40 protein-coding genes, 4 tRNA genes and 3 pseudogenes (2 of these 47 only partly in view) are annotated in these 57,671 nt (G+C 29.2%); 26 read left to right on the forward strand and 21 right to left on the reverse strand.

Annotated features, from left to right (window positions below):
• From ptsI to cysK, 3 genes are all read right to left on the reverse strand, one after another.
• Positions 1-1,570, reverse strand: partial view of a phosphoenolpyruvate-protein phosphotransferase PtsI gene (gene ptsI / locus QMA81_02705; GenBank protein ID WHL25188.1) — the 5' portion only. Its footprint begins 146 nt before the window's first position; 1,570 of the gene's 1,716 nt are visible here — the first part of the coding sequence; its start codon is at positions 1,568-1,570; the stop codon falls past the left edge of the window.
• Between the two features lie 64 nt (positions 1,571-1,634).
• Positions 1,635-1,892, reverse strand: a complete 258-nt coding sequence (locus tag QMA81_02710) for an HPr family phosphocarrier protein (protein ID WHL25314.1) — start codon at positions 1,890-1,892, stop codon at positions 1,635-1,637.
• A 375-nt stretch (positions 1,893-2,267) separates the two neighbouring features.
• Entirely contained in the window at positions 2,268-3,215 is a 948-nt protein-coding gene (gene cysK, locus QMA81_02715) for a cysteine synthase A (protein ID WHL25189.1), read from the reverse strand.
• A gap of 359 nt (positions 3,216-3,574) precedes the next feature.
• Here cysK and ligA point away from each other — a divergent pair, with 359 nt between their 5' ends.
• On the forward strand, positions 3,575-5,362 hold the full coding sequence (ligA, locus tag QMA81_02720; protein ID WHL25190.1) for an NAD-dependent DNA ligase LigA: 1,788 nt from the start codon (positions 3,575-3,577) through the stop codon (positions 5,360-5,362).
• Between the two features lie 254 nt (positions 5,363-5,616).
• Here the strand turns inward: ligA and QMA81_02725 are convergent.
• A tRNA-Lys gene (locus QMA81_02725) sits at positions 5,617-5,689 on the reverse strand.
• A 23-nt stretch (positions 5,690-5,712) separates the two neighbouring features.
• Positions 5,713-5,785, reverse strand: a tRNA-Val gene (locus QMA81_02730).
• Positions 5,786-5,953: 168 nt separating this feature from the next.
• Between QMA81_02730 and gltX the strand changes: the two genes are divergently transcribed.
• A complete protein-coding gene (gltX, locus tag QMA81_02735) occupies positions 5,954-7,390 on the forward strand; it encodes a glutamate--tRNA ligase (protein WHL25191.1) in 1,437 nt (478 codons plus the stop codon).
• Between the two features lie 377 nt (positions 7,391-7,767).
• Here the strand turns inward: gltX and QMA81_02740 are convergent, their stop codons facing one another.
• Positions 7,768-8,982 carry a nucleoside transporter C-terminal domain-containing protein gene (locus QMA81_02740; GenBank protein ID WHL25192.1) on the reverse strand — a complete coding sequence of 405 codons (1,215 nt, stop codon included), beginning with the start codon at positions 8,980-8,982 and terminating at the stop codon, positions 7,768-7,770.
• A gap of 315 nt (positions 8,983-9,297) precedes the next feature.
• On the opposite strand from QMA81_02740, the gene QMA81_02745 reads away from it, so the two are divergent.
• Positions 9,298-10,533: an Nramp family divalent metal transporter gene (locus tag QMA81_02745; protein WHL25193.1), complete on the forward strand. Its 1,236-nt coding sequence runs from the start codon at positions 9,298-9,300 to the stop codon at positions 10,531-10,533.
• A gap of 255 nt (positions 10,534-10,788) precedes the next feature.
• Here QMA81_02745 and QMA81_02750 read toward each other — a convergent pair.
• The 3 genes from QMA81_02750 to prmB form a co-directional block, all read right to left on the reverse strand.
• Positions 10,789-10,860: transfer RNA gene (locus tag QMA81_02750), tRNA-Arg, on the reverse strand.
• Between the two features lie 271 nt (positions 10,861-11,131).
• Complete coding sequence (gene aroC / locus QMA81_02755) at positions 11,132-12,196, reverse strand: chorismate synthase (GenBank protein WHL25194.1); 1,065 nt, start codon at positions 12,194-12,196, stop codon at positions 11,132-11,134.
• Positions 12,197-12,213: 17 nt separating this feature from the next.
• Positions 12,214-13,134: a 50S ribosomal protein L3 N(5)-glutamine methyltransferase gene (gene prmB, locus QMA81_02760; GenBank protein WHL25195.1), complete on the reverse strand. Its 921-nt coding sequence runs from the start codon at positions 13,132-13,134 to the stop codon at positions 12,214-12,216.
• A gap of 842 nt (positions 13,135-13,976) precedes the next feature.
• On the opposite strand from prmB, the gene fabB reads away from it, so the two are divergent.
• From fabB to nuoN, 18 genes are all read left to right on the forward strand, one after another.
• Complete coding sequence (gene fabB, locus QMA81_02765) at positions 13,977-15,191, forward strand: beta-ketoacyl-ACP synthase I (GenBank protein ID WHL25196.1); 1,215 nt, start codon at positions 13,977-13,979, stop codon at positions 15,189-15,191.
• Between the two features lie 500 nt (positions 15,192-15,691).
• On the forward strand, positions 15,692-16,825 hold the full coding sequence (locus QMA81_02770) for a 4-phosphoerythronate dehydrogenase (protein ID WHL25197.1): 1,134 nt from the start codon (positions 15,692-15,694) through the stop codon (positions 16,823-16,825).
• A gap of 494 nt (positions 16,826-17,319) precedes the next feature.
• Positions 17,320-18,105, forward strand: a complete 786-nt coding sequence (gene truA, locus QMA81_02775) for a tRNA pseudouridine(38-40) synthase TruA (GenBank protein ID WHL25315.1) — start codon at positions 17,320-17,322, stop codon at positions 18,103-18,105.
• A 357-nt stretch (positions 18,106-18,462) separates the two neighbouring features.
• Positions 18,463-19,326 carry an acetyl-CoA carboxylase, carboxyltransferase subunit beta gene (accD, locus tag QMA81_02780; GenBank protein WHL25198.1) on the forward strand — a complete coding sequence of 288 codons (864 nt, stop codon included), beginning with the start codon at positions 18,463-18,465 and terminating at the stop codon, positions 19,324-19,326.
• A 93-nt stretch (positions 19,327-19,419) separates the two neighbouring features.
• The gene (gene folC / locus QMA81_02785; protein WHL25199.1) at positions 19,420-20,700 is read left to right on the forward strand and encodes a bifunctional tetrahydrofolate synthase/dihydrofolate synthase; all 1,281 of its coding nucleotides are present in this window, start codon (positions 19,420-19,422) and stop codon (positions 20,698-20,700) included.
• Between the two features lie 681 nt (positions 20,701-21,381).
• Positions 21,382-21,762, forward strand: coding sequence for an NADH-quinone oxidoreductase subunit A (gene ndhC / locus QMA81_02790; GenBank protein WHL25316.1), 381 nt, complete (start codon positions 21,382-21,384; stop codon positions 21,760-21,762).
• The gene (locus tag QMA81_02795) at positions 21,759-22,439 is read left to right on the forward strand and encodes an NADH-quinone oxidoreductase subunit B family protein (protein WHL25200.1); all 681 of its coding nucleotides are present in this window, start codon (positions 21,759-21,761) and stop codon (positions 22,437-22,439) included. Before ndhC ends, QMA81_02795 begins: the two co-directional genes overlap by 4 nt.
• 82 nt (positions 22,440-22,521) lie before the next feature.
• Positions 22,522-24,297: an NADH-quinone oxidoreductase subunit C/D gene (nuoC, locus tag QMA81_02800; protein WHL25201.1), complete on the forward strand. Its 1,776-nt coding sequence runs from the start codon at positions 22,522-22,524 to the stop codon at positions 24,295-24,297.
• Between the two features lie 13 nt (positions 24,298-24,310).
• Complete coding sequence (gene nuoE / locus QMA81_02805) at positions 24,311-24,841, forward strand: NADH-quinone oxidoreductase subunit NuoE (GenBank protein ID WHL25202.1); 531 nt, start codon at positions 24,311-24,313, stop codon at positions 24,839-24,841.
• A complete protein-coding gene (gene nuoF, locus QMA81_02810; protein ID WHL25203.1) occupies positions 24,838-26,169 on the forward strand; it encodes an NADH-quinone oxidoreductase subunit NuoF in 1,332 nt (443 codons plus the stop codon). Before nuoE ends, nuoF begins: the two co-directional genes overlap by 4 nt.
• An 89-nt stretch (positions 26,170-26,258) precedes the next feature.
• Positions 26,259-29,018, forward strand: a complete 2,760-nt coding sequence (nuoG, locus tag QMA81_02815; protein ID WHL25204.1) for an NADH-quinone oxidoreductase subunit NuoG — start codon at positions 26,259-26,261, stop codon at positions 29,016-29,018.
• The gene (gene nuoH, locus QMA81_02820; GenBank protein ID WHL25205.1) at positions 29,015-29,989 is read left to right on the forward strand and encodes an NADH-quinone oxidoreductase subunit NuoH; all 975 of its coding nucleotides are present in this window, start codon (positions 29,015-29,017) and stop codon (positions 29,987-29,989) included. Before nuoG ends, nuoH begins: the two co-directional genes overlap by 4 nt.
• A gap of 23 nt (positions 29,990-30,012) precedes the next feature.
• Positions 30,013-30,555 carry an NADH-quinone oxidoreductase subunit NuoI gene (gene nuoI / locus QMA81_02825; protein WHL25206.1) on the forward strand — a complete coding sequence of 181 codons (543 nt, stop codon included), beginning with the start codon at positions 30,013-30,015 and terminating at the stop codon, positions 30,553-30,555.
• A gap of 34 nt (positions 30,556-30,589) precedes the next feature.
• A complete protein-coding gene (gene nuoJ / locus QMA81_02830; GenBank protein WHL25207.1) occupies positions 30,590-31,132 on the forward strand; it encodes an NADH-quinone oxidoreductase subunit J in 543 nt (180 codons plus the stop codon).
• A gap of 4 nt (positions 31,133-31,136) precedes the next feature.
• Entirely contained in the window at positions 31,137-31,439 is a 303-nt protein-coding gene (nuoK, locus tag QMA81_02835) for an NADH-quinone oxidoreductase subunit NuoK (protein WHL25208.1), read from the forward strand.
• Positions 31,436-33,325, forward strand: coding sequence for an NADH-quinone oxidoreductase subunit L (gene nuoL, locus QMA81_02840; GenBank protein WHL25209.1), 1,890 nt, complete (start codon positions 31,436-31,438; stop codon positions 33,323-33,325). The genes nuoK and nuoL overlap by 4 nt, the downstream gene beginning before the upstream one ends.
• Positions 33,326-33,405: 80 nt before the next feature.
• Complete coding sequence (gene nuoM, locus QMA81_02845) at positions 33,406-34,947, forward strand: NADH-quinone oxidoreductase subunit M (protein WHL25210.1); 1,542 nt, start codon at positions 33,406-33,408, stop codon at positions 34,945-34,947.
• A 33-nt stretch (positions 34,948-34,980) separates the two neighbouring features.
• Complete coding sequence (gene nuoN, locus QMA81_02850; protein ID WHL25211.1) at positions 34,981-36,474, forward strand: NADH-quinone oxidoreductase subunit NuoN; 1,494 nt, start codon at positions 34,981-34,983, stop codon at positions 36,472-36,474.
• 109 nt (positions 36,475-36,583) lie between these two features.
• Here nuoN and yfaE read toward each other — a convergent pair whose 3' ends face one another.
• The 4 genes from yfaE to ubiG all read right to left on the reverse strand — a co-directional run bounded on the left by yfaE (position 36,584) and on the right by ubiG (position 41,435).
• A complete protein-coding gene (gene yfaE / locus QMA81_02855) occupies positions 36,584-36,865 on the reverse strand; it encodes a class I ribonucleotide reductase maintenance protein YfaE (protein ID WHL25212.1) in 282 nt (93 codons plus the stop codon).
• Positions 36,849-37,979 (reverse strand): class Ia ribonucleoside-diphosphate reductase subunit beta, encoded by a 1,131-nt coding sequence (nrdB, locus tag QMA81_02860; protein WHL25213.1) that lies wholly within the window; start codon positions 37,977-37,979, stop codon positions 36,849-36,851. The genes yfaE and nrdB overlap by 17 nt, the downstream gene beginning before the upstream one ends.
• Before the next feature lie 67 nt (positions 37,980-38,046).
• Entirely contained in the window at positions 38,047-40,329 is a 2,283-nt protein-coding gene (nrdA, locus tag QMA81_02865) for a class 1a ribonucleoside-diphosphate reductase subunit alpha (GenBank protein WHL25214.1), read from the reverse strand.
• A 371-nt stretch (positions 40,330-40,700) separates the two neighbouring features.
• Positions 40,701-41,435 carry a bifunctional 2-polyprenyl-6-hydroxyphenol methylase/3-demethylubiquinol 3-O-methyltransferase UbiG gene (gene ubiG / locus QMA81_02870; GenBank protein WHL25215.1) on the reverse strand — a complete coding sequence of 245 codons (735 nt, stop codon included), beginning with the start codon at positions 41,433-41,435 and terminating at the stop codon, positions 40,701-40,703.
• A gap of 251 nt (positions 41,436-41,686) precedes the next feature.
• Between ubiG and gyrA the strand changes: the two genes are divergently transcribed.
• The 3 genes from gyrA (at position 41,687) to QMA81_02885 (ending at position 47,263) form a co-directional block, all read left to right on the forward strand.
• Complete coding sequence (gyrA, locus tag QMA81_02875) at positions 41,687-44,221, forward strand: DNA gyrase subunit A (GenBank protein ID WHL25216.1); 2,535 nt, start codon at positions 41,687-41,689, stop codon at positions 44,219-44,221.
• A gap of 696 nt (positions 44,222-44,917) precedes the next feature.
• Positions 44,918-46,042, forward strand: a complete 1,125-nt coding sequence (locus QMA81_02880) for a porin (GenBank protein ID WHL25217.1) — start codon at positions 44,918-44,920, stop codon at positions 46,040-46,042.
• A 111-nt stretch (positions 46,043-46,153) separates the two neighbouring features.
• On the forward strand, positions 46,154-47,263 hold the full coding sequence (locus QMA81_02885) for a D-alanine--D-alanine ligase family protein (protein ID WHL25218.1): 1,110 nt from the start codon (positions 46,154-46,156) through the stop codon (positions 47,261-47,263).
• On the opposite strand, the gene QMA81_02890 is transcribed toward QMA81_02885, so the two are convergent.
• Both QMA81_02890 and rplY read right to left on the reverse strand, forming a co-directional pair.
• Positions 47,245-47,318, reverse strand: a tRNA-Pro gene (locus QMA81_02890). The two genes, QMA81_02885 and QMA81_02890, sit on opposite strands and share 19 nt — an antisense overlap.
• A 382-nt stretch (positions 47,319-47,700) precedes the next feature.
• Positions 47,701-47,994: a 50S ribosomal protein L25 gene (gene rplY / locus QMA81_02895; GenBank protein ID WHL25219.1), complete on the reverse strand. Its 294-nt coding sequence runs from the start codon at positions 47,992-47,994 to the stop codon at positions 47,701-47,703.
• Positions 47,995-48,858: 864 nt separating this feature from the next.
• Here rplY and folE point away from each other — a divergent pair.
• Complete coding sequence (gene folE, locus QMA81_02900) at positions 48,859-49,524, forward strand: GTP cyclohydrolase I FolE (GenBank protein ID WHL25220.1); 666 nt, start codon at positions 48,859-48,861, stop codon at positions 49,522-49,524.
• A gap of 865 nt (positions 49,525-50,389) precedes the next feature.
• Here the strand turns inward: folE and metG are convergent.
• Positions 50,390-52,009: pseudogene (gene metG, locus QMA81_02905) on the reverse strand (methionine--tRNA ligase).
• 512 nt (positions 52,010-52,521) lie between these two features.
• Here metG and gndA point away from each other — a divergent pair.
• Entirely contained in the window at positions 52,522-53,973 is a 1,452-nt protein-coding gene (gene gndA, locus QMA81_02910) for an NADP-dependent phosphogluconate dehydrogenase (GenBank protein WHL25221.1), read from the forward strand.
• A gap of 244 nt (positions 53,974-54,217) precedes the next feature.
• Here the strand turns inward: gndA and hisIE are convergent, their stop codons facing one another.
• The 5 genes and pseudogenes from hisIE to hisB form a co-directional block, all read right to left on the reverse strand.
• Positions 54,218-54,871: a bifunctional phosphoribosyl-AMP cyclohydrolase/phosphoribosyl-ATP diphosphatase HisIE gene (gene hisIE, locus QMA81_02915; protein WHL25222.1), complete on the reverse strand. Its 654-nt coding sequence runs from the start codon at positions 54,869-54,871 to the stop codon at positions 54,218-54,220.
• Positions 54,865-55,641 carry an imidazole glycerol phosphate synthase subunit HisF gene (gene hisF, locus QMA81_02920; protein ID WHL25223.1) on the reverse strand — a complete coding sequence of 259 codons (777 nt, stop codon included), beginning with the start codon at positions 55,639-55,641 and terminating at the stop codon, positions 54,865-54,867. Before hisF ends, hisIE begins: the two co-directional genes overlap by 7 nt.
• Positions 55,623-56,363: pseudogene (locus QMA81_02925) on the reverse strand (HisA/HisF-related TIM barrel protein). Before QMA81_02925 ends, hisF begins: the two are co-directional and overlap by 19 nt.
• A 3-nt stretch (positions 56,364-56,366) precedes the next feature.
• Positions 56,367-56,956 (reverse strand): annotated as a pseudogene (gene hisH, locus QMA81_02930) (imidazole glycerol phosphate synthase subunit HisH).
• Positions 56,953-57,671, reverse strand: the 3' portion of a protein-coding gene (gene hisB, locus QMA81_02935; protein ID WHL25224.1) for a bifunctional histidinol-phosphatase/imidazoleglycerol-phosphate dehydratase HisB. The gene runs 352 nt beyond the window's last position; the window shows 719 of its 1,071 coding nt (coding positions 353-1,071); the start codon falls outside the window, past its right edge — the gene reads right to left on this strand; it ends in the stop codon at positions 56,953-56,955. Before hisB ends, hisH begins: the two are co-directional and overlap by 4 nt.

Consider the following 57,671-nt stretch of genomic DNA (forward strand, 5'->3'; position numbering starts at 1 on the left):
ATTCGTCTAATCCCATTCCTAATAATAGTAAAGTAGTACGCTCATCTCCCGCCATTTCTCCACACATAGCTGTCCATTTCCCTTCAGAATGTGAAGCGTCAATTACTTGTTTGATTAATATTAAGATAGATGGGGATATAGGATTATATAAATGAGATATTAATTTGTTACCACGATCTACTGCAAGAGTATATTGTGTCAAATCATTGGTTCCAATACTGAAAAAATCTACTTCTTTAATCAAATGATGGGCGATAATTGCAGAAGCAGGGGTTTCGATCATAATTCCTACTTTAATATTTTCGTCAAATTTTATTCCTTCTTTACGTAGTTGTTTTTTTAATAAATTTAGTTCTGTGTTTAAAGTTTTTATTTCTTCTACAGAGATAATCATAGGATACATTATACGTAATTTACCAAAAAAAGAAGCGCGTAAGATAGCACGTAATTGGGTATGTAGTATATCTTTTCTATCTAACATTATGCGAATTGCCCGCCATCCAAGAAATGGATTTTCTTCGTTTGGAAGGTGCATGTAAGGCAAATTTTTATCACCTCCAATATCCATAATACGTATGATTACAGCTTGGTTAATCATTGATTCAGCTGCCTTTTTATAAGCTTTAAATTGCTCTTCTTCTGTAGGTAATGCATTACGATTCATAAATAAAAATTCAGTTCTATATAATCCTATGCCTTCAGCTCCGTTTTCTTTAGCTCTAATTATATCGTGTACTGTACCGCCGATATTGGCACATACTCGTACTTGGTGTTTGTCAAGAGTAATTGCTGGAAGATGTTTGAATTTAGTTAACTCATATTTTTCAGAAATATATTTTTTTTTCAATATATTGATATTTTTAATGATGTTTGGAGTAGGATTGATGTAAATTTTATTATTTAAGGCGTCAAGTATTATAAAGTCTCCATTAGAAACTTGTTTTGTAATAAAACCAGTTCCTACAATAGCTGGTAATTCTAAAGAACGAGCCATGATAGAGGTATGCGAGGTCTTTCCTCCAGCATCAGTAATAAACCCTAATACTTTTTTTAAATTTAATTGAGCTGTTTCTGATGGACTAAGATCTACAGCAATAATGATTACTTCTTCAGTAATTGCGTTTAAGTCGATAATTGGAATGCCTAAAATATTTTTCAATAAACGATTCCCAATATCTCGTACGTCTGTGGCACGTTCTTTTAAATATTCATCTTCTAGTTTTTCTAAGGCTTTTGCTTGGGTTTCAATCACTGAATACACAGCAGCATCTGCACTAAGTAGTTCTTCTTTAATAAGAGTGATGATATCTTGTTCAAGTTCTTCATCTTCTAGTAATATAATATGGCCTTCAAAGATAGCTTCTTTCTTCGAGTCTAATTGTTTTTTAATTTTATTTTTAATTGCTTTTAATTGTTTAGAAGTTTCAGTGCGTCCAGAAATAAATCGATTGATTTCTTGTTCAATAGAATTAATAGCGATTTTTTCTGAATTAATGAGAATTTTTTTTTCTTGTAATAGCAGCGCTTTTCCGAAGGCGATGCCAGGTGATACTGAAGTTCCTGAAATCATAATTCTACCTTCATTAGAGTCATGGAGAGTTTATTATCTACATATTTATTGATTGTGTTATCTTTTATTTAAGTTCAGAAATGAATTTAATTAAATGCTGAACTGCTTGCTCTGCGTCTATACCATGAGCAGAAATAATAATTATAGAACCTTTACTTAATCCTAGTGTTTGCAGTTTAAATAAACTTTTAGCACTTGCTTTTTTTCCATTAGAAATTACTGTAATTTCAGAATTAAAGTTTTTTGCCTCTTTTACAAATTGAGTAGCTGGGCGAGTATGTAAACCATTGGAAGCGGTAATCACAGTTTCTTTTTGATACATTTTTATCTCCATTTGATTAAATAATATGATGAAAATAATATTTTTTTCAAGTTTATTAAATTAAATAATTTTTTGATGAATATAGACGAACAAATTTTTATGTATAAATAATTTATTGATTTCGTTTTATCTTTCATGTATATCACATTCAAAATAGAATATGAACTAAAGATATTTTCATTAATCTTTTTAAGATCTTTATAATATAGCAGAAAATATAGTATTCTATTTATATAATGTAATTAATTCAATGTTTTTATACATTCTTTAATGAATAAAAGCGCATAGCCTTTTGTTTATTAAAAAAATATAAACAGAAAACACTCATTTTCGGGTGTTTTCTGTTTTTAGTACTAATATAAAAATTTTTTGTTTTTACAAGTTTGAAAATAATATAGTACTTAAATATCGTTCGCTGGATGATGGTAGTATAACTACTATGTTTTTAGTCTCATAGATTTTGTTTTTTTGTAGTTGTATAGCAGCTGCCAATGCAGCACCTGAAGAAATTCCAGCCAAAATTCCTTCTTTTTCCATTAAATGTTTAGCATAGCTAATAGCTGCGTCTATGCTTATTGTTTCCACGCGATCAATTAAAGTTAAGTCAAGATTTTTTGGAATAAATCCAGCCCCAATACCTTGAATTTTATGTGGTGCTGGATTTATTTTTTGACCAGATAATGTTTGAGTAATGACTGGAGAGTTTTCTGGTTCAACTGCTACGATAATTATTTTTTTATTTTTCTTTATATGTTTAAAAAACCTTCCAATTCCGGTGATAGTGCCTCCTGTACCAACTCCAGCTACAAGTATGTCTATTTGTCCATTAGAGTCATTCCAAATTTCAGGTCCTGTTGTTTTTTCATGGATTTCTGGATTTGCAGGATTACTAAATTGCTGTAATAATAGATAACGTTTAGGATCAGAAGAAACAATCTCTTTTGCTTTAGCAATAGCACCTTTCATTCCATCATTTCCTTCTGTCAATATAATTTCAGCACCTAAGGCTTTAATTAGTTTACGGCGTTCAATGCTCATTGTTTCTGGCATGGTTAAAGTTAATTTGTAGTGACGTGCAGCTGCTACGTAAGCTAAAGCAATACCAGTATTTCCGCTTGTTGCTTCTATCAATTTTGTGTCTGATTTTAATAGGTTTCTTTTTTCTGCATCCCAAATCATATTAGCACCAATACGACATTTAACACTAAAGCTAGGATTTCTAGATTCTATCTTAACCATAATATGTCCATTCCCAATTTTATTAAGGCGGACTAATGGAGTATGGCCGATAGTATAAGAATTGTCTTGATAAATTTTGTACATACTTAATGTTCCTCAGCGTCATATAACATTACATGATATATTTTTTCTAAAATAGAATATCTTTAAAAGATAGACAGAATTAAATTAAAATATGAATTAATATTTAAATATTTTATATCAAAATAAAATCAATTATTATACGTTAACTGTGCAGTTTCATATCCATTATATAATAATTATTAATGTTATATTATTGCTATAGATAACTTTATGGAAGTAAATTCAATAATTATTTATATTCAAGAAGTTAATTATTTAAGATATTAGTATTGTTCATTTTTGATTACATGTAGGTAGAAATACTTATTTTAAGTGTAGATCAATGACTCTATCCCAATATTTATTGAGACATTTATATTATGAAATTTATTGATAAAAAAATACAGAACTTAAGAAAAAAATTACGTCATTGGGAATATTTATATTATGTAAAAAATGAATCTGAAGTACCTGATGAAAAATATGATGCAACATTAGCAGAACTACATCGGTTAGAAAAAATTTATCCAAATTTGATTACAGAAAGTTCTCCTACTCAACGTGTAGGAGGTGTATTGCAAGATAATTTTAAGAAAATAAATCATAAAATACCAATGTTATCTTTAAATAGTATTATTAAATCATATCAATTGTTCTCATTTGAGAGACGAATAAAAATTAAACTTAATGATAATCATATTATTTCGTATTGTTGTGAGTTGAAGATAGACGGAGTGGCAGTTAGTTTGTTATATAAAAATGGGGAATTGGTTTATGCAGCAACTCGAGGTGATGGAAGAATTGGAGAAGATATTACTAAAAATGTATGTACTATTTATTCGGTGCCTATGTATTTAAAAAGGGATATCAATAATTATGATAAATTACCATATTTGTTAGAGATTAGAGGAGAAATATTTATATCTAAATTATGTTTTTTACAATTGAATAAGATAACAGTATGGGAAGGTAACAGACCTTTTTCTAATTCTAGAAATGCTGCTTCTGGTTCACTACGTCAGTTAGATCCTTCTATTACTGCTAAACGGCCATTAAGTTTTTATTGTTATGGTGTTAGTGATTATTTTGGAGAAAAATCATTACCAGATAGTCATTGGGAACGATTGCAGTTATGTAAAAATTGGGGTTTACCAATCAGTAATCATATTTGTTTAGTTAGCGGAATGGATAAAGTATTAGAATATTATTCTTATATAGAAAAAATACGAGCTAGTTTAGAGTTTAACATTGATGGGATAGTTGTTAAAATAAATAGTTGTAAATATCAAAATAAGTTAGGTTGTGGATCTAAAGCTCCTAATTGGGCTTTTTCTTATAAATTTCCAGCGGAGATAAGATCTACTAAAGTAGACAATGTAATTTTTCAGGTTGGACGAACAGGTATTATTACTCCAGTAGCTTGTTTGGAGCCTATTATGATTTCTGATGTCACAATCAGGAAAGTTAGTATTCATAATATCAATGAAGTCAAGAGACTTGGATTGATGATTGGTGATACGGTTCGTATACAAAGATCTGGTGATGTTATTCCTAAAATTTTAGAAGTAGTTTTATCGAAACGTACTGATCGTGTGAAAGCTATAGAATTTCCAAATGTCTGCCCGATATGCGGATCTCTTATTGCTACATGGCGTCGCCAATCAATATTGCGTTGTACAGCTGGATTAGCATGTCTTGCTCAAAGAAAGGCAGCTCTTGAACATTTTGCTTCCAGGAAAGCAATGAATATTTGTGGTATGGGAAATAGAATTATTGATCGATTAGTTAATAAAAATTTAGTATCTACTCCGGTTGATTTTTTTAATCTAAATAAAAATAAGTTACTTTGTTTGGAAGGATTTGGAACGGAATATGTTGAACGCTTATTATGGGCTATTGATAATTCTAAAAAAATTACTTTGGCTCGTTTTATATATGCATTAGGTATTCGGGGTGTAGGTGAAACGGTAGCTAATAACTTAGCTGTTGTATATAAAACTATTGAAAATTTAGTTACTGCTGATTTACGGTCATTGTCAAATTTGAAATATGTAGGACCGATTGTGGCTAATAATATATATCATTTTTTTAGAAATCCTGATAATCTAAAAAATGTACAGGATTTAATTGATCCTTCTGTTGGGATTCAATTAAGCGTTATTATTTAAAAAATTTCAAAGATTAAAAATTATAGGAATGTTACAATAAATTGTTTTTTTAAAACAATTTAAATAAAAATAAAGTATTGTAAATTTAATTTTTCTAGTAAATATTTGGTTATATTAATGGAATTAAATTATTTTAACTTAAAGTTAGCAAATATGTTTTAATTTTTAAACTGTAATGAAGAGTAGTGATCTGTTATTAGTTAAGTATTAATAACATAAAGATGTGATTAACTTTTATTAAGTAATTGGTTTTTTGGGTCGTGCAGGAATCGAACCTGCGACCAATTGATTAAAAGTCAACTGCTCTACCTTCTGAGCTAACGACCCTAAGTTTATCAAGACAAATAAAATAGGTGATGGCGGACTCGAACCGCCGACCCTCTCCTTGTAAGGGAGATGCTCTGCCAACTGAGCTAATCACCTTTTTTATTACTTGGATTGAATTATATGGATCCATTGACACGAGTCAATGGATTTTTATGAAAATAGAGATTTTTAGTTGTAATTTGTTATATGTAAGAATTTAATTTAATATTGTGTTAACTTAAATGAGTACTATGTGTATTACATATAATTAGGTATCTAATCTTTATGAATATTAAAACTCGATTCGCTCCTAGTCCTACAGGTTCAATACATATTGGAAATATTCGTACTGCTTTATATTCTTGGTTGTTTGCTCGTAAGCAAGGTGGAAAATTTTTATTGCGTATAGAAGATTCTGATTTGCAACGTTCTATGCACGATGCTGTTAAGTTTATTGTTTCAGGTATGAACTGGCTTAATTTAGATTGGGATGAAGGTCCTTATTTTCAAACTGATAGGTTTGCTCGTTATAATAGTGTAATAAATTATATGATTCAACATGATATGGCCTATAAATGCTATTGTTCGTCAGAAAGATTAGAATTATTGCGGTTAAATCAAATAAAAAATGGAGAAAAACCCAAATATGATGGTTATTGTCGTTTTAAATCTACAGTTATAAATTATAATCCTTGTGTTAATTCTTATGTGGTACGTTTTTGTAATCCTCAGCAAGGTGTAGTGATTTTTCATGACCAGATTAGGGGCACAATTACGTTCAATAATAAAGAGTTAGATGATTTAATTATTCGTCGCGCTGATGGTTCTCCAACGTATAATTTTTGTGTTGTAGTAGATGATATGGATATGCAAATTACTCATATTATACGAGGAGAAGAACACATTAATAATACTCCGCGTCAGATAAATATTTTGAAAGCATTAAAAGCTCCAATACCAACGTATGCTCATGTATCAATGATTTTAGATCATGAACGTAAAAAATTATCAAAACGTCGTGAAACATTAGGAATTATGAAATATCGTGATGATGGATTTCTTCCTGAAGCTATACTTAATTATTTAGTAAAATTAGGATGGTCTTATGGTAACCAAGAAATTTTTAGTATTGAACAGATGAAAAAATATTTTGATTTTAGTGGAGTTAGTAAATCTCCTAGTATTTTTAATTTTGAAAAATTGCTTTGGTTAAATCATTATTATATTAATCATTTGCCAATAGATTATGTAGCTTCACATTTGTTATGGCATATGCGTCAACAAGGAATCAATATGCAAAATGGTCCACAATTAACTGACATAATAAAATTATTTGCGAAGCGCTCGCGAACATTAAAAGAAATTGCAAATAATTGTCATTATTTTTATATAGATTTTAATATATTTGAAAATAATGTTGCTAAAGATTATTTGAAACCTATTACAATAATGCCATTAAAGTATTTAAAAAGAAAATTCAGTAACATAGTCCATTGGACACCTGAAACTATTAAATCTGTTATTGTTGAAACTGTTAATGAATTAAATATCAGTATAGATAAAATAGGGATGCCTCTTCGTGTAGCATTAACTGGAACGGATCGATCTCCAGCTCTTAGCTGTACTATACATGCTATTGGAAGACCGCGTGTATTAGATCGTATTGATCAAGCTGTACGTTATAGTGCAACGAACTGTATTCATCGACATATAAGTAGATGATGATCATTATAATTGATTTTTTAATGCAAATATATAATTAAGATCATTATATATAATAGATAACATAAATTACGATTACTTATAAAACTTTAGGATTATATAGTTGTGTTTAATTAGGATGCTTTTTAAGCAGTGTGTGGTATTTAATAGGATGCTGGAATTTGGTTTGAGTTAGCTGTGATAGTTTTATTTTTTTTTAAAAATATTGCATTGTTACATCGGATAATATATCTTTTTTAATTATTATTTTTTATTTTGTAGTTTTAAAAATTATTTAATTTTTAAATTATATCAATGTGACAATTCCGAGCATATCTTATCAGATTAGTACTAATTTTATAGTTAAATATATAAAATATTTTATTTATTAATAAAAATTATATTACTAAACCGGTTATTGAGGCTGATAACATGTTAATCAGTGTAGAGCTATATATTAGTTTAAATCCATAATGCGATATTATGTTTCCTTGCGTTTTATTCAACCCCTTGATAGCTCCTATAACAATACCAATGGATGAGAAATTAGAAAATGAAACTAAAAAAACTGATACTATTCCTACAGTTTGAGATGACAAAACGTCAGAAATTTTCTGTAAATTTATTATGGCAATAAATTCATTAGAAACTAATTTAATTGCCATAATACTACTGACTTGTAATATTTCATTGGTAGGTATACCTATAATCCACGCGAATGGAAAGAAAATATAACTTAAAATTTCTTGTAAAGATACGTTAAGTAATACTTTAAATATTGCATTAATAGCAGAGATGAGTGCTATAAATCCTATTAACATTGCAGCAACAGTAACAGCTATTTTAAATCCAATTAAAATATATTCGCTTATAATCTCAAAGATATTTTGATTACTAGTATATAAATCGGATATATGTAGATCTTTTTCTTTGTTTACTACATAAGGATTAAGTAGTGACAATATAAGAAAAGCACTAAATATGTTCAATATTAATGCGGCTACGACATATTTTGGAGTTAACATGGTCATATATGTCCCTATTATAGAAAGGGATACTGTAGACATAGCAGTTGCTGCCATAGTATACATTCGAGGCTCAGATATATTTTTAATGATATCTTTATAAACTATAAAATTTTCAGATTGTCCTAAGATCAGTGAACTGACAGCATTGAAAGATTCTAATTTTCCCATTCCGTTAATTTTAGATAAAATAGTTCCAATTATTCGAATAGTGAATGTTAATATCCCAATATACTGTAGAATACCAATTATAGCGGAAATAAAAATAATTGGGCAAAGTATGTTTAAAAAAAAAGTAGCTAATCCTTGTGTATGCATTCCTCCAAAAACAAAATTAGTTCCTTCTAATGCAAAAATTGATAGTGCGTTGAATAAAGTAGATAATTTTCGTACAGAATCTGATCCTAATTGGGAATGTAAAATAAAGTATCCCAATAAAATTTCTATGATTAGTATCTGAAAAATAAAACGTATACGAATATTTTTTGGATTACTGCTGACAAGCAGTGATAGAATTACTATTGCAGTGAATCCTAGAATAAAATGTAAGATACGAGACACAATATTTACTCCATTAGTGTAATACAAAAATTTTGCATTATTTTATTAGCAAAGAAACGGCAATAAGAATTAGGCTATATGTAAATTTAAGTAATTTTTTAGTTGTATTTAACTTTTGTACGTAATCCTATGATGATTAAAAGACAATTAATGGCTCTAAAAATATAATTTAGAAGTTAGCCTATGCTATACTTATTTGCAATATAAAAACGCAATCTCATTTATGGTGAGACTATAACTTTAAATTTGATCATTCAATGATTATTATTTCTATTATAATATAATTATTTTGTTTAAGTATATAAAGTTAGTCGAATAGATGATTTTATGAGGGCTATTAGTATGCTAAATAAGCAAGATACAGTAGTTGAGCATCGTTCTAGTAGAAAAATTAAATTTTCGTTACTTGGTCCTGCTTTTATAGCTGCTATTGGATATATAGATCCTGGAAATTTTGCAACTAATATACAAGCTGGAGCTACGTTTGGTTATCAATTATTGTGGGTTGTAGTCTGGGCAAATATTATGGCAATGTTAATTCAATTGCTTTCTGCAAAACTTGGAATTGCGACTGGAAAAAATTTAGCAGAACATATTCGAGATCAATTTCCAAGATCAGTTGTATGGATATATTGGATTCAAGCCGAAATTATTGCTATGGCTACAGATTTAGCAGAATTTATTGGAGCTGCTATTGGATTTCAAATATTATTCGGTATATCTTTGTTACAAGGTGCATTTTTGACAGGGTTGGCGACTTTTTTGATTTTAACCCTACAAAGATATGGTAAAAAGCCATTAGAATTTGTTGTGGGAGGTTTATTATTTTTTGTTGCGATTGCTTATGTTATTGAGTTATTCTATTCAAAACCTAAATTTCTTGTATTAGGTATGAGTGTATTATTTCCAATACTTCCAAATAGAGAAGCAGTATTTTTGTCAGCAGGAGTTTTGGGCGCTACAATTATGCCGCATGTTATTTATTTGCATTCTTCCCTTACTCAAGATAACAATATAACAGCAAGTAGAGCTGATCGATATGCTTCTACAAAATTAGATGTTGCTATCGCAATGACTGTTGCTGGATTTGTAAATTTGTCTATGATGGCTACTGCAGCAGCAGTATTTCATTACAGTGGCCATACTGGTATTTCTAATTTAAATGAGGCTTACTTAACGTTATCTCCTTTATTAAATCATACTGCTGCTACGGTTTTTGGCTTAAGTTTGACAGCCGCGGGATTATCATCAACAGTAGTAGGTACTTTAGCGGGACAAGTAGTGATGCAAGGTTTTGTTCATTTCCATATTCCATTATTATTACGTCGTGTTATTACTATGTTACCTTCATTTATAGTAATTTCTTTTGGAATTGATCCCACACGTATTTTAATCATGAGTCAAGTATTACTTAGTTTTGGAATTGCGCTTGCATTGATACCATTATTAGCATTTACTGGAAATGTTAAATTAATGAATGAATTAGTAAATTCTTTATTGATTAAGATGGTTGGTTGGTTAATAACAATAATAGTGATAATGTTAAATATATATTTGTTAATTGGTATTATTATTTAGTACATGGAAATAAATTAATATATAGAACTATTTTTTGAAAATCTTGATTTTTTGTAACAAATTAATTTTATAGATATATCATTGATATTAAATATGTTTTAGTTTAATGTATATATATTTTATACAGTGATACACTGTGTATCAGTTTTATTTTTTCATTAAGTATTTTTATAATTTTGTTAAAAATACAAGACAATTAATTGTCTGTTTTGGCATATATTTTATATATAATATATGTAACTATAATTATAATTGTGTCTTCGACAGGAATTGAACCTGCAATTAACCCTTAGGAGGGGTTCGTTATATCCGTTTAACTACGAAGACTTGTTGTTACACAAATTTTTTAATTGTTGATTTTATTCTATGTATAATTATTTATGTACTATTTTAGGTGATTTAAAAATGATAGATAAATATTATGTGTTAGAGTTGAGAATATATATTTAAAAAATGCATTTTATTTCTTGTAAATAAATAATTTATTAAGGTAACACAACATTTAAACTATATTTATTTATAGTTTATTTTAGATAAGTTGATACATAAATATGTTTATTTTAGTGATTGAATTATATATTTTAATTAAAAAATTTTATTATGATTTTCCACATTGTGCACGTTGTCTGAGTAAATGATCCATTAAAACGATAGCTATCATGGCTTCTGCTATGGGCACTACTCTTAATCCAATACATGGATCGTGGCGTCCTGTAGTAATGACTTGTGTTTCTTCATTTTTAGATGTAATGGTGTTTCCTGGTACTGTTATGCTTGAAGTGGGTTTGACGGCTATATGTATAATTATTGGTTCTCCATTGCTAATTCCTCCTAAAATTCCTCCAGCATTATTACTTTGAAATCCATTTGATGTCATTTCGTCTCGATGTTCACTACCGTGTTTTGTAACAACTGAAAATCCATCTCCAATTTCTATACCTTTTACTGCATTAATACTCATTAGTGCATGGGCCAAATCAGCATCAAGTTTATCGAATACAGGTTCGCCTAACCCAATTGGTATATTTTCCGCTATTATTGTTATTTTTGCGCCAATAGAATCTCCAGATTTTCTTAAATCATTTATTAATGCATCTAGTGTGCTTAATTGCTCAATATCAGAGCAAAAAAATGGGTTGTTATTTACTTGCTTCCAATCTTTAAAGTTACAATGAATATTACCTATTTGTGCTAAAAATCCACGAATTTTTATTTTTTTTACGTTAAATAGGTATTTTTTGGCAACAGCTCCTGCTGCTACTCGTACTGCTGTTTCACGCGCTGAAGAACGTCCTCCGCCTCGGTAATCCCTAAAGCCATATTTTTTTTCATAAGTATAATCAGCATGACCAGGCCGATATAAATTTTTTATTTCTTCATAATCTTGAGATCGTTGATCAGTATTTTTTATAAATAATCCTATACTGGTACCCGTTGTTTTTCCATGAAAAACTCCAGATAAAATTTCTACTATATCTAATTCTGATCGTTGACTAGTGTAACTAGAAGATCCTGGACGTCTACGATTTAAATCATTTTGTAGATCTTGTGTCGTTAAAGGAAGACCTGGAGGTACTCCATCAATAATACCACCTATTGCAGATCCGTGAGATTCTCCAAATGTTGTAACTTTAAAAAATTGTCCAATACTATTACCAGCCATTATAATTTCCTTAATTATTAAATTATGCAGTTGTTATTAAAAGATAATAATTGTTTATAAGTTAACATAAATACACCTTCTCCTCCGTGATAAAGTTGTAACCAATGAAAAGGTATATTTGGAAAGCATTTTATTAATGCCATTTTAGCTCTACCTACCTCGCATATAAAAATTCCATCCGTATTTAAATGATGTACAACGTTCATTAAAATTTTTTGGATTATCTTTAATCCATTATTACCTGCAGACAAGGATATCATAGGTTCATAATGAAATTCTCTTGGTAATTTATATATATATGCATTGTTTACATAAGGAGGGTTAGTTATTATTAGATCATATTTTGATTTTGGTAAATTTTTAAATAAATCTGAATAAATAGGAATAACACGATGTTCTAAATTATACAATTTAATATTGTGTTCGGCTACCTTTAATGCATCTATAGAAATATCTACCGCATCTACTTCAGATTTTGGATAGACTATAGCGATTGCGATAGCGATACATCCACTCCCAGTACCCATATCGAGAATGCGATATGGGTACTGGGGTAATAAATTATTAAAATGTGATGTGATCAGTTCTCCAATTGGAGAACGAGGGATAAATACTCGCTTATCTACGTAGAATTCTAGGCCGCAAAACCATGATTTAAAAGTCAAGTAAGGAACTGGTATGCGTTTGTCAATACGACGGTAAACTAGTTTGATTATATCTGCGCGTTCTTTTTTAGTTAGACGAGCTTGGTATATTTCTGTTGGAATATTTATAGGCAAGTTTAAACTAGGCAATATTAGATGTAATGTTTCATCCCAAAAATTATTAGTACCGTGACCATAAAAAATTGGATTAGCATTAAATTGACTGCTGCTCCAGCGTAACATATCTAGTATAGTGTGCATCTCTGTTAATATTTTTTTCGTTGTGTTATTCATAGATTATAGCTCCTATAATGAGATTAATATGTGTTTAAAGTTATTGTATTTGAGAATATAATGTTGTTTTAGGAAGAGTAGTATAAGAAGATGATTATATCTTTATTTCATAATGCCCTATTTAGGTAGGAATCTTAGTTTAATAGTGGGCATACATAGAGTAAAATACCTAAGATAGTAGAAATTTTGTCATAGATCATGTGCGTAACATGGTCGTTGTTAATTACGCGTGTTATTTTATAAAAATTTATACACTAATTTTCAACGCTACTATAGTATAGCGTTAATATATAAATAAATAAAGTTATTAATGATGAGTGTAATATTAATAAAGATTGTTAATATATTTCTTATCGAGATAGTATTCTTAATTTAAAAAATTAGTTGTTGGGTTACAGATAAATATTTACGCGTTGTTGATAAACTATAATTATCATTATTGTGTTTTTTTATGACTGTGTTACGATTTTTGAATCTATAGGATGTAGTGCTATTATTTTGATAAATACTATATTTTGATGATTAAGTTAATTATTAATTATATTTAGTGAACTAAATATAATTAGTTGCGCTAGCAATATGGTTAATGCCAGTTGGTATTGTAACAGTATAAATAGTTACAAGTAATACGTTTTGTATGTTGTATTGTAATTGAAGGAACAGTATTTCAAATATAGGTAAAATATTTTTGATTTGTTTGTGTAATACATAGTTAATTTTAAAAGACTGATCTATTTTTATGTTAATAATTGCTTCTATATGATTAATATTTTAAGTAGATTTTTTAAGATTTAGTGCAATTTTGATATTACAAAACATTATTGTCATGAGGTATATTAAATATGAAACGTGCTGTTATCACTGGTGTAGGGATTATATCAAGCATTGGAAATAATCAGAACGAAGTTTTAATTTCTTTAAAAAATGGTAGATCTGGAGTTACTTTTTCTCAAGAATTAGAAGAATCAGGCATGCGTAGTCATATTTGGGGTGATATTAAAATTAATACATCAGGATTAATTGATCGAAAAATTTCTAGATTTATGAGCGATGCATCCATTTATACTTATTTATCTATGGAGCAAGCTATAATAGATTCTGAATTATCTGAAAGTATGATTACTAATGATCAAACAGGATTGATTGTTGGATCCGGAGGAGGTTCGCCACGTAATCAAGTATCTGGGTCCAATGGGATGATTTCGCGTGGTTTAAGGGGGGTAGGTCCTTATATGGTGACTAAATCTATGGCTTCAGGTGTATCTGCATGTTTGGCTACTTCTTTTAAAATTCGTGGAGTTAGTTATTCTATTAGTTCTGCTTGTTCTACATCTACACATTGTATTGGAAATGCGGTTGAATTAATTCAATCAGGAAAACAATCTGTTATTTTCGCTGGAGGAGGAGAAGAATTATGTTGGGAAATGGCTTGTGAATTTGATGCTATGGGAGCGCTATCTACAAAGTATAACATGACACCAGAAAAAGCATCTCGTCCTTACGATATTAATCGAGATGGATTTGTGATTGCAGGAGGAGGAGGAATAGTTGTAATAGAAGAATTAACGCATGCCTTAAATCGTGGTGCTCATATTTATGCAGAAATTGTTGGGTATGGAGCTACATCTGATGGCTGTGATATGGTCGCTCCGTCTGGAGAGGGAGCGATTCGGTGCATGAAAATGGCATTAAAAGATGCTATTGGCCCAATAGATTATATCAATGCGCATGGTACATCAACCCAACTAGGTGATATTAAAGAACTTTGGGCAATTCGTGAAATTTTTGGTGATCAGCATCCTGCTTTTTCTTCTACTAAATCAATGACTGGGCATTCATTAGGCGCTGCTGGAGTTCATGAGACTATTTTTACTTTATTAATGTTAAAATATAATTTTATTGCTCCCAGCATTAATATTGATCATTTAGATCCTTATATAAAAAATATGAATATTGTTATCAATAAACCTATTTATCGTAAATTAACAACAGCTATGACCAATAGTTTTGGTTTTGGAGGAACAAATGCTACATTAGTTATGAGTAAATATTTTTAAAATATTGTTTTAACATTGTTGGTTATCTGATTAGTACTATAAATTTTGTACGTTTTATATCTGCAAAATCGTTGCTAATAAAAACCAAAATTTAGTTAGCAATATTGTGTTTGTTTTTATTAATTATATTTGCGCATAATGAGTGTTTTTTGAAATCTCATAAATTAATATTTATAGTGATAATATGATTGTGTGAGATTAATAAGTTTATTATTGACGGTATTTTATTATCTTTAATATTATATGTGTTTTATGGTGTCATTTTTTAAAACATTTGGATTATGATGATACTTAATGTGGGTTTGTTGATTTATATATATATTGTTGTTTGGTTTAGTGTGTAGATACGTGTTGTGTAAAAAAATTAAAATATAAGCAATTTATGAAAATAGATTTATGGAATGCTATATTCATATTGTTTTTAATTTTAAATTACATAGGATTGTGTAAAAGTGATTATTTTATTTATACATATATAGTAGTTTGTCTGGAGAATAAATTTGAGAATCTTGGTTGATAAAGATATACCTCATATCCGTAGATTATTTGGTTTATATAATAAAATAACTGTATGTGAAGGACGTATTATTTCTGCTAAAGATATAAGAAATATAGATATCTTGATAGTACGTTCAGTAACAAAAGTGAATCAAAAATTATTGGATGATGATTCTATAAAATTTGTAGGTACTACAACTTCTGGAATTGATCATATTGATCAAGATTATTTAAAAAAGTATGGAATTAATTTTGTTTATGCTCCTGGAAATAACGCTGTGGCAGTAGTGGAATATGTTTTTGCAGCATTATTTTGGTTAGCAGAGCGCGATAGATTTTTTTTACGTGATAAGATTATCGGAATTGTTGGGGTAGGACATATTGGTAGTTTGTTGCATGAAAGATTACATAGTTTTGGTATAAATACCTTGTTGTGTGATCCTCCATTAGAAAAAAAGAATATAAATAAATATAATCAGTCTTGGAATTCTTTTGAAAAATTAGTTTCTGACGCGGATATTTTAACTTTTCATACTCCTTTAATTTATAATGGAAACGATCCTACATGGCATATGGTTAACATTGATGTTTTAGAATCGTTATCTTCCAATTGTATTTTAATTAATACTTCTCGAGGTTCTATAATAGATAATAACGCATTATTAAAAGTGCTAGAACATGGTAAAAAATTGAATGTAGTACTAGATGTTTGGGAAACAGAGCCAGAGTTATCTTTACCTTTATTATCTTACGTAGACATAGGCACTGCTCATATTGCTGGATGCACACTTGAAAGTAAAACACGGAGTATTATTCAAATATATAATGAGTACTGTAAATGTTTTAATATTTTTGATACAGTTAATTTATTTGAGTTGGATTCTTCTGTTGTTTATTATCTGAAAGTACAGAAAAAAATAGATGAAATGTTGTTAAATAAATTGATTAAATTTGTATATGATATTCATTGTGATGATCTCTTATTAAGAAGATTTGCAGCAGTACCAGGAGGTTTTGATAAGATACGTAGATGTTATTTAAATCGTAGGGAGTGGTCTTCATTGTGCGTAGAAACTTATGTAGATTATAATAATGAAATATTAACTAATTTAGGTATGAATGTATGTTGTATATGATATTGTATATATGAATACAGTTTAATGTTATTTAAATACTAATTTTTAATTGTGTAATGTATATTGTTGTTATGTTTACTTTTTTAGGTGATTAGGGATTTATAATAAAAGGATATTTTGCACAAGATTATTTTTTGTATATTCTGATAAAATATTTTATGTGTTTTGTGTTACAGAGCGATAGTTATTGTAGTGTTTAGGTATAAAATACCACAACTAATATTTTTTTATGAAAGAAATTATTTTTACATGAGATATTTTGAATTAATAAGTAAATTATATATTAATTTCTTATAACTATAAAATTGATATTATCTCTAAATTTAGAAAATTTATGGTTTATATACGTTAATCAGGGCAAAATTGTTTTGTTATATATTTTATATGGGTTTTACAGTATTAGTTAGATATTATTGTTCTAATGCAGGGCTGATAGAACATTATTGATGTTTAATATAGATGTGTTATTACAATATCACAAAAATTGTAATGTGATGCAAAAATTGGCTTTAGGTATTGAATACGATGGTTCTTCGTATTGTGGTTGGCAAAAACAGAGAGATGTGCCTAGTATTCAAAGTTGTATAGAATATGCTATAAAAAAGATAACAGCTGAGCAAGTAGCTATATTTTGTGCGGGGCGTACTGATTCTGGAGTTCATGCTTTAGGACAAGTTGTTCATTTTGAAACTTGTTCTCGACGTTCAAAATCTGCTTGGACACTCGGTATTAATCATTATTTGCCATCAAAAATTTGTGTGCGTTGGGCTAAATTGGTAAATAAAAATTTTCACGCTCGTTTTAGCGCAATTTCTCGTCGTTATTGTTATGTAATCTACAATAGTTATATTAGATCTGCTTTATTGTTTAGCAAAACTTGGCACTATAAAAAATATTTAGATATTAATAAGATGTGTGATGCCGCTCATTTTTTATTAGGAGAGAATGATTTTACTTCATTTTGCGCGTCAGGTTGCCAATCATCTTCAAAGCGAAGAAAATTATATCATATACGTATTGTACGTACAGGGCAATGTATTGTGATAGATATTAAAGCAAATTCTTTTATATATCATATGGTACGAAATATAGTAGGGAGTTTAGTACAAGTTGGTTGTGGAGAAAAACCAACAACATGGGTTTTAGAATTGTTAAGTAATGGTAATAGATCGTTAGCTGGTGTAACTGCTCCAGCTAGTGGTTTGTATTTAGTAGAGGTGAAATATCCTTCATATTTTTATATTCCTTCTTCTTTTAGCAAGGAATTTTGGTGCGTGTAAATATATTGATATTTGTATTTTGTTATTTTTGTATATATGTTCTATATATTTCTGTTTTAACAGAAAATAAATTATAAAATAATTATAGTTATTTTTATGAATAGTATTCATTAAAATAGAATATTGTCATTGTATTTTTTAGAAAAATGTGCCATCTAATAATGATAATATAATATTAGTATTATATTATTATGTTATTGTCAATAATATTATGGTTTTGTTCAGTTATATCTAGAGATAGATGTATTTTTCTTATTAAAATTTGCACATAACGTAATATGTATAATATTAAGTATATGAATGCCATGAAGTAAATATGATGTAGTTAAAAAATAATTTAAAAATTAAAGGTTAAAAATGAGTTGGATTGAACGAATTATTAATAAAAGTGCCATTATTCCAACCCGAAAGATAAATATTCCAGAAGGTATATGGACTAAGTGTAATAATTGTGGGAAATTATTATATAAAAAAGAATTAGAGCGTAATTTAGAAGTGTGTCCTAAATGTGACCATCATATGCTGATTTCAGCTAGGGTACGTTTATTTTCTTTTTTAGATCAAGATAGTACATTTGAATTAGGAAGTGAATTAGAACCTAAAGATGTTTTAAAATTTAGAGATTTAAAAAGATATAAAGATCGTCTGCTTTCAGCACAAAAAATAACGAAAGAAAAGGATGCATTGATAGTTATGCAAGGTACTTTATATGGTATGGAGATTGTCGCTGCTTCTTTTGAATTCGCTTTTATTGGTGGATCAATGTCTTCTGTAGTGGGAGCTCGTTTTGTATATGCTGTAAATCAAGCCTTAAAAATTAAGTGCCCATTAGTTTGTTTTTCTGCAAGCGGTGGTGCTCGTATGCAGGAAGCTTTGATGTCTTTGATGCAGATGGCTAGGACCAGTGCTGCGTTGGCTAATTTACGTGCGCAATGTTTACCATATATTTCTGTTTTAACTAACCCTACTATGGGGGGGGTATCTGCTAGTTTAGCCATGTTAGGAGATTTAAATATTGCTGAGCCAAAAGCTCTTATAGGATTTGCCGGACCTAGAGTTATTGAGCAAACAGTTCGGGAAAAGTTGCCATTAGGATTTCAACGTAGTGAATTTTTATTAGAGACAGGATCAATTGATTTGATTATTCGTAGACCAGATTTACGACTCAGAGTAGCGGGATTATTAGCAAAGTTAATGAATAAACCAATGCCTCAAAGTTGATTACTGCAATTTATTTAAATAGGTATTTATGTTATTGTTGTTATTCAGGTTTTTATATTTATATGATTATAAAGTTGAAATGTTGCATAAGATATGAATAAAGTTTTATCTATCCCCACTGCTCAATCATCATTGACAGAATGGTTATATTATATTGAACGTTTAAGTTATGTGTCAATTGATTTAAGTTTGGATAGGATACGAAAAATAGCTATTGATCTTGATTTGATACATCCCGCGGCATATGTTATTTTAGTGGGAGGTACAAATGGTAAGGGAACGACATGTAGTGTATTAGAAACTATTTTATTAAATAATAATAACACGGTTGGTTTATATACTTCACCTCATTTACTTTCTTATAATGAACGGATTCGTATTTGCGGAAAAGAGCTACCGGATTATATTCATACTACAGCAATGTCTGCTATAGAAAATGCTCGTGATCAAATTGCATTGACTTATTTTGAATTTGTTACTTTATCTGCTTTATATATGTTTAAGCAAGAAAAATTAGATTTGATTATTCTTGAGGTTGGCTTAGGTGGTAGATTAGACGCTACTAATATTGTCGATCCTGATATTTCTGTAATCACTAATATTGCAATAGATCATACTGAGTTTTTAGGCACAAATCGTGATATGATTGCACAAGAAAAATCTGGTATTTTTCGTCCTAACAAACCAGTAGTAATCGGTGATAGTTGTCTTCCAATAACTATAAGTAAAATGGCTAAATATTATGGGGCAAGACTCTTTATACGGGGATGTGATTGGGATTTTCATATTTATGAAAATAAATGGATGTGGTGGGGTCGTTCTAACTACAATTGTTTCTTATATGATTTACCATTGCCTTTAATTCCATTGGAAAATGCTGCTACTGCATTAAGCGTGTTGTATTGGTTACCTTTTTTAGTTGCTAAAACAGCTATATGTCATGGGTTACGATTTGCTAATTTACCAGGACGTTTCCAGATTATTACTAATAGACCACTTGTGATTTTAGATGTGGGTCATAATCCTCATGCTGCTAATTATCTAGCTAAACGATTAGCTGCAATTCTTTCAGAAAGAACAGGTAGTGTAAGAATAGTTATAGGAATGTTAAAAACTAAAGATATTCAGGGTACCATATGTTGTTTAAGTCATTTGATTAATGTTTGGTATTGTTCTAACTTAAATACACCACTTTCTGCGAGTTCTGAGGAACTGTCTACTTTTTTGCTGAATTCTAATGTTCATAAATTTAGTAATGTATTAGAAGCTTGGAATCAAGCTATGTCTGATGCTACGTTTAATGATTGTGTTATAGCATTTGGGTCATTTCATACTGTAAGTCCAATTATGAGAAAAATAATGAATATCTATTAGCTTATTTATGGTTTGGTGTAAGTAGTAAATTAATGTTAGTACGTGATGATATCTAATAATAATTGAAAATTAAGAATTTTTAGTGATTGAGGCGCTAGATTTTTATAAATTATATATATTTTAGTGAGCTTATTGCAACATTATTAATTTAATAAACTTAGATAAATTTTTGTGTATGATTTGGTATTTATTTTTTTTGCAATGTTTTATAGAAAAATAGAGTAAGAGTAGATTTAGTTTTTATATTTTATTTTATTTATATAAATTAAACAGTTGTAATTATATTATTTTATGATGTGAATAAAATAATTTGTAAGAATATTTCATATGATATTAATATGTTGATCTTGTATAGTATAAGAATGATATTACTCTAATAGAGTATGTAATGCGTGATTGGAATTTGTATAATTATTAATTTAACTTGTATAAGATGTACATGATATTGTACAAAATAGTTTTACAAACTATATAAAATAAATTATTTAATAAATAATTATAAATCGATTTGTAATAAAATATTAAAAGTAAAAATATTTAAATTATTTGTTCATAAGAATCTAATAATTTGGTGTTGATGAAAGTAATTAATAATAAAATAAAAAGGTATATAATTTGTGTGATACTCATTATGTAGGCGTGATAACATTTATAGTTGGTATTTTAGTTTTATGTATTTTTATGTTGTTGTGTGGATATTTTTTGGGAGGACGTTCTGATTTACATATTAAAAATGTGCCATTTGAATCAGGTATTGAATCTGTAGGTAATGCTAGAATCAGATTTTCTGTTAAATTTTATTTGATTGCGATGGTGTTTGTAATTTTTGATATAGAGGGTATATATGTGTATGCTTGGGCTGTAGCCATACGAGATGTAGGTTGGATGGGATTTAGTGAGATTTTTATCTTTATTTTTGTTTTATTAGCTAGTTTAATATATTTGGTAAGAATTGGTATGTTTGATTGGACGAAACAATCAATACGACATAAAAATCATGTAAATCATTTTAATGTTGGTATTGCAACACGATTAAAAAATAGCACAAGGAAACAAGTATGAAATATACTTTAACGACAGCTAGAACAGATCCTAACGAAGATGATCGATTTCCTCTTCAAGACAAGAAAGTTGTATCAGATCCGTTAGAAAAAAATATTCAAAGGAATGTTTTTTTTGGAAAATTGAGTGTTTTATTGAACAAAATTGTTAATTGGGGACGAAGTAATTCTTTATGGCCTTATAATTTTGGATTATCTTGTTGTTATGTTGAAATGACTACCGCGTTTACTGCAATACATGATGTTGCTCGGTTTGGCTCAGAAGTGTTACGCGCATCTCCTCGGCAAGCAGATTTTATGGTTATAGCTGGTACACCGTTTATTAAAATGGTTCCAGTAATACAACGATTATACGATCAAATGTTAGAACCTAAGTGGGTAATTTCTATGGGGGCTTGTGCTAATTCTGGCGGTATGTATGATATTTATTCTGTAGTGCAAGGAGTAGATAAATTTCTTCCGGTAGATGTTTATATTCCTGGTTGCCCACCTAGACCTGAGGCATATATTCAGGCATTGTTATTATTGAAGAAATCTATTAATGAAGAACGACGTCCGCTTTCTTGGATATTGGGAAATAAAGGAATATATAGAAAAAATATGCAATCAGAACGGCAACGTAAAAGTAGTACTCGTATTGCAGAAACCATTTTCTCTGCTCCAGATGATAAGCTTTGATTTTTTATTTTAAATAAAAATGGTGAAATATGATGAATATTAAGGATGAGTTATTTAATGGTTATCATTAGTTGATGATATTATGCATAATAATCTTACAAGCAAGATTCCTACACATGTTCATTCAATATTGGCTGATTTATTTTCTGTATTTAGCGTTAACGATTTTGTACTGCAATCTTCTTATACTGGAATTTTAATAATTTGGATAAAACGTGATATTTTGATTCCAGTATTAACATTTTTGAAAACGACATCAAAACCATACATTATGTTATATGATTTGCATGGTATAGATGAAAGATTACGTATACATCGAGAAGGGTTACCAAAATCAGATTTTACGGTGTTTTATCATTTAATTTCCATATTACGTAATGATGATATACTTATAAAAGTGCCTTTATTAGAAAATTCTCTATATTTACCAACAGTTGTTTCTTTGTTTGTAAATGCTAATTGGTATGAACGGGAAACTTGGGAGATGTTTGGAATACATTTTAATAATCATCCTAATTTGGCGCATATAATTATGCCAAAGAATTGGAACGGATATCCGTTACGAAAAGAATATCCAGCTCGAGCTACAGAATTTAATTATTTTACTCTTACAAAACAAAAAGAAAATTTAGCAATGGAAGAATTATTATTTAAACCAGAAGAATGGGGTATGAAGAAACATGCAAAACATGAAAATTTTATGTTTCTTAATTTAGGACCTAATCATCCTTCAGTGCATGGAGTATTTCGTATTATTTTACAATTAAATGGAGAAGAAATTGTAGATTGTGTTCCAGATATTGGCTACCATCATCGAGGTGCTGAAAAAATGGGAGAACGACAAACTTGGCATAGTTATATTCCTTATACTGATCGTATTGAGTATTTAGGAGGATGTATAAATGAAATGCCTTACATTTTAGCCATTGAAAAACTTGCTAAAATTACAGTATCAGATAGAGTAAAAGTAATTCGGATTATGTTATCTGAATTATTTAGAATCAATAGTCATTTATTGTATATCAGCACTTACTTGCAAGATGTAGGAGTTATGACTCCAGTTTTTTTAGCATTTACTGATAGGCAAAAAATTTATGATGTTGTTGAATTAATTACTGGATCTCGTATGCATCCAGCATGGTTTAGAATTGGAGGAGTTGCTCATGATTTGCCTAGAGGTTGGGATTCTTTATTGAAAAAATGTCTGGATTGGATACCAAATCGTGTTGCTTTTTATGTTAAGTCAGCATTAGAAAATAGTATATTGAAAAAACGTGCTTGCGGTATTGGGGCATATAATGCCAAGGATGCATTAGATTGGGGAATAACAGGTGCAGGATTGCGCGCTACTGGTATTGACTTTGATATACGTAAATCGCGTCCTTATTCTGGTTATGAAAATTTTGATTTTGATATTCCAATAGGAAACGGCATTAGTGATTCTTATAGTAGAGTGATGTTAAAGGTAGAAGAAATATATCAAAGTGTACGAATTTTGGAGCAGTGCTTACAAAATATGCCAATAGGATCATTTAAAGCAGATCACCCTTTAACTACTCCACCGATAAAAGAATATTCTTTACGTCATATAGAGACGCTTATTACTCATTTTCTTCAAATGTCTTGGGGTCCTGTTATACCAGCAAACGAATCTTTTCAAATGGTTGAAGCTACCAAAGGTATCAATAGTTATTATTTAATTAGTGACGGTAATACTATGAGTTACCGCACGCGTATTCGTACTCCTAGTTTTCCTCATTTACAACAAATTCCATATGTTATTCGTGGTCGTTTAGTATCTGATTTAATTGTATATTTAGGTAGTATTGATTTTGTTATGTCTGATGTGGATCGTTAATGAATGAGGTGATATGGTTATAAATACAATCAATGATGCATCTATTAGTTTAAATAATGGTGATAATAATGGTGATTTTCAATTAAGTCAAGAAGAAAATAGTGCCATTCAAGAAGAGTGTACGCACTATGAAGATATACGCGCTGCTTCTATTGAAGCGTTGAAAATTATTCAAAAAAATCGTGGCTGGGTACCAGATGAAGCAATTATATTGATTGCTAAAATGTTAAGTATCTCTGTTGCCGATGTAGAAGGTGTAGCTACATTTTACAATCAAATTTTTCGTCAACCGGTAGGTCGTCATATTATTAGGTATTGTGATAGTGTAGTATGTTATTTAATTGGATATGAAGAAATTCAAAAAACATTAACATGTGTATTAAATATTAGGGTAGGTGGTACCACTTCAGATAATCGTTTTACATTATTGCCTACTTGTTGTTTAGGTGTTTGCCATAAAGCACCGGTAATCATGATAAACAAAGATATTTATTTTAATATGGTTCCAAAAATGATTACAAAACTATTAGGACAGTATCTATGAGTAATACTTATGATCTTAATGTAGAAAATAATCCACTTATGTGGAGGATGCGTTGTGATAAAAAACCAGTATGGCTACACGAATATCAAGCTAAAAATGGGTATATGGCTGCATATAAAGCAATTACTCGTATGTCTCCAAATGAAATTATTGAATTAGTTAGTAATTCTGGTTTAAGAGGTCGTGGCGGCGGCGGGTTTTTTACTGGAATAAAATGGTCTATGATGCAGAAAAATAAACCAACTTGTCCTCGTTATTTAGTATGTAATGCAGATGAAATGGAACCAGGGACTTATAAAGACCGATTTTTAATGGAACGATTACCTCATTTATTATTAGAAGGTATATTAATTGCGAGCTATGCTTTGGGAGTATCACGAGCATATATTTTTTTGAGATATGAATATATGATCGTAGCTGAATATTTAAATCGTGCTATTAGTGAGATTAAATCAATTGGATTGATTGGTAAAAATATTTTTAATAGTGAGTTTAATTTTGAATTATTCTTACACACAGGAGCAGGAAGATATATTTGTGGGGAAGAAACGGCATTGATTAATGCTTTAGAAGGTCGTCGGGCAGTGCCTCGTTTTAAACCACCATTCCCTAATCATGTAGGTTTATGGGGTAAACCTACATGTGTTAATAATGTTGAAACATTATGCAATATTCCAGGAATTGTTGAGCATGGAGTGACTTGGTATAAGAATATTTCTGCTAAAAAAAGTAATGATTCAGGTACAAAACTAATGGGATTTTCCGGGCGAGTAAAGAAACCAGGAGTATGGGAGTTGCCTTTTGGAACAACCGCTAGAGAAATTTTAGAAGATTATGCTCATGGCATGTGCACTGGATTTACTTTAAAAGCATGGCAACCTGGGGGAGCAAGCACAGATTTTTTGATTCAAGATCATTTAGATGTGCCTATGGATTTTGAAAATGTTGCAGCTTCTGGTAGTCGATTTGGAACTGGTATGGCGATAGCAATAGATAACACTGTAAATATGGTTGCTTTAGTACGTAATTTAGAAGAATTTTTTTCACGGGAATCTTGTGGTTGGTGTACTCCATGTAGAGATGGTTTACCATGGATAGTAAAGTTATTAATTTCTTTAGAAAATAAAGATGGGAGGCCTGGAGATATAGAGTTATTAGAGAAATTGTGTCGAACCCTTGGACCTGGAAGAACTTTTTGTGCTCATGCTCCAGGTGCTATAGAACCTTTGAAAAGCGCTTTAAGATATTTTAGGAATGAATTTGAATCGGGGATTTATAAATTTTATCAACAGGAAGAAAATTATATTCGTTGTGTGCAAATTAATTAGTTTTTATAATTAACTTAGTTAAAACAAATGGGATCTATTACTTGATTAATTTTTGAGACGTTAAATAAAAATAAAATTGGTATATTAAAATGATGGTTTCTATTTACATAGAAGGTAAAAAATATACAGTAGAAGACACAAAAAATATATTAGAAGTATGTTTGTCTCTTGGATTCGACATTCCTTACTTTTGTTGGCATCCTGCCTTAGGTAGTATTGGAGCCTGTAGACAATGTGCAGTAAAAAAATACTCTGATAACAATAAGATAAATGATATGGAAGGTTATTTAGTGATGTCTTGCATGACTCCAGCATCAGCCGGCAGTGTGATTACTATTTTTGATGATGAGGTAGAAGAGTTTAGAAAGAATATATTAGAGTTATTAATGATTAATCATCCTCATGATTGTCCTATATGTGAAGAAGGAGGAAGTTGTCATCTTCAAGATATGACAGTGATGGTTGGACAAACATATCGCCGTTATAGATTTACTAAGCGTACGCATTATAATCAATACTTAGGGCCATTTATTTCTCATGAAATGAATAGATGTATTAGTTGTTATCGTTGTGTACGTTATTATGGCGATTATGCTGGTGGGGACGATTTAGGTGTATTTGGAGCACATGATAACATTTATTTTGGACGAGCTACAGATGGTATGTTACGAAGTGAGTTTTCTGGTAACTTAGTAGAAGTATGTCCTACTGGAGTGTTTACTGATAAAACACAATTAAAATATTATACTCGTAAATGGGATATGCTTTTTGCTCCTAGTATTTGTCAGCAGTGCAGTATTGGATGCAATATTATTGTAGGTGAGCGTTACGGGAAGTTATCTCGTGTTGAAAATCGTTATAATGGTAATATTAATACTTATTTTTTGTGCGATCGTGGTCGATTCGGTTGCGATTATGTCAATATTGATAATAGGCCTAAGAATCCATTGTGTAAAAAAGGTGATGATTGGGTTATTCTTAATGAAGAACAAGCAATACAAGAGGCTGCTAGTGAACTGAAATATAATTGTAATAAAATAATTGGTATTGGATCTTCTCGTGCTAGTGTAGAGAGTAATTTTGCTTTATTAAAATTAGTAGGATCAGATAATTTTTATACTGGTATTAATAGTTGTGAACAAGAACGATTATTATTAATAGTTGAAATATTGTGTAATAGTGGAATTTATGTTCCGTCATTACGCGACATAGAAAGTTACGATACGATATTAATATTGGGGGAAGATTTAACTCAAACTGGGGCGCGCCTAGCGTTATCGGTGCGTCAAGCTTCTAAAGGTAAAGCGCGTAAGGAAGCAGAAGCTCAGGGAATCTTTGATTGGCAATCTGCAGCCATTATAAATAATTCTAAAAATATTAAAAATCCTATATTAATTACTGGTATCGATAAAACAAAATTAGATGATATTGCCGTGTTAACATATTATGATTCAGTACAAAATCAAGCTCGTTTCGGTTTTGCTATTGCTCATGCATTAGATAATACTGCCCCTGCAGTTAAAGATTTTGACTATAAATTAAATGATAAATTAAATATAGCTGTACAAAAATTAATGGAAGCGCGTAAACCATTAATTATTTCAGGAAGTAATGCAGGTAGTAAAGAATTAATTGCTTCTGCAGCAAATATTGCTCATGCTTTAAAAAATCGTGGCAGTAATGTTGGCATTACTTTTGTTGTAAGCGAAGTAAATAGTATTGGGGTAGTAATGTTAGGTAAAAAAAGTTTAGATGCAGCTCTGATTGATATATGTAGTAGTCATACTTCATCTGTTGGTTTAATTGTATTGGAAAACGATTTATATCGTCATGCAAAGGTAACTCAAGTTAATGCTGCTTTAAATAAAGTTCATTATTTAATTGTATTGGATCATCAATATAATTTGATACAAGAAAAAGCAAATTTAGTTTTGTCTGTTTCTAGCTTTGCTGAAAGCGATGGAACTGTGATTAATTATGAAGGACGAGCACAGAGATTTTTTAGTGTATTTAAACCGAAGGTTTATGATAAGAGCGTAGTTATCTTAGAAAGCTGGAGGTGGTTATATTTAATACATGATTGTTATACTAATTATGTTAGAAAAAAGAGTTTGGATATTGATCAGATTATAGATATGATTATTTGTTATTTTCCAAAATTAATTGGAATTAAACAAGCATCTCCAAATGCATCTTTTCGTATTCATGGTCAGAAATTAGCTCGAGCTCCACATCGCTATAGTGGGCGAACGGCTATACATACTAACGTTGATGTACATGAACCTTACATATCAAAAGATGAGAATACGATGTTTTCTTTTTCTATGGAGGGGAGCCATAATGTTCAATCTGTGCATAAACAAGTAGCATTTGCATGGGCTCCAGGATGGAATTCTCCACAAGCTTGGAATAAATTTCAAGATAAGGTAGGTGAGCATTTATATTCTGGAGATCCAGGAATACGTGTATTAAATACTAATAATAGTTCGAGATTAAGTTGGTTCGATATAATTCCTCAATCTTTTAAAATCATTAAAAATATTGATCGATGGTTAATAGTGCCTTATTGGCATTTATTTGGAAGTGAAGAAACTTCTCAACGATCTAAGTGTATTCAAGATTGTATGCCAAATCCCTATGTCATGATTAATCAATCAGATGCGGTTCAATTAAAAATCCAAAAAAATATGTTGCTTAAATTTAAGTGCGCTGAACAAATTTTATGTTTACCGCTAAAATTTAGCATTAATTTGCCTAAAGGACATATTGGATTACCTTTAGGGTTTCCAAATATTCCTGTATTTTTATCTGGTATGTACGCGTATGACGTTCAAGGGGTATTATCATGATTTTTTGTTCGTCAGAAATTATTACAATACATTGGTGTTCTTCTGTTCTTCATGCAATGATTATTTTGTTAGTGGTAGTTTCGTGTGGTGCGTATATGAGTTTTTTAGAGCGTAGATTGTTAGCATTATTTCAAAATCGTTATGGTCCTAATCGGGTAGGTTGGAATGGATTATTGCAGTTATGGGCTGATTTAATTAAGATCATGTTTAAAGAAGATTGGGTCCCTCCATTTTCTGATCGTTTTATATTTATTTTAGCTCCAGTAATAGCTTTTGTTTCATCATTAATGAGTGTGTTAATTATTCCGTTTACTCCTACATGGGTAATATTAGATTGTAATATTGGAGTATTATTTTTTCTTATGATGTCAGGATTAACGGTTTATTCGGTGTTATTTGCAGGTTGGGCAAGTAATAATAAGTATGCTTTAATTGGGTCTGTGCGTGCTGCAGCGCAAGCTCTGAGTTATGAGGTGTTTTTAGGATTATCTGTAATGGGTGTAGTTGCTAAATCTGGGTCGTTTAATTTAAAAAATATAGTTGAAGATCAACTATATTTATGGAATATAATTCCTCAATTTTTAGGATTTATTACATTTTTTTTGGCAGGTATAGCTTTGTGTCATAGACATCCATTTGATCAACCAGAATCAGAGCAAGAGCTAGCTGCTGGTTATCATATTGAATACTCTGGTATTAAATTTAGTTTGTTTTTTATTTCTGAATACATCAGTATGATTGTAATTTCATCATTTATTGTAACATTATTTTTTGGTGGTTGGCAAGGACCTTGGCTTCCTCCTATTATCTGGTTTGTCGGTAAAACTTTTTTATTTTTAATGTTATTTGTATTAATACGGGCGGCGTTGCCGCGTCCACGCTACGATCAAGTTATGTTGATAGGTTGGAAGTTTCTTTTGCCTGTTACGTTGTTTAATTTATTAATCACTGCTGTTATTATTTTATTATAAATTATTTATATAGGTTAAATATAATGAATTTGAGAAAGATTTTTATAGATATCGGTTCTATATTACGTAGTATCTGGATGATAGGCATGCAGGCATTCAGTCCGCGTGAGACTCAGATGTATCCTGATGTTCCGTGTATTCCATCACATAGATATCGTGGTCGTATTGTATTGACTCGAGATTCTTCAGGCCAAGAACGGTGTGTAGCTTGTAATTTATGCGCTGTAGCTTGTCCAGTAGGATGTATTTCTTTAAAAAAGGGAGAATCTGTAGATGGACGATGGTATCCAGAATTTTTTAGGATCAATTTTTCTAGGTGTATTTTTTGTGGTATGTGTGAGGAAGCGTGTCCAACTGCGGCTATTCAGTTAACTTCAGATTTTGAAATGAGTGATTTTAAAAGGAACGATTTAGTGTATGAAAAATCTGATTTATTAATATCGGGTCCTGGTAAATATGTAGAATATGATTTTTATCGATTTTCTGGCAAAGAAATATTGGATAAAAAAAAGGGAGACGCAAAAAATGAAGTACGGCCTATAAGCGTTAAAAATATATTGCCTTAATTTTAAAATTAAGAAGGGCAATGAGTGATATATTATGACAGTTTTGTTTTATGTTTCTGGTATTATAGCAATAATATCTACAATATGTGTAATCGTGCATTATCATCCGGTACATGCTTTATTATATTTAATAGTTTCATTTATATCTATATCGTGTAATTTTTTTTCTTTAGGAGCATCTTTTGCTGGTGCTGTGGAGATTATTATTTATGCAGGAGCTATTATGATTTTATTTGTATTTGTAATAATGATGCTTAATGCAAAAACTATTACATTTATAGAACAAAAAAAAAGTAGATTTTTAAATCCTATATTAGGCTGTGGTGCTGTATTACTTACAAGTATTTTACTTATTATTTTGTTGTATGTTTCTTTTGGATTAAAAGATTGTTTTATCGATGTAAATAGACCAATCGTAGATTCAAAGCAAATTGGCATTTTATTATTTGGGCCATATCTATTAATGGTAGAGTTAGCATCATTTTTGTTATTAAGTGCATTAATCTCTGTGTTTCATTTAGCACGAGATCATAAATTATCTGATAATTATATTGTTTCTGATCAGTCGCAAGAATAAAAATATGATCCCTTTATCGCATGGTCTTAGTTTATCTATAATTTTATTTATATTAGGATTAGTAGGCCTAATAATAAGACGTAATATGTTATTTATATTATTAGGACTAGAAATTATGATTAACTCGGCTGCTTCAGCTTTTGTAATTGTCGGATCTTATTTAGGGCAATCAGATGGTCAAGTTATGTATATGTTAGTAATTACTTTAGCTGCTTCTGAATCTGCCATTTCTTTAGCTTTATTACTTCAATTATATCGTCGTTGTAATACCTTGCAAATTGATAAAATTAGTGGGATGCGTGGATGAGTCTACTTTTTTTAACTATACTGTTTCCGTTTTTAGGATTTACTATATTAGCTATTTCTCAAGGAAAATGGTCTGAAAATATTTCCGCTATAATAGGAGTGGGTACGGTAGGTATATCGCTATGTATTACTGTATGTATAATGTTTAATTTTTATTGGAATGTTAGTAATTACACGACTTTTGTGTTTGTTCAGAATCTTTGGACGTGGTTTTCTATTCATGCTTTATGTATTACTGTAGCGCTTAGGTTAGATGGATTATCTTTGGTAATGTTATCATTAATAACTGGAGTGGGATTTATTATTCATTTATATGCTATTTGGTATATGAGTGGATGTGAAGGTTATTCTCGTTTTTTTGCTTATACTAATTTATTTATGGCAAATATGATACTTTTAGTATTATCTGATAATTTATTGTTGATGTATTTTGGATGGGAAGGAGTAGGTTTATGTAGTTATTTATTAGTTGGGTTTTATTATTTTGATTCTAGAAATGGAATGGCAGCACTAAAGACGTTTATTATAACTCGTTTTGGAGATATATGTTTGATATGTGCGCTGTTTATGATTTTTGATCAATATCAAACCTTAAGTTTTAGTGGACTGTTAGCATTAGAACTAAAATGTCCTTCATCGTATCATTTTTTTAGTAATACTACATGGATATCTTTTATGTTGCTTATTGGAGCAGTAGGTAAATCGGCTCAGTTACCTTTACAAACCTGGCTAACAAGCGCTATGGTTGGTCCAACTCCGGTGTCTGCATTAATCCATGCAGCTACTATGGTGACTTCTGGTGTATATTTAATAATTCGTATGAATAATTTTTTTTTGATGGCTCCAAATATTTTATATTTGATTGGTGTTATCGGTTCATTGACTATAGTGTTATTCGGTTGTTCAGCGTTATTACAAAGTAATATTAAAAAAATTTTAGCATATTCTACTATTAGCCAGATAGGATACATGTTTTTAGCCTTGGGAGGACGTCATTGGGGAGCTGCTATGTTTCATTTAGTAACACATGCTTTTTTTAAAGCATTGTTATTTTTAGCGGCAGGTTCATTAATTTATTCTTGTAGATATGAACAAAATATTTTTAAAATGGGAGGATTATATAAATCTATACCTTTCATTTATATATGTTTTTTAATAGGTGGTGCATCTTTATCTGGAGTACCTATAATTACTGCTGGATTTTATTCAAAAGAATTAATTATGTTAAAAACTTTAGTTAATCATGATTATTTTTTTCTGTTTTCGGGATTAATAGGAATATTTTTGACACCTATTTATACGTTTCGTATGATTTTTGTTGTGTTTCATGGTTCTAATAAAATAGAGCCACGTATATGTAATAAAATTACTCAAAATTTTCCTTTAGTTGCATTGCTGTTGTTATCTACTTGTATTGGTGGATGGATAAAATTACCTTTATCAGTAGATATCGTAGGTACTGATACCAATACGATATGTAATTATAGCCAAATATATTTTGAAATAGCATCTAGTTTTTTAGTGATTTTTGGTATTTGGTTCGCTTCAATTTTTTGGCTGGATTCTTTAAATAGCATTACAGGACAGATTGTTAAGCCTCATTTATCTGAAATAGTAAAGAGATACATAATATTGTTATGTTACTATGGATGGGGGTTTGATTGGTTGTATAAATTAGTATTTGTAAAACCATATTTGTTTATAACAAAAAAATTATCTTATTCTGATCCAGTTAATATAATTATAAATATTTTCATATCATTATTGTGTTGGCTTAAGAGTGGTTTAGTATTGAGTGCAAATGGAAAGCTAAATTGGTATATAGTTGCAATGAATATAGGAGCAGTAATTATATTCATCATGATTTTAACGTATGATCATATCTAAGTTAGTTTAATATTATTGGATAAATGTGTAGAAAGTATAAAATGTTAGTATGTATGTTTCAGAGAGAAAAGTAAAATAGTATGTTATTACTTATTTTAATATTTATTCCTTTTACTTTTGGATTGTTATGTTGGCAATCAGAGCGAATAGGGCATTCGATGCCTCGTTGGTTTGCTTTATTTGGAATGGGTATAACATTTTTTATCACTTTGTTTTTATGGAAAAATAAGTGTAATCATGTGTTGGATATATACTCAGAAGGGTATGTATTTCCTCAATGGCAATTAGAATGTATATATCCTTGGATTCCAAGGTTCGGGATTAATTTTCATTTAGCGTTAGATGGATTTTCTTTATTAATGGTGACATTATCCGGTTTTTTAGGATGTATGGCAGTGTTATGTTCTTGGCGTGAAATTAATCGTTATCAAGGTCTTTTTTATCTCAATTTATTATGGATTTTAGGCGGAGTTATCGGTGTTTTTTTGTCAATTGATATGTTTTTATTCTTTTTTTTCTGGGAAATAATGCTTGTTCCGATGTATTTTTTAATATCTTTATGGGGACATAAAGAAGTGAATAGAAGTGATCGTATTAATACTGCTACTAAATTTTTTGTTTATACTCAATTTAGTGGATTATTAATGTTAGTTTCTATTATTACTCTTGTTTCTATAAATTATAATATACACGGGGTGTGGTCTTTTGGTTATCAAGATTTATTGAATACGATATTATCATCGAATATGGAATATTTGATTATGTTAGGGTTTTTTTTTGCTTTTGCAGTAAAAATGCCAATCGTTCCATTTCATGCATGGTTACCAGATGTTCATAGTCAATCTCCTACTGCTGGTTCAGTAGATTTAGCAGGAATTTTATTAAAAACAGCAGCTTATGGATTTTTCCGATTTGTTTTGCCGTTATTTCCTTGTGCTTCTAAATCTTTTGCCCCAATTGCTATGTGTTTAGGTTTATTAAATATTTTTTATGGAGCCTGTATGGCATTTGTACAAACTGATGTTAAGCGTTTAATTGCATACGCTAGTATATCTCACATGGGATTTGTATTGATCGCAATTTATAGTGGCGTTCAATTATCATATCAAGGTGCTGTTATACACATGATTTCTCATAGTTTAACAATTGCTGGAATGTTTATACTTTGTGGTCAATTATATGAACGCATACATACTAGAGATATACGTTTAATGGGAGGACTATGGAATCGTGTGCATTTAATTCCTGCATTTTATTTATGTTTTGCAGCGGCAACATTAGGATTACCGGGGACTGGAAATTTTATTGGAGAAGTAGCTATTTTGTTTGGTAGTTTTAAAGTAGTTCCTGTAATTACAATACTAGCTTGCTTTGGGATACTATTTTCATCAATTTATTCTCTTATTTTGATACAACGTATGAATTTTGGTCCAATATTAATTGCCACGGTCAGTAGAAGTAGGTTATTAATGAGTATGACATTACGAGAAAAGTGCATCATTATAATATTGTTATCATGTATTTTTTTACTTGGTTTTTACCCGCAATATATTTTGGATACTTCTTGTATGACTATGCAAAGTATTTATGTTTGGTTAAAAGGATACAACTATTTAATATAATCATATTGTAACATAATAGGGCTATAATTCTTAATGATAATAACTTGGATACAAATAATCGCATTATTGCCTGTACTAATTATTGGAATAACAATAATTATTATTATGCTATCTATTTCATATCGTCGTAACTTATTTTTACATGCTTTATTGACAATATTTGGATTGAGTGTAGCAATAGTATCACTTGGAATAGTACAGCATCAAGGTGTTCAAAATATTTTTCAATCAATATGTATCGATAATTTTGCTATATTATATATAATATTAGTATTGGTTTCTAGTTTAGCAAGTGCTATATTGGCTTATAATTGGTTATTGAGTTATCCAAGTAATCGTGATGAATTTTATTTGTTATTACTTATTTCTAGTATTGGTGGGATGTTATTAGCAAGTACTAGTCATTTGGGTATATTGTTTTTAGGAATAGAATTAATTTCATTACCGTTATTTGGATTGATAGGTTATTCTTTCTTTAAAAAATTTTCTTTAGAAGCAAGTATTAAATATATTATATTATCTGGGATATCCTCATCATTTATATTGTTTGGTATAGCATTAATATACGCTGCAACTGGCTGTTTATCTTTTACTGGCATTAGCCGTGTACTACATCTTATCACATCGCACCAGTCTATACTGTTATTAATTATAGGATTGGGCATGGTGATGGTTGGATTTGGATTTAAATTGTCATTGGTTCCATTTCATTTATGGACTCCTGATGTATATCAAGGAGCTTCTTCTTCAGTATCGTTATATCTAACAACTAGTAGCAAAATAGCTATAATATCAGTTTTGATACGATTGTTTATGATTTTTCCTGATCAGTATAATAAGATATTTTATATATTTTTATCAGGCACTGCATGTTGTTCAACGCTATTTGGAAATTTAATGGCCATTAAACAAAATAATATTAAGCGGGTTTTAGCTTATTCTTCGATTGCACATATAGGTTATACATTAATTGGTGTAATTGCAGCATTACAAACTAATCCAATGGCTTTAGAAGCCATTGGTGTTTATCTGATAAGCTATTTGCTTGCTAATATAGGGGCATTTGGTGTGATTGCTATTATGTCAGTTTTTTGTGCTGATGCGTATACAACAGATGTATTATTGACATATCGTGGTCTTTTTTGGCGTCAACCAATGTTATCAGTATTATTTACAATTATAATATTATCTTTAGCAGGAATACCGATGACATTAGGTTTTATTGGTAAATTTTATTTATTTGTATTAGGGGTGAATAGTCAACTATGGTGGCTTACTATCTTTATAGCAATGAGCAGTGTTATTAGTATAATTTATTATTTAAGAATAATAATAAATTTATATCTTAATCCTAGTAGAAATTGTCTTAGTATTAATTCTAATTCTACGTCTAGTTGGATTATTACTCCATATGGAATATTAGTGATTATTGTATCTTTTTTTATATTATTTTTAGGAGTATATCCACGACCTATGATTTATTTTATTCATTTTATACATTCAGGTAATGTGATTGGATCATTTTAAACAATAAAACATTACTATAAATTTTAATACATAAATAATGTTAATAATTTAAGCAATTAATTTCTGTATGTATATATATTTTAATGAGAATACTACTTTAAACATGTGTTTATAACAATTTTAATATAATATGTTCTATAGGAGCACAACAGCAAGTCAGAATTTCATTAGAATTAATATAACTTAAAGGTTCTGTATGATATCGTACTTTTCCTTTTATTAATAAGGCTCGGCAACTTCCGCAATAACCTGATCGGCATTGATAATTTATCAGTGGTATATGGTGTATTTCTAATGCTTCTAATAAAGATCGATATGTGTTATTGTTATGAGAAAATCGTATGTTTAGATATTTTTTTGAAAAAATAAATATTTTACAGTTGAAAATCATTAAATTCATCATCTTTAATATTAGAATCAATTTGACCTACTAGATAAGAACTAGCTTCTACTTCTTGGGGTGCTACTTGAACATTGTCCGATGATAACCAAGAATTGATCCAGGGTATTACATTAGATTTAGTGTTAAAGGGCATTTTCAGCCCGATTGCCTGCATACGCATATTGGTAATGTATTCAATATATTGACATAGTATGTCTTTGTTTAAACCTATCATAGAACCATCCTTGAACAAGTATTTAGCCCAATTTTTTTCTTGTTCTGCAGCCATTAAGAATAGCTCATAACTTTCTTCTTGACATTCTGAACTGATGTCAGCCATTTCTGGATCATCTAATCCAGAGCGCATTAGATTAAGGATATGTTGAGTAGAGTTTAAATGTAAGGCCTCATCACGGGCTATAAATCGTATGATTTTTGCGTTACCTTCCATGAGTTTTCGTTCAGCAAATGCAAAAGAGCAAGCGAAACTTACATAAAAACGAATAGCTTCTAATACGTTAACGCTAATTAGACATAAATATAACTTTTTTTTGAGTTCATGTAAGTTTACTGTGATAGTTTTATTATTAATACGATGGATTCCAGGCCCTAAAATATGATAATAACTGGTTAATTCAATTAAATTATCATAGTACATTGCAACATCTTTTGCGCGTTTCAAAATTTCTTTGTTATTGATAATATCATCGAATATTAAGGATGGATGATTAACAATATTACGAATAATATGAGTATAAGAACGGGAGTGGATAGTTTCAAAAAATGACCAAGTTTCTACCCAAGTTTCTAGTTCTGGTATTGAAATTAATGGTAATAGAGCTATATTGGGGCTGCGTCCTTGAATAGAATCTAATAATGTTTGGTATTTTAAATTGCTAATGAAAATGTGTTTTTCGTGTTCTGGTAATGATTGAAAATCTATTCGATCTTTAGAAATATCTATTTCTTCTGGACGCCAAAAAAAAGAAAGTTGTTTTTCGATTAGTTTTTCAAAAATGGAATGTTTTTGTTGGTCAAATCGAGCAATATTCACTGGTTGCCCCAAAAACATTGGCTCAAGTAGTTGATTATTTTTATTTTGAGAGAAAGTTGTATAAGTCATCTTTGTTCCTATATTAAAGCAAAACATGAATATATGGTTTGGACTGTAGATAATAGTAACCGTATTTTTAAATTACACAAGCATCACTAGCACATATATTGGATTGATTATGTGATAGCATTTTATGCGTATCTTGAGTGCCATCACGAGTATTATGATAGTATAATGTTTTAATACCAAGTCTATATGCATACAATAGATCTGAAAGTAGTTGTTTCATGGGAACTTTGGATTCTGGAAAACGAGATGGATCATAATTAGTATTAGTTGAAATGGATTGATCAATAAATTTTTGCATAATTCCTACCAATTGTAGATATCCTCGATTGTTTGGTATTTGCCATAGTAATTCATAAGCGGATTCTAGTCTAATAAACTCAGGTACTACTTGTCGTAAAACTCCATCTTTTGAAGTTTTTATGCTAATATAACCTCTAGGAGGTTCTATGCCATTAGTAGCATTGGAAATTTGTGACGAAGTTTCCGATGGCATTAATGCAGATAATGTAGAATTTCGTAATCCATATTGTCTGATTTCAGCACGTAAATCTTCCCAGTTATAATGTAATGGTTCATTGATAAAAAAATTGAGGTCTTTTTTATATGTATCAATAGGTAGTATGCCTTTTGCATACGAAGTATCATTAAACCACTCACAAGATCCTTTTTCTTTGGCTAAATTATTAGAGGCTTTTAACAGGTAATATTGAATAGCTTCAAAAGTACGATGTGTTAGTTTATTAGCACTGCCATCTGAATAACGTACCCCATGTTTAGCTAGATAATAAGCGTAATTAATTACTCCAATTCCTAAAGAACGTCTTCTTATAGCGCTACGTTGTGCAGCAGGAATAGGGTAATCTTGATAATCTAATAGAGCATCAAGAGCACGTACTATCAGAGTAGATAGTTCAGATAAATCATCAAGATTTTCAATATTACCAAGATTGAAAGCAGATAATGTGCATAAGGCAATTTCACCATGATAGTCATTAATATTATTTAAAGGTTTTGTTGGTAACGTTATTTCCAAGCATAAATTCGATTGACGAATTGGTGTAGTGATACTGTTAAAGGGGCTATGAGTGTTACAGTGATCTGTATGTTGAATATAAATTCTTCCAGTAGAGGCTCTTTCTTGCATCATTAAAGAGAACAGTTCTATTGCTTTTATTTTTCGGTGTCTAATATTGCGATTATTTTCATATATATTATATAATCGCTCAAATTCATTTTGATTAGTAAAAAAAGCTTCATATAATCCGGGGACATCGGATGGACTAAATAGTGTAATATGTTTTCCTTGAATGAGGCGTTGATACATTAATTTATTAATTTGTACGCCATAGTCTAAATGGCGTATTCGATTAGAATCGATTCCACGATTATTTTTTAAAACAAGTAAATTTTCTATTTCTAAATGCCAAATGGGATAAAATAATGTAGCGGCTCCACCGCGCACGCCTCCTTGAGAACATGATTTTACTGCTGTTTGAAAATGTTTATAGAATGGAATACATCCAGTGTGAAATGCTTCTCCATTACGTATTGGACTACCTAATGCTCTAATGCGTCCAGCATTAATACCGATCCCAGCGCGTTGTGCAACATATTTTACAATAGCGCTAGATGTTGCATTGATAGAATCAAGACTGTCATCACATTCGATTAATACACAGGAGCTAAATTGGCGTGTAGGTGTACGTACTCCAGACATAATAGGTGTTGCTAAAGAAATTTTGAAAGTTGAAATTGCATTATAAAATTTTTTGATATAACTCATGCGAGTTTTTTGAGGATATTTAGAAAATAAACAAGCTGCGGTTAATATATATAAAAACTGAGCACTTTCATAAATTTCTCCAGTTACTCGATTTTGCACTAAGTATTTTCCTTCCAATTGTTTTATAGCAGCATATGAAAAATTCATATCCCGCCAATGATCAATAAATGTATCCATTTTCTCAAATTCTTCCACATTGTAATCATTTAGTAAATGTTTATCATATTTACCAATTTTTACCAATCGTAATACATGATTGTAAAGCTTTGGTGGTTCAAATTGTCCATAAGCTTTTTTACGTAAATGAAATACTGCTAAGCGCGCTGCTAGGTATTGGTAGTCTGGTTCTTCTTCAGAAATCAAGTCTGCTGCTGATTTTATAATAGTTTCTTGAATATCAGAAGTTTTTATTCCGTTATAAAATTGTATGTGAGAACGTAATTCTACTTGTGAAACAGAAACTTTTTTAAGGCCTTTGGCGGCCCAATTAATAACTCGGTGAATTTTTTCAAGATTAATAGGTTCGTGATGACCATTTCGTTTAGTAACTAGTAGCGTTTGATTCATATAAGTACATGCCTATTTTAAAATACTAATAGTATTAGTCACAGTAATTCGTTATGAATAAATTATAACTTAGATTTGTAGTACAATAATGAATTAGTGATGACATTATAATTTTTATGTATAAAAATAATAATAATTACATAGTAATATAAGTGAAGAATGTTATATTATTTCAATTTGGTATAAATATTTGAAAATTAATTTTGTCGCAAAAGCCCATTATCACATTATATTATATTATTTTTTAATTTTAAACGTATCGAAACAAATGCATTTCGTTTTAATAGATTATTGGAAATATTGTTTATTTTAATAGTATAAATATTTATTAGAGTAATTATATTAATATCTTTGTTTAGATATAGGAGTATTTATTTTCGTTGAGTGTGCAAAATATAGTTTGTATCAACGTTGTGTATTAAGGTACATTGATTTGTGAAGGGATTATAATATAAGCCAGTGATGTTTTGTTCTTCTAAGATAGTAGAGTCAATCCAGTCTAGTAGCTCAGATGGAGTAATAAATTTGTTAAAATTGTGAGTGCCTTTTGGGATCAGGCGTAAGAAATATTCAGCGCCTATTATAATTAATATCCATGATTTAAAAGTGCGATTTAATGTGGAAAAAAATACTGATCCATTTATTTTAATCATGGTGGAACAGTCATAAATAATTGATATAGGATCTGGTACATGTTCTAACACTTCCATACAGGTTATTACATCATAGTAATCAATATGATTGCTAGCATGATCTTTTACTGTTTCTTGTATGTAGTGAATATTTAGGTTTTGGTTTAAGGCATGTAATTTTGCTGCTTCTAAAGCAGAAGTACTTATGTCCAATCCAATAACTTTCGCTCCTGCTTGTGCCATACTTTCTGATAAAATACCTCCGCCGCATCCAACGTCTAATACTTTTTTACCAAATAGTCCATTACTGTGTTCAATAATGTAATTGAAACGTGTCAAATTGATATGATGTAATGGTTTAAATATGTTGCAAGGGCCCCACCATTGAGATAAAGATGTATTAAATTTATTAATTTCTTTTTTATTTATATTTTTCTGATTTACTGTAAGTTTATCGATAATTATGTCTTTCATGTTAAGATTTTCCTAAAATAATAACTGTGAAATTTTATATATTTATTTTAGCAATATAAATGATTCATAAAACCTATTAGTTTATTAAAATATGATCATAAATTATGACGATATGTATATAATGATAAATGCATTTATTTTTGTGGAATGATTTTATTTTGTTAAATGGTTTATATTATAGATTATAGATGATTTAAGTTAATTGCTAGTATAAATATAACTAAAGAAGAATAAATAGAGGATATAAATGCATGAATAATTTTGCCAAAGAAATTACACAGATTGATGTAGAAGAAGAATTAACTCGTTCTTATTTAGATTATGCTATGTCGGTAATTGTTGGACGTGCATTACCAGATGTACGAGATGGATTAAAACCTGTACATCGGCGTGTGTTATTTGCTATGCAAGTGCTTGGTAACTATTGGAATAGAGGTTATAAAAAATCAGCTAGAATAGTAGGTGATGTCATTGGAAAATATCATCCTCATGGAGATGCTGCAGTATATGAAACGATTGTACGTATGGCACAGCCTTTTTTAATGCGTTATGCTTTGGTAGATGGACAGGGTAATTTTGGATCAGTAGATGGAGATCCAGCAGCAGCTATGCGTTATACTGAAGTACGTATGTCTAAAATAGCAAACGAATTGTTATTAGATTTAGATAAAGAAACTGTAGATTATGAATCTAATTATGATGGTACTGACAAGATCCCAGGAGTGTTACCTGCTAGAATTCCGAATCTTTTAATTAATGGTTCTGCTGGAATTGCTGTGGGGATGGCTACAAATATTCCTCCGCACAATCTTTCTGAAGTAATTAATGGATGTTTAGCATTTATAGATAATGAAGATATCACTATTGAAGGATTAATGCAATATATTCCAGGTCCGGATTTTCCTACTGCTGCTATTATTAATGATTGCAGTGGTCTTCAAGAGGCATACAGTACTGGACGAGGTAAAATTTCTATTCGTGCTCGAGCAGAAATTGAGACTGATGTGAAAAGTGGTCGTGAGTCTATTGTAATATATGAAATTCCCTATCAAGTTAATAAGGCTCGATTGCTGGAAAAAATTGCTGAACTGGCAAAAATAAAACGCATTGAGGGAATATATAATTTGCGTGATGAATCTGATAAAGATGGTATGAGAATAGTTATTGAAATTAAACGTGATGCGATTAGTGAGATTATTTTAAATAATTTGTATTCTTTAACTCCGTTACAAACTTCGTTTGGTATTAATATGGTAGCTTTACATCAAGGTCAACCCAAGATTATGTCATTAAAGGATGTTTTGTCTGCTTTTGTATACCATCGTCGTTCAGTAGTAGTACGTCGTGCTATGTTTGAATTAAAAAAAGCCCGTAGTCGTATTCATATTATAGAGGGATTAGCTACTGCATTATTTAATATTGATTCGATTATTGAGCTTGTTCGTAAATCTGATAGTTCTACAGAAGCTAGTTCTGTTTTAATGTCGTCATCCTGGAAATTAAGTAATATTATTGATATGAGACAAACAAATTTTATTAATTTTACTGAATTTGATCAATCAGAAGTAAATAATGTGATTCGTAATAATCAATATTATTTTACTAAAGATCAAGCTCAAGCTATTTTAGATTTGAAATTGCATAAACTTACCACTTTAGAAAATAAAAAATTATTAAAAGAGCACAGTAGTTTGCTAGAGAAAATAAAAAATTTGATTTCTATTTTAAAAGATCAAAAATGTCTGATGGCAGTAATCCGACAAGAATTATTGACTATAAAAGAAGAATATAATGATCTGCGTCGTACTGAAATTAGTACTAATATTGAAAATATTAATGTTGAAAATTTGATTGATCAAAAGGATGTAGTAGTGACTTTATCATATCAAGGTTATGTTAAATATCAACCATTAACAGATTATGAAGCACAAAAAAGAGGGGGGAAGGGAAAATTAGCAACACGAATTAAAGAAGAAGATTTTATTACTCGATTATTAGTAGCTAATACTCATGATACAATTTTATTATTTTCTAATTATGGGCGTATATATTGGATGAAAGTTTATCGATTGCCAGAAGCTAGTCGTGGATCACGAGGTAAGCCGATTATTAATTTGTTACCATTGGATATAAATGAACGGATTACTGCTATTTTACCTATTCAGAATTATACATCAGGATATCAAGTTTTTATGGCAACTAGTAGTGGAGTTGTAAAAAAAACATCACTTACTGAATTTAGTCGACCACGTAATGTTGGTATTATTGCGCTGAATCTTAATGATGGTGATGAATTAATTGGTGCTGATATAACTGATGGTAGTAATGAAGTCATGTTGTTTACTGCTTATGGAAAAGTTGTTCGGTTTAAAGAAACACAAGTACGTAGTGTGGGACGCTCAGCGATTGGGGTAAAAGGTATTCATTTATTACAAGGTGATCGTGTGGTATCTTTGATTATACCGAAAGATAAGAGTTCTATTCTTACTGTTACTCAAAATGGTTTTGGAAAACGTACTAATCAATCGGAGTATCCAATTAAGTCGCGTGCTACTCAAGGTGTTATTTCTATTAAAGTTACGGAGCGAAATGGTAATGTAGTTGGTGCTGTACAAGTAAATCAAGTTGATCAAATAGTAATGATTACTGATTCAGGTCGATTGGTTCGTACTCGTGTTTCTGAAGTTAATATTATTAGACGTAATACTCAAGGAGTGATGTTAATTCGTATTGCTCATGATGAACGTGTAGTTGGATTACAGCGTGTTGTGGAATCTGTAGAGTGAAAATGGGTTTTTTATTGATTCAGTATATAATAATTTGATGGTGATGTCAGTTATTAACTTTTTTGATGATAAAGTGTATTAAACAAATTTGAAATATTTTATTTCCTTGAAATTAATGTTATATTCCGCATTGCTTAGTTGTATGTTATTTGATACATATTGTTAGTATGTATGTGATTATATAGTGATTATTTATAAAAATTAAAATTTAGATAATTACTTGATGATTGATCAAATAATTAATTGAGAACGGTAGTGATCTAAATTTAGGTAAGGGTAATATATATAATTTAAATTATGAGAAAATCATTTATTATTCATGTTGAATATAATGACTAGACGTAATATGATGTTTAATGATAGAAATTATTAGATAGGTCATTTATAATAGATAGGAGAATAGTTATTTATTAGATAATAAATTATATTTATAAATATTATTTTGGAGGGGGTGTTTTGTCATACAAAAAAGTTTATTTTTTGATATGTATTGTTGAACGTGGTTGGGTTGTTTGAAAATTTTATCTTATTTTAATATTATAATATGATTAATATATTATAAGAGTATTAAATTGTTTTAGTATGCAACCTATATTAATAGGTATTAATATATGTTGATTGTTACTAAAAAAATTAATGTTAGATTTAGGCATTGAGTTGTTAGTAGTATTACTTATTACATGATGAGGTATAAATATGAAATTACGGTGTTTTACTAGCCTGGTTGCGACTATGGTTATGGCAAGCACTACCGCTGGGGCTGCTGAAGTTTATAATAAAGATGGAAATATATTAAATATGTTTGGTAGTATTATTGGAGGTCATTATTTTTCTAGAGAAAATACTAAAGATGGGGATAATTCATTTTTAAGATATGGATTTTCTGGAAAAACGTATGTTAATGATAAAATTGTAGGTTTTGGTATGTGGGAACATGAAATTTCTTTAAAAAATGTTGAAGGAATTAATGTAAGTAATAGCGGTAAGGTGTTGCTTGGCTATGCCGGAATAAAATTTGGAGATTTTGGAAGTATTGATTATGGACGGAATTATGGAGTGCTATATGATGTGGGATCATGGACGGATGTAATACCGGGATTTGGCGGAGATATATCACTTATAGATAATTTTTTATCTAATCGTAGTTCAAACGTGGTTACATATCGTAATAAAGACCTTTTTGGTTTTGTAAATGGTTTAGATTTTGCTTTGCAATATCAAGGTAAAAATGATGTTAATAAGGAAACGGGTCGTACTTTAAAAACAGCTAATGGAGAGGGATATGGAGTATCTGCGTCTTATGCACTAGATAATGGATTCGCAGCATCTGCTGCCTATGCTAATAGTAAGCGTATTTTTGAACAGAATGTTTTAGATAATAATGGCGGAGGCGGTAATGATAATGCTGAAGCGTTTTCTTTTGGAATAAAATATGATGGAAAAGGGATGTATGTTGCAGCTACTTATGGAGAGACTTATAATATGACACCATTTGGAAGTTTTTGTGATAATATTACTCCAGAAAATATTTATGGGTTTGTTAATAAGGCAAAGAATGTGGAATTAGTAGCTCAGTATCAATTTGATTTTGGATTACGTCCTTCTGTATCTTATTTACATTCAAAAGTTAGTGATTTAGAAAGTGGTTATAGTAATTTTTTAAAAAAATGCATTACAGTTGGAACTAGTTATGTGTTTAATAAAAACATTTGTACTACTATAGATTATAGAATTGATTTACTAAATAAAAATAGTTTTACTGATGCGTCTAATATTAATCCAGATGATATTATTGCATTAGGAGTAGCCTATGTATTTTAGTTGTTTCGCTTATGTACTGTACTAAAAACAAAGGCGAATTATTATTTATATATAATTCGCCTTTGTTTTTAGTACAGTACATAATAATATGTGTATTGAGGAATATAGTGTATGTCCAAATTATGTATTGGGATTATTTGTGGAGGGCGTTCCTTAGAGCATGAAATTTCATTAAAATCGGCTATATGTATTGCTCAATCTATTGATATATGTCGATTTGAAGTAATTATTTTGTGGATAGATAAAAAGGGATGTTGGCATCTAAAAAATAGAAATTTTGATACTTTATTTTGTTATGAAGATGATACATATATTTCAATATTATTACAAATCTATCCTCATCGCTTTGCATCTAATACTAAATATATAAATGATTATATAAAATTTGATGTTATTTTTCCTATAGTTCATGGAACATTAGGAGAAGATGGAGCTTTACAGGGTTTATTGTGTATGATGAATTTACCATTTGTTGGTTCTCATGTTTTAAGTTCATCTATAGGTATGGATAAAGATGTGTCTAAACGTTTATTGCGTGATGCAGGCCTATCAGTAGTGCCATTTAAAACTTTTTTAGTAAATGATCAACATAATATAGATTTTGATGATCTTGTTTCTACTTTTAGGTTGCCTTTTTTTGTAAAGCCAGTGAATCAAGGATCATCAATAGGAGTTTCAAAAGTTACCAGTCGTAAATATTTTAATCAAGCATTGGAAAAAGCTTTTTATTTTAGTCACAAAATATTGATAGAACCAGCTATTATTGGAAGGGAGATAGAGTGCGCAGTATTGGGTAATGATAATCCGGAGATTAGCGTGTGTGGTGAAATTATATTGGCGAATAAAAATTTTTATACTTATTATGATAAATATATAGCACGCGATGTTCAGATCCTGATACCGGCTTTAGTTAATGATTTAATAAGTGATGAGATTCGTAGTATTACTTTACGTGCATTTCAAATATTAAATTGTTCTGGAATGGCTCGTGTAGATTTTTTTTTAACTTCAGACAATCAGATTTTTTTGAATGAAGTGAATACTTTGCCTGGATTCACTTATGACAGTATGTATCCTAAATTATGGGAGATAAGTGGGTTAAATTTTCAAAAATTAATTACTAAATTGATAGAGTTGGCATTAGATATGCATGATAAAAACAATTGTTTTTATCATGCAGATAGCGATTTATTAAAGTATTTTCGGCATGAGAGGATTTGAACCTCTGACTTCCGTCACCCCATGACGGCGCGCTACCAAACTACGCCACATGCCGTTTTTGGGTTTTATTACTTATTTACTAATAAAAATTAGTGAAAACACAAAAATTAATTTTTGCAAATATAAATATATATATCTTATATATAATTTTAAATTTTTTATTTGTAGAAATTGAACCTTATATGTTATATATCGCGTTGTTCTTTTATTTCATTTTAATTAGTAAAAATGTGTATAAAACATATGCATGCATGAATATTTCGTTAACTATAAAATAGATTGTTTAATATTGTATATAAGCTAATCTTATTTAACTTATATCATTTTTATATTATTTCTGTATTACAATAATAAAGCAGGCCTATGGTTTAATTAAAAAAATTATGTCTTGATAGGTTATAGTTATTATAAATAAATGTATTATTTATCATTTATCATTAAATATGTATGAAATCAATATGAATTGGTTTGGGTTTGAAAGGATGATATTGTATTTCTTGTACTTTAACTGTAATGGATTCTTTATTTTCAATAAATAATAGCACTAGATTATTTTTATATAGTTGTGCTACAGAATTAGGATGCAAAATGTCATTTTGATTTAGTATAATGGACAAATTTTCTTTATTGTCTTTTCTATAGACAATAGCTGGACATTTGTTTTGTTTACGTAAGCGTCTTGATGCGCTTTTTTTGTGATAAGTACGCAAGTTAGCTTTGATTGTTAGCATTGATTTAATACCTGTAAAATATAAAATTATGTTTGCATTATAATATTATTTTGATAAATATTTTTATATTGTATGTGTGAATTATTTTGGGCATGATTTTAATAATATAAATAAATTATAAATTACCATTTTTATGGTATTAAGTTTATATAATTATATTGTTGGTACAATAATTTTTTAGTGTCAAATATGTCAATATATATTGTATTATAAAATGGTAATTTTGTAATAAAATGTTGTTATTATATTTTATACAATTTTATTGTAAATTTTTTTATTTATAATCTATAGTGGTGTGTTGTTTCATTAAAAATTAAAATTTATACGTTTTAGATTGTAAGTATATATATTTAACAATCACAATATAAATTTTAATTAAATTTATTTTCGGAAAGTGGTTTTAGTGTTTGTTATGCTATTTATGTAATGCACGAACAATTATTTATTTTTATTTATGGAAATTAAATGATAATATAGATACATATTATAAATAATACAATGAATAAATGTGATATAGGTTCATATTTTAAATAATTAAATCTTGTTCTATATAGATAGGAACAAGATGATAATTACGATATGTGTTATTTTTATTTAAATTTTTATTAGATTATTTTTATTATGTAATATAATGGAAGATATGTATTATATACAGATGATATTATGAAATAGGTATAATTATATAAGTAAAGATTGAGCAATGTAAAATGAATATATATTGATTGTAAGTTTTATAGTAATTAAATTTAAGGTTTTAGTATTTATTAATATAAATTTAGTTGTGTCGGTTGTTTTAATATTATTATAGGTATTATACTATACCAAAAAATTCGTAAAAGTATCTATTTTAGAGAAAGCTGCTGCATGTCTATCTTGACACAAGAAGCGTTATTAGTACGTGATGCTTTATTAGTAAAAGGGTTAGAAAACCCACTAATTGCATTGAATATTAATACTCAAATTCGTAAACTTCGTATCGAAGATCATATGAAAGCTATTGTGCATCTTCTTAATCTTGATTTGAAACATGATAGTTTGTCAAATACTCCCAAACGTATAGCTAAAATGTATGTAGAAGAAATTTTTTCAGGTTTAGATTATTCAAATTTTCCTAAAATTGCAATTATTCAAAATACAATGCAAATTCATGAAATGATCACAGTGCGAGGAATTAATATCACTAGTACTTGTGAACATCATTTCATTGTTTTTAATGGTAAAGTTACTGTTTCTTATATTCCAAAAAAAAAAGTGATTGGTTTATCAAAAATAAATAGAATAGTACAGTTTTTTTCTAAAAGACCACAACTACAAGAACGATTGACAAAACAAATTGCTTTAGCATTACAAACATTACTTAATACTAATGATGTGGCAATATTTATTGATGCAGTACATTATTGTGTAAAATCTAGAGGTATACATGATATTAACAGCACTACAACTACTATTTCATTAGGAGGTGTATTTGAGTCAAATGTAAATATTAGAAAAGAGTTTTTACATACAATTACATATTATAATCATTAAATCTTATTTATTATAAAATTTATAGTATTTACATGTCAGGAAAACGAAAACTTGTAAGATACAGGAATTACTTAAAATTATCTATTATGTTGTAATATTAAGTATTATATTTTGTTTATAAGATATTTTTATTTTTTAAAAGCTTTTCTTATTTTCAAATTAAAACTACAAACTGATATTGTGACGTAATACTATTTATAATATAAAAAATCAATTCATTTTGTTTATTTAAAATAATGGCTAAAATAAATAGATTTTGTGATGTATAGTATTCTATACATAGTAAAGATATAAATTTTAATGAAAGTTGTATTTATTTGTATTAAAAAACTAAATAGGAGAATTATAAGATACTAAAAATTTTTGTTTATGTTAGTTTTATGTATTTAAATTTTTATATAGATAAAATAAATTAAATTAAACGGATGATAGTGCGTAGATGTGAGAGATAATTTTGATGATTAAATTTTAATTGTTTATTCTCATTTTATTGATCGTTGTTGATTAATTGTTATTTTGATTATGTTTAAGTATTTAAGATTATAGTAATCCTAAATTATAGGATGATGCAATAGTGTTTACAATTGTTTTAATAAAGAAGATATGTTTGCTAATTTGAACTTTTCATAATTGTTGTATTGTACATTCATATATATGGATTATTTAAAAAGATAATAGTAATAATTTTATTGTATCATACATAAATTTATAAAAAATTTATGTATGATACATCTTTAAAACTAAGATGTATGTTTATTAATAAAGCTTAAATTTTTTGTGTAGTTTGATATTGTAAATAATTTTTATAGTAGCAAATTTATTTATATATTTATAATTAATAGTCATGTTATCGTGATTTTTTTTCTATAGATGAAATTTGATCGGAACTAATCCGTAAAAAATATATTTTAAATTTATTAATTCGATGATTTAATAATGGTGTAGAAAGACTCTCCCATGTAAGATTAGTATTGAGGAAATTTTCACTATATTTAGCCAATTTAGGCAAGACAGGTTTTAGGTATATCATAATAATACGAAATAATTGAATACCCATAGAATAAATGGATAAAGCCTCTTTTTTATGGTTTGGATTTTTTGCAATAATCCATGGAGCGGTTTTATCTATATAGAAATTAGCCTCATCTGCTAATTTCATTATTTTACGCATTGCGTAATTAAATTCTCTTTTTTGAAATAATTCTCCTATAGAGTGCTTAGATTCAATAAATATATCATATAGAACTGGATTTGCTAATGTGCTTGCTAATTTCCCTCCATAGTATTGGAGTATAAACCCGGAATTTCTAGATGCTAGATTCAATACCTTATTAATAATATCCGCATTTACTTTGCTGGTGAAATCTTTTAGATTTAAATCTATATCGTTAATATGAGATGAAAGCTTTGTAGCATAATAATATCTCAAATAATCTGGATTTAAATGTGATAAATAAGTACTGACATTAATACATGTTCCTCTAGATTTTGATATTTTGGATCCATTTACAGTAACGTGTCCATGAACAAATATGTTAGTTGGTTTACGAAATTGACTACCTAATAAAATGGCAGGCCAAAATAGGCTATGAAAATAAATAATATCTTTACCTATAAAATGATATAATTCTGATTTGGAGTTTAAATTCCAAAAATCTTTGAAGGATATATTTTTATTTTTTTTGCATAAGTTTTTAAAAGTTCCCATATATCCTATGGGAGCATCCATCCAGACATAAAAATATTTTTCTAAAGTATTAGGAATCTTAAATCCAAAATATGGTGCATCTCTAGAAATATCCCATTGTTTTAAACCTAATTTAAACCATTCTTCTATTTTATTGGCTACTTCCTTTTGTATACTTCCAGATCGTATCCATGTATGTAATGTATCGGTAAAAGCTGGTAAATCGAAGAATAAATGTTCAGATTTTCGTATTATTGGCGATTTTCCAGAAATAACTGATTTTGGGTTTATAAGATCTAAAGATGTATAAATAGCGCCACATATTTCACAATTATCTCCGTATTGTTCTGATGCTTTACATTTTGGACATACACCTTTTATAAAGCGATCTGGTAAAAATATTTTTTTTTCAGAGTCATATAATTGATAAATAGATTTAGATGTAATAAATCCATTTTTTTTTAATCGAAAATAGATATTATTTAATAATTCTCGAGTTTCTTCGCTGTGAGTAGAATAATAGTTATCATAGCTGATGCCAAATGCATAGCAATCTTGTTTATGTTCTTGTTGTATTTGGGCAATCATTTCTTCTGGCGCTACATTAAGTTTTTGTGATTGCAACATAATAGCAGTTCCATGCGCATCATCCGCACAAATAAAATATACATGATTACCCTGCATACGTTGATAACGAACCCATATATCTGCTTGTATATGTTCCAACATGTGCCCTATATGAAGAGAACCATTAGCGTAAGGTAAGGCACAAGTAACTATCATTTTTTTTATAGTCATAAAAATCAATTGCAGTATCTAAATACACCATACGATAACATATATCTAATATTATTAAAAAATTATTCTTATATTTTATAATTAACGTTATGGAATATAATAATGTAATAAATTATCAAATATTAAAATAATGAAAATTATATCAGATTTATTTTTGATAGGTTATATAAATAGTTTATGTTTTGTGTTACAGAAACAATGTTATTACTAAAAAATATATTTTTATAAATTTATGATATGTTTTAGATTTAAATGTAGTATAGATAAAGAATAAGATTTTGTTATGTTTATATATGAAATATGTGTTGCATGCATGAGTGTTTATTTCAAATATATAGTCATATCAGTTTATATTAATAATGAGCGTTTAAAACTAATAATTTATATTTATTCGAGAATTTATATTTATGACCAATTTTTTGTTTAAAACTTTTTTATTTTTATATTTAATATATTTATGTATAATATTGTATACCATAAATTAGATATAAATTAGTAATACAAAACTATTATTGTTACAATATAAAACATATTTATATCATAAAGGAGTGAATGTGTTTACAGAACAAAAAATTGGTATTATCGGGATGGGTGTTATGGGGCGAAACTTAGCACTAAACATTGAAAGTAGAGGTTATTGCGTTTCTATTTATAATCGTTCTAAAGATAAAACCGATTCTGTTATTGCTAATAATCCAAAAAGAAATATTATTCCGTTCTATTCAGTAAAAACATTTGTGCTATCTTTAAAGAAACCTCGGTTTATATTTTTAATGATTACATCAGGAATATATATTGATAACATTATAAAAATATTATTAATGTATATAAATCCAGGAGATATTTTAATTGATGGTGGCAATTCATTTTATAAAGATACTATGCGTAGAAATTTTGAATTGTCAAAAAGAGGGATAAATTTTATTGGAACTGGAATTTCTGGGGGAGAGGAAGGAGCGTTGAAGGGACCATCTCTTATGCCTGGAGGCCAAATAGACGCATACGAAATGGTTGAATCAGTTTTTAAAAAAATTGCAGCTCGTGTTAATGATGAAACTTGTGTTACATATATAGGACCGAATGGTTCTGGTCATTATGTTAAGATGATACATAATGGGATAGAATATGGGGATATGCAGATAATTTCCGAAATATATTTTTTTCTAAAAAATATATTTCATTTGACTCATGAAGAATTAGGAAAAATTTTTAATGAATGGAATCAAGGAGAATTAAATAGTTATCTTATAGAGATAACAAGTCGTATATTTGTTAAACGAGATATTGATAATAAATATATTATTGATTCTGTGTTAGATGTGGCGGAAAATAAAGGTACTGGAGCATGGATTAGTCAGGATGCTATTGATCTAGAAATACCATTAAGTATGATAACTGAATCAGTGTTTGCACGTTATATATCCGTACTTAAAACTCAACGTATTAAGGCATCAAAAATATTTCTAGGGCCAAATAGGAAAGGTTGTGTTGAAAGAAAATATTTATATTTAGAAAAAGCACAAAAAGCATTGTATCTTGGTAAGATTATTTTATATGCACAAGGTTTCTATCAATTGAAAATTGCATCTGATAAGTATCATTGGAATTTAAATTATAAACGAATTGCTAAAATTTTTCGTGCAGGGTGTATCATTAGAGCCAAATTTTTGCAAAAAATTATTGATATTTATTCTAAACATCCAGACATAACTAATTTAATGTTATCTCCATATTGTGTTTCTGTTGCAAATAATTACCAAAAAATGTTGAGGGATATTGTAGTGTGTGGTATTCAATACGGTATTCCAATGCCTGCTTTATCTGCTGCTATAGCATATTATGATAGTTATCGCAGTGATTTATTACCCACGAATCTTATTCAAGCACAAAGAGATTGTTTTGGAGCACACACTTACTCATGTGTTGATAAAAAAGGCCTGTTCCATACTGATTGGTTAGAATAAATATAAGAAAGAATATTACTGCGGAGTTAAATGAATTTGATAATACTCAATGCAACGGGTTTGAGTGGTGATGTTTTCTATTTGTTATTAGGGATAGGTAGATATATTTTCTTTTTTAGTTTAATAAATTTTAGTTATTGTCAATATAAACCTGATAAATCAGACAGTGTTTTGTAAATTTATTAAACTATCTATACATGAAAATAAATAATTAGATCAATACTAATAATATTTGATTGTTTTTCTATATGTCATATTTTATCTGTTTACTGTTATGATTTCGTTTTTTTAGTTCTTGAATAATTGCATTAAAATTTATTGATTTACATTGTAACAGGACTAGAAGGTGATAAATTAGATCTGATGCTTCATTAATTAGTTCTTTTGTGTTGTAATCAGTAGAAATTGCTGCAAGTGCAGTTTCTAAACCTTCCTCTCCGACTTTTTGAGCAATACGTTTAATACCACTGGTATATAAATGAGATGTATAAGATGAATTATTAGGATGAGATGGTATATTTTTTTTTGTAGATATAATGTTTTCTAGTTGGTAAAGAAAACTTAAATCTGCTATTCCAGGATGGAAGCAGCTACTAGTATTGTTGTGACAGGTAGGTCCGTGAGGTAAAACAAAAATTAATAGTGTATCATGATCACAATCTGAATGCCAATTGATTAATTTTAATGTGTTTCCGGATGTTTCTCCTTTGGTCCATAATCTATTTTTGCTGCGTGAAAAAAAAGTAACATGTTTGGTTTGTTCTGTCTTTATCATCGATTCTTTATTCATATGTCCTAACATTAATACTTCACCTGATCTAGCGTGTTGTATAATAGCAGGTATTAAACCGTGATTTTTAGTCCAATTTAATTTTTGATGTTTATTTTTAATTAGCATAATCTAATTTTTATTCCTTTTTTAGATAAGAATTTTTTTAATTTATGAATATCAATAATTTTTTTATGAAAAACTGAAGCTGCTAATGTGCCATCTACATCAGCGTCACGAAAAGCTTCTAAAAAATGCCGATAAGTACCAGCTCCACCAGAGGCAATAAGCGGCACTTTGCAATGTTTTCTGATGTGTTTTAATTGATCTAAATCATAACCATTTTTCATTCCGTCCTGATTCATCATGTTTAATACTATTTCTCCGGCACCATATTCTTGTACTTTTTTAACCCAATCTAATGTTTTCCATGTTGTAGTTTTTGTGCGATAACTATCTCCAGTATAGCATCGTACTTGATATATTTTTTTTTCAGGATTATGCCAAGTATCAATACTAACTACAATACATTGTGTGCCTAAATGATCAGCTAATTTTTGGATTAGCGTTGGGTTTATTAAAGCAGGAGAATTAATTGAAATTTTATCAGCTCCAGATGCAAGAATTTGTTTAGCTTGTTTTATTGTACTAATTCCTCCAGCAACACAGAATGGAATATTTATTATTTCGGCAATGCGAGAAATCCATTTTTTGTCTACGACTTGATTATTAGGCGATGCTGTAATATCGTAGAATACTAATTCGTCAGCTCCTTCTTTTTCGTAACGATTTGCTAAATCTAATATATCTCCTACAATTTTGTGATGTTTAAATTGCACCCCTTTTATTACTTTATTATTAGCTACATCAAGACAAGGGATTATTCGTTTTGCCAACATGATATTGCCTCAGAAACAGTAAATTTATTTTCTAAAAAAGCACGACCAATAATGATTGATTTGACTCCAGCACAACGCAATTTAGAGATTTCTGTTAGTTTATAAACACCTCCAGATGATTGGAATAATATTTTTGGCCAAGAACGACATATAGATTGATATAAAGATATGTTACTACCTAATAAAGTTCCATCTTTAGAAATATCTGTACAAAGAACATGTTTTAATCCTATAGCGTAATATTCTTCTATTATTTGCTCTAATTTTAAATTAGTTTCTTTTTTCCAACCATAAATAGCTATTTTTCGATCTTTATTAGAAGAAATACGTATATCTACTGCTAAAACTAAATGATTTGGATCAAAATATTCAAACCATTTTTTTACTATTTCTGGTTTTGTAACTGCTACAGAACCGAATACTATACGTGTTGCTCCTGCTTTTAAAAGAAATTCTATATCTGTAGCGTTACGTATACCTCCTCCTATTTGTATTTTTGATAAAGGATTAGCTTCTTTTATTAATTGACTAATTAATAAATTTTGTTTTTTTGCTGGATTCTGTGCACCAGTTAAATCAACTAAATGTATCATTTTTGCTCCTTGGCATATATATTGTCTTAATAATGATACGGGGTTTCCGTAACTAGTTTCCATATGATAAGATCCCTGATATAGTCTAACTGTTTTTCCGTTAATAATATCTAGTGCGGGAATAATCACAAATTAAATCTCCAAAAAATTTTTTACTAATTGTTGTCCAGGTATACCTGATTTTTCTGGATGAAACTGCACACCGAAAAAATTATTATATTCTATAACTGAACTAAATGATTGGCCATAATTTGTTTCGGCAATGGTTATATGACATTTTTCCATGAAATAACTATGCGCAAAATAAAAATAGTCGTTTCTTTTTATACCGCCAAATAAAGAATTTTTTTTAGGAACAGTAATAGTATTCCATCCCATATGCGGCAGTGGAAACCCATAGTATTTCATACGTTTAATAGGTACATTAATAATTTTTAAGGTTTTAATACCATTATTTTCGTCGCTATGAGTACCAAATAACTGCATTCCCAAACAAATACCTAATATTGGTTTAGTACAATTTTGTATTAATGTAACTAGATTTTTTTTTTTAATTGCTGCATTGCGGCTGCGGCAGTACCTACTCCCGGTAAAAACAGTTTATCTGCTTGAGATATAATATCAATTTTATCACTGATAATTGGATTATGCCCTAATTTATGCAACATGGTTTTTACAGAAAATAAATTAGAGCAATTGGTGTTTATAATAACTATATTCATAGTAATGTTCCTTTAGAGCTTGGTATATGATTATTATCTATATAAATAGCTTGGCGCAATGCTCGGCCAAAAGATTTAAATAAACTTTCTGCTTTGTGGTGGTCATTATTTCCGGTTGCTTTTAAATGTAAAGCACAGCTCATTTTTGAAGATAATGAACGAAAAAAATGTTCTATCATTTCAGTGCTGAGATCTCCTATTTTTTGAAAATTATATTTAGCTTGATAGCGAAAGTATGTTCTTCCGGAAAGATCTAATATACATTGTGCAATACTTTCGTCCATAGGTAAGGTGAATCCAAATCTTCTAATACCAATTTTTTTATTTAGTGCTTCGCTTAAAGCTTCTCCTAATGTTAAAGCAGTATCTTCAACAGTATGATGGTCGTCTATATATAAATCTCCTTTTGCTATAATATTCATACGTAATCCAGAATGAATAGCTATTTGCTGTAACATATGATTAAAAAAATTAATCCCAGTATTAATATAACTTTTATCATTTTGATCTAACCATATCTTTATATCTATATTAGTTTCTTCAGTAGTTCGATGAATATGTGCTGATCTGTAATGTTGTATTAAATAGTTTTTAATTTTTTTCCAACCAAAATTAATACGATGATACCGTATTCCTTGAATACCCATATTGGTTGCTAAAATCATATCAGTATCTCGATCTCCAATAACATAACTATTAAATTTATTTAATCTGT

The organism is Candidatus Blochmannia vicinus (genome assembly GCA_030020825.1).
GTDB lineage: Bacteria > Pseudomonadota > Gammaproteobacteria > Enterobacterales > Enterobacteriaceae > Blochmanniella > Blochmanniella vicinus_A.

What these genes read in the sequence shown, in the direction of transcription:
- nuoM (WHL25210.1), top strand. Translation starts at nt 33,406, where the DNA reads ATGTTATTACTTATTTTAATATTTATTCCTTTTACTTTTGGATTGTTA.
- QMA81_02710 (WHL25314.1), bottom strand. Translation starts at nt 1,892, where the DNA reads ATGTATCAAAAAGAAACTGTGATTACCGCTTCCAATGGTTTACATACT.
- nrdA (WHL25214.1), bottom strand. Translation starts at nt 40,329, where the DNA reads ATGAATCAAACGCTACTAGTTACTAAACGAAATGGTCATCACGAACCT.
- folE (WHL25220.1), top strand. Translation starts at nt 48,859, where the DNA reads ATGTCTATCTTGACACAAGAAGCGTTATTAGTACGTGATGCTTTATTA.
- accD (WHL25198.1), top strand. Translation starts at nt 18,463, where the DNA reads ATGAGTTGGATTGAACGAATTATTAATAAAAGTGCCATTATTCCAACC.
- truA (WHL25315.1), top strand. Translation starts at nt 17,320, where the DNA reads ATGCAAAAATTGGCTTTAGGTATTGAATACGATGGTTCTTCGTATTGT.
- nuoF (WHL25203.1), top strand. Translation starts at nt 24,838, where the DNA reads ATGAGTAATACTTATGATCTTAATGTAGAAAATAATCCACTTATGTGG.
- QMA81_02885 (WHL25218.1), top strand. Translation starts at nt 46,154, where the DNA reads ATGTCCAAATTATGTATTGGGATTATTTGTGGAGGGCGTTCCTTAGAG.
- nuoG (WHL25204.1), top strand. Translation starts at nt 26,259, where the DNA reads ATGATGGTTTCTATTTACATAGAAGGTAAAAAATATACAGTAGAAGAC.
- gltX (WHL25191.1), top strand. Translation starts at nt 5,954, where the DNA reads ATGAATATTAAAACTCGATTCGCTCCTAGTCCTACAGGTTCAATACAT.
- gyrA (WHL25216.1), top strand. Translation starts at nt 41,687, where the DNA reads ATGAATAATTTTGCCAAAGAAATTACACAGATTGATGTAGAAGAAGAA.
- nuoI (WHL25206.1), top strand. Translation starts at nt 30,013, where the DNA reads ATGAATTTGAGAAAGATTTTTATAGATATCGGTTCTATATTACGTAGT.
- rplY (WHL25219.1), bottom strand. Translation starts at nt 47,994, where the DNA reads ATGCTAACAATCAAAGCTAACTTGCGTACTTATCACAAAAAAAGCGCA.
- ubiG (WHL25215.1), bottom strand. Translation starts at nt 41,435, where the DNA reads ATGAAAGACATAATTATCGATAAACTTACAGTAAATCAGAAAAATATA.
- nuoE (WHL25202.1), top strand. Translation starts at nt 24,311, where the DNA reads ATGGTTATAAATACAATCAATGATGCATCTATTAGTTTAAATAATGGT.
- ndhC (WHL25316.1), top strand. Translation starts at nt 21,382, where the DNA reads ATGTTGTTGTGTGGATATTTTTTGGGAGGACGTTCTGATTTACATATT.
- nuoN (WHL25211.1), top strand. Translation starts at nt 34,981, where the DNA reads ATGATAATAACTTGGATACAAATAATCGCATTATTGCCTGTACTAATT.
- nuoL (WHL25209.1), top strand. Translation starts at nt 31,436, where the DNA reads ATGAGTCTACTTTTTTTAACTATACTGTTTCCGTTTTTAGGATTTACT.
- QMA81_02880 (WHL25217.1), top strand. Translation starts at nt 44,918, where the DNA reads ATGAAATTACGGTGTTTTACTAGCCTGGTTGCGACTATGGTTATGGCA.
- QMA81_02745 (WHL25193.1), top strand. Translation starts at nt 9,298, where the DNA reads ATGCTAAATAAGCAAGATACAGTAGTTGAGCATCGTTCTAGTAGAAAA.
- cysK (WHL25189.1), bottom strand. Translation starts at nt 3,215, where the DNA reads ATGTACAAAATTTATCAAGACAATTCTTATACTATCGGCCATACTCCA.
- nuoC (WHL25201.1), top strand. Translation starts at nt 22,522, where the DNA reads ATGCATAATAATCTTACAAGCAAGATTCCTACACATGTTCATTCAATA.
- yfaE (WHL25212.1), bottom strand. Translation starts at nt 36,865, where the DNA reads ATGATTTTCAACTGTAAAATATTTATTTTTTCAAAAAAATATCTAAAC.
- prmB (WHL25195.1), bottom strand. Translation starts at nt 13,134, where the DNA reads ATGAATAACACAACGAAAAAAATATTAACAGAGATGCACACTATACTA.
- hisF (WHL25223.1), bottom strand. Translation starts at nt 55,641, where the DNA reads ATGTTGGCAAAACGAATAATCCCTTGTCTTGATGTAGCTAATAATAAA.
- nuoJ (WHL25207.1), top strand. Translation starts at nt 30,590, where the DNA reads ATGACAGTTTTGTTTTATGTTTCTGGTATTATAGCAATAATATCTACA.
- nuoH (WHL25205.1), top strand. Translation starts at nt 29,015, where the DNA reads ATGATTTTTTGTTCGTCAGAAATTATTACAATACATTGGTGTTCTTCT.
- hisIE (WHL25222.1), bottom strand. Translation starts at nt 54,871, where the DNA reads ATGCTAATTAAAAATAAACATCAAAAATTAAATTGGACTAAAAATCAC.
- nrdB (WHL25213.1), bottom strand. Translation starts at nt 37,979, where the DNA reads ATGACTTATACAACTTTCTCTCAAAATAAAAATAATCAACTACTTGAG.
- ligA (WHL25190.1), top strand. Translation starts at nt 3,575, where the DNA reads ATGAAATTTATTGATAAAAAAATACAGAACTTAAGAAAAAAATTACGT.
- folC (WHL25199.1), top strand. Translation starts at nt 19,420, where the DNA reads ATGAATAAAGTTTTATCTATCCCCACTGCTCAATCATCATTGACAGAA.
- QMA81_02795 (WHL25200.1), top strand. Translation starts at nt 21,759, where the DNA reads ATGAAATATACTTTAACGACAGCTAGAACAGATCCTAACGAAGATGAT.
- nuoK (WHL25208.1), top strand. Translation starts at nt 31,137, where the DNA reads ATGATCCCTTTATCGCATGGTCTTAGTTTATCTATAATTTTATTTATA.
- aroC (WHL25194.1), bottom strand. Translation starts at nt 12,196, where the DNA reads ATGGCTGGTAATAGTATTGGACAATTTTTTAAAGTTACAACATTTGGA.
- fabB (WHL25196.1), top strand. Translation starts at nt 13,977, where the DNA reads ATGAAACGTGCTGTTATCACTGGTGTAGGGATTATATCAAGCATTGGA.